This window comes from Chromatiales bacterium 21-64-14, from assembly GCA_002255365.1.
GTDB lineage: Bacteria > Pseudomonadota > Gammaproteobacteria > 21-64-14 > 21-64-14 > 21-64-14.
Genome location: NCBI01000016.1, coordinates 1 through 55,849, shown reverse-complemented (window position 1 = coordinate 55,849; position 55,849 = coordinate 1). Strand labels below are relative to the sequence as shown.

The window sequence follows — 55,849 nt, the reverse complement described above, 5'->3', positions numbered from 1 at the left end:
ATTTCGGCGAGACCGACATCCACACCAAGGTGGACAAGATCAACCATTACTCCACCGGCCTGGTCGCGGACAAACTCGGGAAGGGGCGCGGCCGCCACCCGTGGATCCTGGTGTTATATCCGCCCGTGTATTTTCTTCGTTCCTATGTGTTCAAGCGCAATTTCCTGAACGGTTGGGCGGGTTTTATCACCTCCGTGACGGGCGCCTTCTATGTGTTCCTGAAATACGCGAAGGTGTACGAGGAGCGCCAGTTCCAACGCCACGGCGAGCGCCTGATGCCGCCGGGTGCACCGGCAAGCCCGCGGGACTCGCGCGCCCAACGTTACTAGAATCTATATCAAAATCGCAGATCGGGCGTTCAGGCAAGGTGCGGGCCCGGCGAGGCGCGCCGTTTGCACCCAGTAAATGAGCACCGCAGCAGGGTCCGCAACGCCGCATGGGCGACCGGGATGCATTTTGAGATCGGTTCTAATCCGAATTATGGATGGTGTAGGTCGGGGGCGTGTCAGAGCTGTCTTAGGTGCCGCCGTGTGCTTGCGTGTCGAGGGCCGCTTGGAGGACTCGCTGCGGCGTGATGACGCGCATGCAGGAATGGTGGGAGCAGGTCTTGCGGTAACAGTTGATGCAGGGTAGTTCGGCCTGAACGGTGGCCACCGAGGGCCCGATGGGGCGTACCCTGCGCGGATCTGTGGGGCCGCAGATCAGCACGATGGGACATCCGGCCGCCGCGGCTACGTGGGCGGTGCCGGTATCATTGGCGATCACCACCCGTGCGCCCTCGCACAGCGGCACGATATCCAGGATCTCGGTTACGCCGCAGAGATTGACCACTGGCACGCCGGCGGATGCCTCGATGCGCTGGCATTCCTCCAGTTCGTCGGGTCCCCCGATCAGTACGATCTTCGCGATCCCCGCCTGATGTAGCAACTGCCCGAGCGCGGCGTAGCGCTGCGCACCCCAGCGTTTCAAGTACCCCGCGGCCTGACAGCCGGGCAACAGCACCGCGTATCCGCCTGGGGTGAGCGCGTGCTCCACGCTTAGGGCCGCGACGCGGGCGCGGCTGGCGGGCGGAATATGCAGTACCGGGCGCTCGCTGCGGGGTTCGATCCCCGCATTGCGCAGGGCGGAGGCCATCCGGTCGTGGATATGGGACGGCCAGGGCAACGGATCCGGGTAGAAATTGTATGGGACCACCCGCCGGTTCCCGATGCGGTAGCGCGGGAGGCGTCCGCGCAGCGCCAGCAGTCCGAGCAGGATGCGCGAACGGTCGCTGGACTGCAGGTCGACGATCAGGTCATAGCGCTGGGCATGGACGTGGCGTAACCAGCGGCGCATCTCCGCCGGTCCGCGGCCGGCATTGCGCAGGTCGAAGGCGAAGACCTCCCGGAAGCGCGGGTCGCCGCGGAACAGGGATTCCCACGGGGGCAGGGTGTTGAGATCGATCTCCCGCCCCGGGAACGCATGGCGTAGGTCATTCATGATGGCGGTGGCGAGCACCACGTCTCCCAAGGCGCTCCATTTGATGATCAGGATGCGCCGGATCTCGTCCCGGCCGGGCAAGTCGACGGCGGATGGCTTCAAGGTGGCGTGGATTCCCGGGTTCCGGCTGGCATGCCTCAAACCCGCATTATTCATGAACGCGGCGGCGCGCTCCAGTGGCGGCCCGGGGATCGCGCCATGGCATCGGAACGCGGGCTCGGGGCGGTGCCGGTTGTCAGCCCGATTCCCTACCCGCCTCCTAGCGGCGGTAGAGCACGTTCTTGCCGCTGGGCTGGGTCTTGAAACGCCGGTGTACCCATAGATATTGCTCCGGCGCCTTCTGGATCTCGGACTCGATGAGCCGGTTGATCCGCGCCGCGTCCTGGACGCGGTCGCCGCTGGGAAAGTCCTCCAGGGGCGGGTGGAGCACCAGTTGATAGCCGCGCCCGCCGGGCAGGCGGCGTTGGAAGAACGGCACCACCGGCGCGCCACTGATCCGCGCCAGGCGCGAGGTGGCGGTGATGGTGGCGGCCGGCACGCCGAAGAATGGCACATAGACGCTGTGTTCCCCCCCGTAATTCTGATCCGGCGCGTACCAGACCGGCATGTTCGCCTTGAGGCTGTGGAGCATGGCGCGCACGTCTTCCCTGGGGATCGCGCGTTCGAAGTGTTTCCTCCGTGCCCGGTGCATGACGGTCTCGAACACTGGATTCTTGTGTTCGCGGTATAACACGTGGAACGGGGCGGTCAGGGACAGCAGACGGCCACCGATCTCCAGGGTGGTGAAGTGGGCGCTCAGCAGGAGGACGCCCTTGCCCCGCTGGAGCGCCCCATGGAGGTGTTCAAGGCCCTCGATGTGGGCCAGGGGCCGTAACTGTTCCGCGCTTGCCCACCAACTCATGGCGGTCTCGAACGCGCCGATCCCGAGGGATTCGAAGTGGGCGCGAATCAGGGCAGCGCGGGGGCGGGAATCGAGTTCCGGGAAACACAAGCGCAGATTTACGTCCGCGATGTGCCGGCGCTCACGGGCAAAGGGCCGCAGGAGTCGGCCCATCCAGCGGCCGAGCCCCAGTTGCGCCCGATAGGGGAGTTGCGCCAAGCACCACATGAATCCAACGCCCACCCACGTGGCCCAATAACGCGGCCTGAACCGGCGCCGGTGCGGCGGAGTGGGGGTGGTTGTCGTCACGTTCGATCCGATGGGAGTCGAGCCTGGGATTCTACCGCCCACGTTACGATGGGCGCAAAACGCTGCCTCGAACCGGAACGGTGTCACCCCTGTGGTATCATGCTCGCCGTGTTGATCGGGCACGGCGGCGCGCGGGCATGAACCTGCAAATTCCCAGTTTCGAAGGGGCCCGGGTGTTGGTGGCCGGTGATCTCATGCTGGACCGGTACTGGCAGGGGGCCGCGTCGCGGATCTCCCCGGAGGCCCCGGTGCCGGTGGTGCGGATCGGGGCGTGCAGCGAGCGTCCGGGGGGCGCGGGCAACGTGGCCCTGAATATCGCGGCCCTGGGGGCGCGGGTCACAGCGTTGGGTTATACCGGTGCCGACGAGGCCGGTCTGCGGCTGCGGGGGCTCCTGGAACAGGCGGGGGTCACGCCCCATATCCTGGTTTTGGACGGATATGCCACGGTCACCAAGCTGCGGGTGCTGAGCCGGCACCAGCAACTCATCCGGCTCGACTTCGAAGACGCGACGGTTACGCATGATGCCCCCGGGTTGCTGGACGGATTCCGCGACGCCCTCTCGCGGGCGGACGTCGTCGTGCTGTCGGATTACGGTAAGGGCGCCTTGCAAGGGGCCCCGGCGATGATCCGTGCCGCGCTGGAGGCACGCCGTCCGGTACCGGTATTGGTGGACCCGAAAGGGCGCGATTTCGACCGCTACCGGAACGCGACCCTGGTGACTCCGAACCGCGCCGAATTTGAGGCGGTGGTGGGTCCGTGCGAGGACGACGCCACGCTGGTGGAGAAGGCGCGTGCGTTGCTCGCGGCCCATTCCATTGGCGCCGTGCTCATCACCCGGGGTGAGCAGGGGATGACTCTGGTGCGCCCCGATGCCGAGGCCCTGCACTTGGCGGTCCACGCGCACGAGGTGTACGACGTCACCGGGGCCGGGGACACGGTGATCGGGGTGCTGGCGGCGGGTCTCGCGGCGGGCATGGACCTGGGCGCGGCCACTGCCCTGGCGAATCTGGCGGCGGGCATCGTGGTGGGCAAGCTCGGCGCCGCCAGCGTGTCGGTGGCGGAACTGCGCCGCGCGCTGCGGGAACAGGACGGCGTGCGGCCCGGAACCCTGGAGGAGGCCGAGCTGGCGGATGTCGTGGCAGAGGCACAGGCCGCGGGGGAACGCATCGTGCTGACCAACGGATGTTTCGACCTGCTCCACGCCGGACATGTGGCGTACCTGGAGGAGGCTCGACGGCTCGGTGACCGGCTGGTGGTGGCGGTCAACGACGATGCCTCGGTGCGCCGCCTCAAAGGACCCGGTCGTCCCGTCACGCCGGTTTCCCAGCGCATGGCGGTGCTCGCGGCGCTGCGTTGCGTGGACTGGGTGGTCGCGTTTTCCGAGGACACGCCGGAGCGTCTCATCGGTCGGCTGCTCCCGGATGTGCTGGTGAAGGGAGGTGACTACCGTCCCGAGGAGATCGCCGGGGGTGCCCAGGTGCAGGCCAACGGCGGCCGGGTCCTGGTGCTCCCGTACCGGGATGGATGTTCTACCAGCGCCTTGATCCGGGCGATCCGCGCCCCGGAGCCGGCGCACGGGCCGAAGGCGCCGCACGGGGAGTCCCCGGACGGCGTATGACCGGTGGCGGGCCCGGGCGCTGCGCACCATGTAAGGTCCGGAAGAGCCGGACCACTGGACAGGAACCATGATCATCATCACCGGTGGCGCGGGATTCATCGGCAGCAATCTGGTCAAGGCCTGGAACCGGCGCGGGCGCGACGACGTGCTGGTGGTGGATGACCTGCGTGACGGTGTCAAGTTCCGCAACCTCGTGGATTGCGACATCGCGGACTATCTCGACCAGGAGGATTTTTTGTCCCGCGTCCTGCGCGGTGAGGAATGGCCGCAGGGGATCGACGCGGTGTTTCATCAGGGCGCCTGCTCCGTGACCACCGAGTGGGATGGGCGCTACATGATGCGCAACAACTATGAGTACTCCAAGGTCCTGCTCGAGTACTGCATCGATCGTGGCATTCCATTCCGTTACGCCTCTTCCGCCGCGGTTTATGGGGCGGGTCGGGCGTTTAGGGAGGAGCGGGCCAACGAGGCGCCGTTAAACGTGTACGGCTATTCGAAACACCTGTTCGATCAGCTTGTGCGCCGGCGGCTCGCGGCGGGCGCGCGCCGGGTGGCGGGCCTGCGCTACTTCAACGTCTACGGACCCCGGGAGGCCCATAAGGGGCGCATGGCCAGTGTGGCCTACCACCTCGATCGCCAGTTGCTCGCCGGGGAGCGGCTCAGATTGTTTCAGGGTTGTGACGGCTACGGTGACGGCGAACAGTGCCGCGACTTCGTCCATGTGGAGGATGCCGTGGAGGTGAACCTGTGGCTGCTGGATCATCCCGAGGTCTCCGGCATCTTCAACGTGGGCACCGGCCGCAGCCAGACCTTCAACGATGTCGCCCGGTCCGTGATCGGTTGGCACGGTCGCGGCGAGATCGAATACATTCCGTTTCCGGAGGAGCTGCGCGGGCGTTATCAGAGTTTTACGGAGGCGGATATCCACGCCCTGCGCGCCGCGGGCTATGCGCACCCGTTCCGGAGCGTGGAAGAGGGGGTGGGCGACTATATGGAATGGTTGCACGGCGGCGGATGAGCCGGACGCGCCAACCCCGCCGTCGCCGGTGCCAGGCGAACGGCGGTCCTACGGGCAGGGCCCAGGCCGGTTCCCATCCGTGCGGCTGATCTACACCGCCATCCTGTATCTGCTGACCCCATTGGTGATGTTGCGTCTGCTGTGGCGCAGTCGCGCCGATCCGGATTACCGGCGCCGCTGGCCCGAACGGTTCGGCTTTGGCTCCACGCAACGGCGTCCCGGCGCGATCTGGGTGCATGCGGTGTCGGTGGGCGAGGTGCAGGCGGCGGTGCCTCTGATCCGGTCCCTGCGTGAGTGCGACCCAGCCTTGCCGCTGGTGGTGACCACCACTACCCCGACCGGGTCCCGGCACGTGCGCCGGGTGTTCGGGCAGGACGTGATCCATGTGTATATTCCCTACGATCTACCAGGGGCGGTGCGCCGTTTCCTGCGGCGCGTGCGTCCGCGGCTGCTGATCGTCATGGAGACCGAGATCTGGCCGAACCTCTACCATTGGTGCCGCCGCGCGGATATCCCGGTGGTGCTGGCCAACGCGCGACTCTCGGAGCGTTCCGCGGCCGGATATGCCCGGGTACCGGGTCTGGTACGCGACACCCTGGACTGTCTGGCCGCGATCGCGCCCCAGAGCCAGCTTGATGCCGCGCGGCTGCTGGCCCTGGGGGCGGATCCGCGGCGCGTGTCGGTCACGGGGAATCTGAAGTTCGACGTTCGTCTTCCCGCCAGTCTGTTGGAACAGGCCCAGGCCCTGCGCCGGGCCCTGGGAACGAATCGGGCGGTGTGGATCGCCGCCAGCACCCATGAGGGCGAGGACGAGCAGGTTCTGAAGGCCCATGCAGCGGTTCGGGAGCGGATCCACGACGCGCTGCTGGTCCTGGTTCCGCGCCACCCGGAGCGCTTCGCACGGGTCGCTGCCCTGTGCCGGAGGCTGGGTTATGAGACGGTGGTGCGCAGCGCGGGTGGCCCGTGTCTGCCGCGGACCGCCGTGTTTCTGTGCGACACCATGGGGGAACTCCCGGCGTTCTATGGGGCGTCGGACCTGGCGTTCGTGGGTGGCAGTCTGGCCCCGGCGGGCGGCCATAATCTGTTGGAGCCTGCTGCGCTCGGGGTGCCGGTACTGACCGGGCCCCACATGGACAACTTCCTGGAGGTGACGGAACTCATGTTGCAGGCTGGTGCTGCGCGGACCGTGGATGGATCGGACGCGCTCGCCGGCGCGGTGACGGAATGGTTGCAGAACGCGCCGCTGCGCCACCGTGCCGGGGAGCAGGGGCGCGCCTTGGTCGAACGTAACCGCGGCAGCCTGGAACGGCTGCTGGCGGTGCTGGCCCCGTATCTCGACTGACCTGGTGCGGCTTCAGACCGAGCGGCGGTGTGCCATGGCGCGGCCCAGAGCGGCGCAGGCGGCGGGGTCCAACAGCACCCGTACCCGTGGCAGCAACTGGGCGTTCTCCAGTTCCACATGAGCACGATACATGCGCTGGAAGGCCTCCGCGTCCGCGCGGAACGCGGCCGCGTCGCGTATTTCATTCGGTTCCTGCAAGCTCGGTTCGAGTGCTGCCCAGCGCGTGTTCATGGCTTGGTGTTCCGTGCGCAGGCGCATGATCAGCTGATCGAGTTCCGGCGTCCGGCCTTCAAGCAGCGGGAACAGGTCGCGTTCCTCATCGGCGTGATGGTTCAGACCGGCGGTGGAGAAATAGCGCAGCACCGCGGCCGCGGCGGCGCGCGCCTGGTCGTCCAAAGGTCCCGTCATCACCGCGCGTGCCACGTGCCCGAGCAGGTCACAGTGGCGCAGGATGCGTTCATGGCAGGCCTCCAGCATCCCCAGCGGATCATCGAAGCTGGGAGCGGGGCGGGGGAATGGGTCTTCGCGCATGGCGGGCTTGCTCCGGTGCGGTTCAAGATGGGGTAGGTTCAGGGCCGGCGAACGCGCAGATCTCACCGGTCTCCCGCGGTGGCTACCGCAGCACTCGCCGGGCCAGGCCACACTCCCGGTGCCCTCGCAAGGCGGTCAGGTACCGCCGGCCCCCGGTTTGACCAGGGCGCTGATCGCCTTGAAATCCGGGTGCCGGCTGTCCCGGATCCATTCGAACAGCACCGACTCGCTGTTGGTGATTACCAGCCCCGCGTCCCGCAAGCGCCGCAGACCATTGGCGCAATGGTCTGCGCGACGGGAGCATACTGCGTCCTCGACCACGAAGACCTGATGTCCGCGGACGTGCAGATCGAGGGCGGTCTGCAGTACGCAGACATGGGCCTCCATGCCGGTGAGTACCACCTGTTTCCGTGCCGTGTGCTCCAGGTCGTCCATAAACCCCTGGGCGGTGCAGCAGGAAAACCCGGTCTTGGGATGGCGGCGCGTGGCGGCGGGCAGGCGGGTAAGTAGCTCCGGCACGGTCGCGCCGAGGCCTTGGGGATACTGCTCCGTGACTTGTACCGGGATCCCCAGCCGGCCGGCCGCCTCGATCAGCCGGCCGATAGTGGATACCACTCGCGCCCGGTCATGTTCCGCCATGGCGGCGGCAAGGCGTGCCTGGGTGTCCACCACTGCCAATGTGCTGTGTGCGGCATCGCACAAGGGATGAGCATCGACCCACATTTCTCACCGGCCTCCCGCGCTGCATGCCGCGGCATTTGCCAGGATCGGGCGTGTCCCGAGGCTCATGGAGATTGGGCCAGCCATCGGTTGACCTTGATGAGGTCGTCGGCGCTCAGGGTGCCGGCGGCCTGCTTAAGACGCAACGTACTCATCAGGTAGTCGTAACGTGCCTTCGCATAGTCGCTTTTGGCACGGAACAGGTTGCGCTGGAAATCCAGGACGTCGACGATAGTGCGGGTGCCGACCTTGAAGCCCGCCTCGGTGGCCTCCAGGGCCGTTTCCGAGGACAACACGGCCTGTTTCAGCGCCAGCACCTGACTGATCCCGGCGAGCACCCCGCGGTAGGCGTCGCGCAACTGGCGTACCGTCTGGCGCTGGGCCTGCACCAATTTGTCTTTGGATTCCTCGTAGCGGTGTACCGCCTCCTGCGTCTGGGCGCGCACCAGGCCACCCTGGTAGAGCGGCATATTGAGTTGAATGCCGATGGCGGCGTCGTGCTGTCGCAGCGGGAAGAGACCGTCGAGGTTTTCATCCAGGTACTGGGTATTCGCCACCAGGTCCACGGTGGGATAATGGCCGCTACGCCGGCGCGCGACCTCCTCACGCGCTACGTCCACCGCGCGTCGATCCGCCAGCACCCGCAGATTTTGGCGCAGCGCGGTGTCCTCCCAGAGCTTCATGTCCTCGGGTACCGGCCGGGCCAGGGCGAGTTTCTCACCGAGGTCCGCCAGCCGGCCGGGGGAGGTTCCGGTGATTTCGGTCAGCGCCTCGCGGGCGCTGTCCAGCTGATTCTGCGCCACGATTTCCTGGGCGGCGGCGGCATCGTAGCTGGCCTGGGCCTCGCGCACATCGGTGATGGCACTGAGTCCCACCTGGAAGCGCTTCCGCACCTGATCCAACTGACGCTTGATGGCCTGTTGATCGGCGCGCACGAATTTCAGGTTGGCACGCGCTTTCAGCACGCCGAAGTAGCGTTCCGCGACTCGGACCATGAGATCCTGCTGGGCCGCGGCATAGTTGGCCTCCGATTCGGCGATCTGGCTGTCCGCCTTGGACAGCTGTACCCACGATGACCAGTTGAACAAAGTCTGGGTGAGCTGCAGGCCGTAGACTTGGTTGGTAGAGTTGCTTATCGAGCCGTTGAGCTGGTTGTCGTAGCGGCTGCGGTTGACGTTCAGGTTGACGCCCAAGGATGGGAGCAGGGCCGCGATGCTCTGGGGCCGGGACTGGCGCACCGCCAGGCGCGCCTGATCCGCGGCCTGCAGCTGCGGGTCGCCGCGCACCGCCAGTTGATAGACTCCCATCAGATCCTCGGCCCGTCCGGCGGTGCAGACCAACAGCAGGGACAGGCTCACCAAGATTCGTGCAAGGCTGTTCATCAACAAATTCACCTGTGGTTGGGACGGACGGAATCGCACCTCGGACCGCGACGGCCTGTCACCGCAAACGGCGTATCAGTAGACCGGCATCTGCGGGTCGACCTCCCGGGCCCAGGCGTCGATACCGCCCTGAAGGTTGATGACCTGGGCGTACCCGATCCGCTCCAGGTAGCGGGCCACCTGCAGGCTGCGGATGCCGTGGTGGCAGATCGCCACCAGTTCCCGGTCGGGGTCCAGGGACCCGGCCACGGTGTGGATCTGCCCCATGGGGACCAGCTGTGAGCCGTCGATCCGGCAGATCTCGTACTCCCATGGCTCGCGCACATCCAGCAGCAACGGCGGCGGGTCGGCCTGCGGCAGGTAGTCTTTGAGCTGGCGTGGCGTGAGCTGACGCATCGGGGTCAGAACTCGAAGCAGGCCGGCGCCGGGGCGTTGATGAGCGGCGGCAGGTCGGTCTCGAACAGGCTCTCCCGTGTCCAGCCGTCCGGAGCGGTACGGGTTACCAGCAGGGCTTCCATGATCGGAGCCTGCCCCGCGATTACAAACAGCCGGCCGCCGACCGAGAGCCGCTTCTGGTATACGTCCGTGTACATGGGCAGCGACCCGGTGACTGCGATCACATCATAGCGCCGTGCCGGGTCCCAACCCGCGGATGCATCACCCACCCTCAGGGTGACGTTTTCGATGCCGCGCTCGGCGAGCCGCTTCTGGGCGGCGTACTTGAGTTCGGGGACGATCTCCACGCTGAATACGTGGCCGCCCAGGGCCGCCAGGCATGCAGTCACGTAGCCGCTTCCGGTACCGACTTCCAGTACCGAGTCCGTGTGCCCCACGTCCAGGGCCTGCAGCATCCGCGCCTCCATCTTCGGGGCCATCATGACCTGGCCGTGGCCCAGGGGGATGTTCAGGTCAGCGAAGGCCAAGTTGCGATACGCCTCGGGGACGAACGCCTCGCGCGGCAGCGCCGCCACCAGGTCGAGGATCCGCGGATCCAACACGTCCCAAGGCCGGATCTGCTGTTCGATCATGTTGAAACGGGCTTGTTCGATGTTGAAGTCGGCCATCGTGGTGAACCTGCAACGGGAAGCGCACTACAGCCTACGGGGTTTGGTGCCTACAGGCAAGGCGCCCCGCTCTTGCGGTTGACCGTTTTCTCTCCGAGGTTCAATAGCCTATCGCGCGGGCCGTGGACCCCACGTGCCGTGCCGCGCCGGGCGGCGTCTTGCAAACGGGTAGGGCTTGCTTTACTTTCTGGATATCCAGCTAGGGGTGCCCCTGCTCCTGGGGGCTGAGAGATTACCCTTGGAACCTGATCCGGGTCATACCGGCGCAGGGAAGCTGATCCAGCCTCAGCCCGTCCCCGCGCCGCCGATTCCGCCGTCAGGTCCATACCGGGGAATATGGCCATGAGCGCGATACCAGACGAATTCATCCAACGGGCGGCGCAGGTCCTTGAGGACGCGGTGCGTCCGTTTCCCAACTCGCGCAAGGTCTATGTGGCGGGCAGTCGGCCCGATCTGCGGGTGCCTATGCGCGAGGTCTCCCAATCCGCCACTCCGGCGGACTTCGGTGCGGAGCCCAACCCCGCGATCACCGTGTATGACACCTCGGGGCCCTATACGGATCCGGAGGTGGTGATCGACCTGCGCCGTGGCTTGGAGGCGGTCCGCGCACCGTGGCTCCGCGAACGCGGCGACACTGAGGCGCTGACTGGGCCTAGTTCCGAATATGGACGCCGGCGTTCGGTGGACCCGAAGCTGGCCTCCTTCCGTTTCGAGCACTTGCGCGTGCCACGTCGCGCGCGGACCAGTGCCAATGTGACCCAGATGCACTATGCAAAGCGTGGTCTTATCACGCCTGAAATGGAGTTCATCGCGATCCGCGAGAACCAGCGTAGCGAAGAACTGCGCGACTCGGCCCTGGCGCGCCAACACCCGGGGCAGGGCTTCGGTGCCCGCATCCCGCCGTGCATCACCCCTGAGTTCGTGCGCCAGGAGGTGGCGGCGGGCCGCGCGATCATTCCGGCCAACATCAATCACCCGGAACTGGAGCCCATGGTCATCGGGCGCAACTTCCTGGTCAAGATCAACGCGAACATCGGCAACTCCGCAGTCAGTTCCTCCATCGAGGAGGAAGTGGAGAAGATGATCTGGTCGACCCGGTGGGGTGCTGATACCGTCATGGATCTTTCGACCGGACGGAACATACACGAGACCCGGGAATGGATAATCCGCAACTCGCCGGTACCCATCGGCACGGTTCCGATCTACCAGGCGCTGGAGAAGGTGGATGGAAAGGCCGAGGAGCTCACCTGGGAGATCTACCGCGATACCCTCATCGAACAGGCCGAGCAGGGGGTGGATTACTTCACCATCCACGCGGGCGTGCGCCTCGCGCACATCCCGCTGACCGCGCAGCGGGTGACGGGCATCGTCTCGCGCGGCGGTTCCATCATGGCGAAGTGGTGTTTGGCGCACCATCGCGAGAGTTTCCTGTATACGCGTTTTGAAGAGATTTGCGAGATCATGAAGGCATATGACGTCTCCTTCTCGCTGGGAGATGGCCTGCGTCCGGGTTCTATCGCGGATGCAAACGACGCGGCGCAGTTCGCGGAACTGCACACCCTGGGCGAGCTTACCCGGGTGGCCTGGGAGCACGACTGCCAGGTCATGATAGAGGGCCCCGGCCATGTGCCCGTGCAGCTCATCAAAGAGAACATGGAACAGGAACTACAGCACTGCTTCGAGGCCCCCTTCTATACCCTGGGCCCGCTCACCACCGATATCGCTCCGGGCTACGACCACATCACGTCTGCCATCGGCGCCGCCATGATCGGCTGGTATGGCACCGCGATGCTGTGTTACGTGACTCCCAAGGAGCATCTGGGTCTGCCCAACAAGCACGACGTGCGCGAAGGCATTATCACCTACAAGATTGCCGCCCACGCCGCTGACCTGGGCAAGGGCCATCCCGGTGCGCAGATCCGCGACAACGCCCTGTCCAAGGCACGTTTCGAGTTCCGTTGGGAGGATCAGTTTAATCTCAGCCTGGACCCCGAGAAGGCGCAGGAATTCCACGACGAAACGTTGCCCAAGGACGCCCACAAGGTCGCACATTTCTGCTCCATGTGCGGTCCGCACTTCTGTTCCATGAAGATCACCCAGGACGTGCGCGAATACGCCAAGGGCAAGGGCATCGGCAACGTGGAGCGCGCGCTCGAGGCCGGCATGGAGGAAAAGGCCCGGGAATTCACCGAGCAGGGTGGGGAGATCTATCGCAAGGCGTGAGGGCACTGCGGTGGTTCACGAGCGCCTTGAATTCCCGGCGCGCGGGATCCGCCAACAACAAGGCGCAGTGTTCGTTACCGACGAAAAACAGGCCCCGCGCCTCGGTCACAGCGCGTTCCAATACCGCGTGGTCGGCCTGTTCCAGCAGTCCCTGCAGGCACAGGCCGATCGCCGGGCGACGGCCGTAATCCAGACCGTACTCTTCCCAGGTGCGGCGTGCGGATTCCATCCCGCGGCGCCCGAGTTCCAGAAACCGATCCACGATGGCCTCGCGCACGGCCTCGTATCCGAGGCGTTGCACCAGGCGCTGCATGCGTTCGCGGTCGGGCAGTTTTCCCGATGGCAACTGGCAGCGCAGCGCGGGCGGCAGGAAATCCTCCAACCGCTCGCCGTTCACCCGCCCGTGCAGGATATCCTCGTCGGTCATCTGCCGATAGTCGGTGCGCGGGTCGGAGCCGGTGCGCAGCGCGAGTTGCACCAACGCCATGGCCTCGCAGCGGTGGCCGCTGATGGGAAAGCCGCACAGATGGTGGTCCAGCAGGTCGTGGACCAGCACCGAGGTGGGGATGCGTTCTCCGGTGTAGGCGGTGCTGGCGATAACTTCGGGATCGTCCACCGTGACATCCAGCTTCCAGCCCCGCGCACCGAACCCGTCGCGCCATTGCGTGCGATAGGTGACTGCTACCGGGACCGGTGGCGTGTGCGGCGCATGGGAGGGGGTGCGCATCGTTCGCACCGTTCAGGGGCCGAGACCGTGGCGCCCGGTGCCCGGGTCCCAGATCAACGCCAGCAAAGGGACGGTGTGCAGGTTTTCGGCCACCGGGCACTTTGGGCAACCCTGTTGGGACGGTGGGTTGGGGCAGTCGAAGCAACGGCGTACCAGCCGGTCTGCCCGTTGGATGTGTTGGCGCAGTTGCCCGCAGCGCTGTTGAATATCCTTGACTGCCTGGTCCAGGGCCGCGAGCTGGGCACTGACCTCCCGGCTGGCATCGTCGCCGCTGGCGCTCCCGGGCCGGGCGTGGGCCAGTACCCTGATCGTCTTGAGGGGGATCCCGAGGCGGGCGAGGTCCAGGATCGCCGCAAAGCGCTCCACTTCCGCGTCCGAGTAACGGCGCGTGCCTTGAGCACTGCGCGCCGGACGCACCAAGCCTTGTTCTTCGTAGAACCGCAGGGTACGGGCCGTCGTGCCCAGTCCCGCGGCGACCTCGCCGATCTTCCGGGCCCGTGGTGTGCGGGAATTGGACCGATTGGCTGGCATTGCGCAGTATCCTGACTCGCCCGTCGGGCGGTTTTTATGATGTTAACGTAAACGTTATATTTTATCCAGGGCCCGGCCCGCGTTTCCGGCCGGGGGAGTCAGCGCGGGGGCAGCAGGCCGCGGCTTCAGTGCGCGTGTCCCTCGGGGCCGTGGACGTGACCGTGGCTCAGTTCCTCGGGGCTGGCGTCGCGCACATCCACCACCGCGACGTCGAAGTTCAGAGTGGCGCCGGCCAAGGGATGGTTGGCATCCACGGTCACGCTGTCCTCGTCCAGATCCACGATGGTGACCACCTGGAGCCCCGATTCGCCCTCGGTCTGGAACTGCATACCCACTTCCAGGTTGCCGTCAGATTCGAACCGCTCCCTGGGCACCGTGGCCGTTAGGGCTTCCTGGCGCAGACCGTAGCCGTCCTCCGGCAGAATGGATACGCTTAGGGTATCGCCTGTAGAGTGCCCCTCCAGTGCCGCTTCGAGACCCGGGATGACGCTGCTGGTACCTTGGATATAAGAGAACGGTTCGCGGCCATCGGAGGTATCTACCACCTCGCCTGCGGCGTCGGTGAGGGTGTATTCGATGGTCACGACCTTATGCTTGGCGATCTGCATGATGGGTCCCCGTAGGCGAAATTGACGGTACACCTTACTCTGGTTTTGCGGTATTTTTCAAACTCGTCCCGGGACGCTTTCCGGGTCATCGGCGGGGCCTCGGGATTCCCGTACGCGGTGGTCGGTGGGGGGGGGATGGCAACGAAACGGTGCAGGAATTGGGCCTTCGCGGGGTTGACCTTGATGGCGACATCGGCACTTGGCGCGGAGGCCCCGCGCATCGTGACCTTCCTGAAAGCGAGCCTCCCCCGCCGGGTCGTGCCACGGGGTCCGACCCAGTGACCATGCGGCGACCGCCGCGCGTACTCCCGGGGTCCCGGTCTTCGCGCGCTTTCGCCGCCGGGTGTCTATCCGTGGTTCCCAACGCCCGGATGATGTCCCGCCCCGCTTGCGTGCGGGCACCGTACCCAGGCCAACCGTGGTCGGTTGCGGGGATCGGCCGACGTGAGGTGGCAGCGGGGTGCCGGCCCCGAACGCCGTACTTCTCCGTCCCGACACCGCTCCTGGCGTGTTCCTTCGCGGGCCGCCGCCCGGGTAATGTGATCCGGAGGTCGCACCGGTGAATCCGCGGCTAGCGCTGGTATTTGCCCTGGTGACCGTGGTACTGGTGTTCGTGGTTCAGAACACTGCGGTGGTGGACATCCGGCTCTTTTTCTGGACGGTGTCGTTGTCCCGGGCCTTGCTGGTCTTCCTGCTGTTGGCGGTAGGTGTGGTGATGGGGTGGCTGCTGCGGGCCGGTGTGGGGCGCAGCAGGCGGAAATAACCGGACCGGACAGCCGGGAAGCTGGCGCATCCCGGATACCGGCGGCCGGTACACGGTAACACCCACCAAGACCTACGAGACCCGCAACGGCCGGTGCCGTGAATACACGATGGACGCCAGAACCGGTGGGCGCCCGGCCCAGGTGTATGGCAGGGCCTGTCGTCAGCGCGATGGCAGTTCGAAGATCGTCAATCACGACTGACCGTCGGCGCTAGCTGCCATTGCGTCCACTACGCGGTCGGATCACCGGCAACGGTAAAGACCCTGGCCTCATCGGTGCGTTGTTCCGCTGGATTCCTCACCGCTGGTGCGCTGCGACCGCAACGGCGCGGGGTGCGTCGCGTTGCCCTGTCGCAAACCATAAAACCTACTTGGGGGCGCATCAACGTAGTGTCAATGACGCATTGCGCCAGGTGGAGTAGGCTAGAACCGATCTCAAAATGCATCTCGGTCACCCATGCGGCGTTGCGGGCCCTGCTGCGGTGCTCATTTGCTGGGTGTAAACTGCGCTCATCGCAGGGCCCGCGCCTTGCCTGAACGCCCGATCTGCGATTTTGAGATAGGTTCTAAGTACCCTGATTTCGCATCGGTGTTCGTCGAGCGCGCCGCAGTGGCTACGGCGGAAGACTGGCGCGCGATGTGGGCTGGTGCATCACTGCAACATGTGTTCTGTGAGCCGGGCCTTGGCGCGTATGGCGGGGCCGTGAGGGGTCCCGTTGGATCCTGTCACGTCCTTGCGGCGGCGCCCGCGACATTTCCGGCGAGCATCGGCGTGAGTATTCCGGGAGCGGTGACGTCGCTGGTTCAGGTTGTGCCTACCGGCGTGGGCACGGCGAATCAGGACAGTTCACGGGCGTGCCGCGCTACATCGTCCCGAATTGGATAGTTACCGGATGAAACTTAAGGAGGTCGCAATGAGTCAGAGCGGATCCAATATCGCGCTTGCAGGGTCGTATCAGGACGACGCCGGGAAGCACGCGCTACCCGAACTTCCCTACGCCATGAGCGCGCTGCAGCCCCACATCTCCGAAGAGACGCTTCAGTTCCACTACGGCAAACATCACGCCGCGTACATCAATAACCTGAACAAACTGGTCGCGGGGACCCCGTACGAAAAGGCCTCGGTGGAGAAGATCATCCGCACGGCCCCGGCCGGTGGGATCTTCAACAATGCCGCCCAGGTCTGGAACCACACGTTCTACTGGCATTGCCTGGCACCGAACGGTGGCGGCCGGCCCGCCGGCGAGCTTGCCGCAGCCATCGACAAGACATTCGGATCCTTCGATACCTTCCAGGAAAAATTCACCCAGGCCGCGGTGGGTCTGTTCGGATCCGGTTGGGCGTGGCTGGTCCGCAAACCCGACGGTTCCATCGCGCTGGAGGGTACCGCAAACGCGGGCAACCCGCTGACCACGGGTCTGAGCCCGCTGTTGACCTGTGACGTGTGGGAGCATGCCTACTACATCGACTACCGCAACGCCCGTCCGAAATATCTGGAGGCGTTCTGGAAGCTGGTGAACTGGGACTTCGTGGCGAAGAATCTCGCCGGCTGATGCCGGTGCCGGGCGTCGCGCCCGGCGGCGGTTGCCGCGCTATTCGCGCGGTGTCGTGCGCAGGCCAGGGTGGCCTGCCAGCTGCCCGGCGGACTGCATGGGGTTATCCCATGTGGTCCGCCGAGTGGTGTTCCAGCATACTTTTCTCGCGTTGAAAGACCAGCACCGACCCAATGCGCAACGCACCCAAGACGAACAGCAGGGCGCTCAGCGCGTAGAGTTCGTCCACGTGTATGGTCCCTTCGAACAGCTTGATCATGACCTCCCGGAGCACGAATATGATGGCGGCATCCACGATGAACGTCATCCGCAGCCGGTGTGTACTGAAGTATCCTACCAGCGAGCGTGACAGTTCGATCAGGACGAAAAGGGTGAGCACCTCCGAGGTGATGTGCAAATACTCGCTGGTGATGTCGGCCTGAATCACCAAGCTACCGAGGCTCAGGAACAGTCGCAGCACGCCGATAACCAAGCCGATGGTAATGAAGACCAGCAGTACGCTGACGATGTACCCGGTGATCCGGTCGAACAGCTTCATGTAAGGAATCTTGATTGACACACTTCACTCCTGGTCCTGCTGTCCGCACGGGCCCGCGGCCGCGCCTGCGACGCCACGATGCGGGGTGGGGAATCGTGGCCAGTATAGTGGAAAACGGTTACAGGTTGATTTCGTCCGGCACCCTCGGGGGTGCTGGTCGCGGCTGGCGGGCACGGGTTGCAGCTCGTCGAAAGACAGCCTGCCAGGACGCGCGGGGATGCGACGCTCCACCAACCCGCAGGCGAAATGGGAATAGTCAGGGATGGGCTATTCCAACATCCTGTTAGACTACATCGGGTCCACTCGAGTTTACCCGGAAGCCGTTGGCATCATGAGCGTACCCCAATCCCAGGCGGACAAGACGCGTATCAGCGCGTTGTTCGATCGCTTGGCGGCGGGCTACGACCACGAAGCACTGCGGTTTTTCGCCTTTTGCGCCGACCAGCTGGTGCAGCGTCTTGCCGTCTCTACGGGCCAGAAGATCCTGGATGTCGCCACCGGCACCGGCGCGGCGGCGCTGACCGCGGCGCAGCTCGCCGGGCCCGATGGCCGCGTGATCGGGATCGACCTGTCGGAGGCCATGCTCGATCGTGCGGCCGAGAAGGCCCGGGCCCTGGGTCTGCGCAACATCGATCTTCATCTGATGGACGCCGAGTCGCTGGAGTTTCGCGCCGGCTACTTCGATGGGGTGATGTGCGGCTTCGGCTTGTTCTTCGTGTCGGATATGGCACGCGCCCTGGGTGAGTGGCATCGGGTGCTACGGCCGGGCGGTACAGTGGTCTTCAGCGCCTTCGCTCCCGGCGCCTTCGAGCCCCTCGCGGCGTTGTTCTTCGACCGCCTGGAACGCGAGGGCCTCATGCCGGAGGGCGTCTCGCGCCCGCCCGTCTGGCATCGGCTTGCGGATCTCGGCCGCTGCCGTGGCCTCCTGGCCGGGGCCGGTTTCGAGGCGGTGAAAGTGGACCTGGAACCGATCGGCTATCATCTGGCCGGCGCAGACCAGTGGTGGGACGTGCTCTGGAATAGCGGTTTCCGCGCATTGTTGGAAGGGATGGATCTGGAGCGGCGATCCCAGTTCCGCGCGGCGCATCTGGCGGATATCGCCCAGACGGCGTCTGCGCAGGGGATCCGCCTGGAGGTGCCGACCCTCCTCGCGCACGGTCGCAAGCCGCTGGCGAAACCCGCCGGCTGAGGTCTTCCCACGTCAATCCAGGCCAGCGCGCGGGTCCAGCTCTGCGATCACCGGCGTGGTCCGGGTAAGCGCCACGAACGGGGACTGGGCGTAGGTGTGCACCGCCGCCTCCTGCCGGGTCCAGGCGAGGACGCCGAGCCCGACGCTGAGCACCATGGTATAGAGGAACAGGCCGTCGGGGCCCATTACCGCCATCACCGATGCGGCCAGCAGGGGTCCGATGGCGGACCCCAGTCCCCAGGCGAACAGAAGTCCCGCGCTGACCTGCACGAAAAACGGGCCGTCGACGAGGTCGTTGGCGTGGGAAACGCTGAGAGGGTAGAGCAGATAGGTTAGACCGCCGAAGCAGGTAGCCAGGGCCAGGAGCCCGGGGATCGACCGGGTGCCGCTAAGCAGGATGGCGAGGCTGACCAAGGCCACCCCGAAATTTACCGCGACCAACATACGCTTGCGGTCGTAGTGGTCTGACAGACTTCCCATCGGCCATTGCAGTAGCAGGCCGCCCAGGACCGTCACCCCCATGAGCGCCGATACTCCGGGGATGCCGAGTTGGCTCTGGACCCCGTAGACCGGGCCAAGGGTCACGAAGGCCGCGCCGGTGAGCCCGGCGCCCAACGCGCCCAGCACCGCGACCGGGGCGCGCCGGAACAGCTCGCGCAGGCTGAACGTGGTGCGCTCGGGCAGGTTGGGGTGGACTGCCCGGGTCAACGAGACCGGCACGGCGCACAGGGCCAGCAGCACGGCGGCCAGGATGATGGGATCGGTGGTGTTCGGATGTCCCACATTGAGGAGAAACTGTCCCAGTCCGAGCGCAAGGATCGACGTGGCCATGTAGAGCGAGAACAGCCGGCCCCGGTTGGCCCGGGTGGCATGGGCGTTGAGCCAGCTTTCGATGACCACGTACAGCCCCGCGATGGCGAAACCGGTGACCGCCCGTAGTACGGCCCAGGTCGGTGCCCAGCTGAACAGTCCGTGCATCAGGACCGCGGATGTGGCTACGGAGGCGAAGGCAGCGAACGCGCGTATGTGGCCCACTCGGTAGATCACCCGGTCCCCGTAGAATGCGCCAGTCACGAGCCCCGCGAAATACGCGGACATGACGACGCCGATGACCGGAGTCGGGAAGGCTTCCAGGGTCATATGGACGCTCAGGTAGATGCTCAGCAGGCCGTTGCCGGCCATCAGGAGCGCCACCGAGACGAACAGGGAGCGGGACGGGATCAGTTTGGAGGACATGGCGGCGCAGGACGGTCCCGGGTTCGGTTCCCGTTAGGAGCGCCGCGGATCGATGTCAACTGGCCCGCGGCAGCAAGGTGTTATCCGGATGTAGCGGTGGCAACTCCGACTTCTGTAGGTACGCCTGGATGATACTCCCAAGTTGGACGTGTTTCTGGACCAAGCCGTAGTTCCCAAACAAGGTGTTGAATTCCAGCAGGTAGAAATGTTTTCCCACCTGTGCCAAGTCAAACCCGGCGTGGTCCACGCCCAGGCTCGCGGCCAGATCCTCCACCAGCCGGATGGCCGCCGTCGGTACCCCGGTGAAATCGATCCGGCCACCGCGGGCCACGTTGTTCTGGAAGCCGCCTTGCGGGCCGATCCGCCAGTAGGCGGCGATCACGCGGTCGCCGACGTAGACCACCCGCAGATCGCGGTGGATCGGGAGGTATTCCTGGACGTACAGCACCGGGTTGCGTCGTGCGTACTCCAGAAACTGGGCCCGGGAGTCCACCAGAAATACCCCATCGCCCATGGCGCTGCGCACCTCTTTGGCCACGAACGGAAAGTCAAACTCCTCCAGTACTTGATCGATAGCGCCTTCAGTGGCCGGCAGGATGCGGGTATGCGGAACGTGGTCCGGGCAGACCGCCAAGAACGCACGGGTCATCTCGACCTTGTCGTGCCCCAGGTGGTAGCTGCTTACGCTGGGAAAGATGCGTTTGTGCAGGCCATAGACCAGGGCGTTGACCTGCCAATATTCCGGGAACAGGACCCAGCGGCTGTGCCGCACCTCTTCCCGGTGCTGGAAGATCAGCTCGGGTTTTATGTAGCGCACCCCCTCGATTCCGAGCGAGCGCAGGGCGTTGAAGGATACCAGTTGCATAGGAATGGGTGTCGCGTGCCCGGGATTCCGGGGGCGGATTGCGGCCGCCGCCCATTAGAATCCACGCCCCGCCGGCCGTCAAGGTGCGGGCCGCCGCTTTCCGGATGACCCGGACGGTGTGCCGGTGCCGCGGTCCCGCGTCAGGCGCAGAACCGGTTCCAGGCGTCCAGCGCCGCTACCTTGTAGGCCTCGGCGAGGGTCGGATAGTTGAAAACGTTCTCCAGGAAGAACTTCAACGTGCCGCCCAGGGACAGGGCGGCTTGGCCGATATGGATCAGTTCGGTGGAACCCTCTCCCAGGATGTGGACCCCCAGTACCCGCTGGTCCTCGAGCCCGAACAGGATTTTCAACAGCCCGTCGTGCAAACCCATGATCTGTCCGCGCGCAGTCTCCCGCAGCCGCGCGGCCCCGACCTCGTAGGGAATCTTCTTCTCGGTGAGTTCCTGCTCGGTCATTCCCACCATACTCATCTCCGGAACGCCGTAGATGCCGAACGGAAACAGCGCCGGTTGACTGCTGGGGACTATGCCGAATGCGTTGCAGGCCGCGCGCCGACCCTGTTCCATGGAGGTGGAGGCGAGGCTGGGAAATCCGATCACGTCGCCCGCCGCGTAGATGTGGGGCACGTTGGTCTGGAACTGCTCGTTGACCTTGATGCGATGGCGATCGTCAATGGCAAGTCCCGCGTTCTCCAACTTCAGGGCGGCGGTGTTGCCGACGCGCCCGGCGGCGAACATGACCAAGTCGGACCGCAGGCACTTGCCGCTCTCCAGGGTGGTGACCACCTGACCGCGTTCATTGCGGCTGACTCCGGATACCGCCTCACCCAGACGCAGTAGCACCCCGCGATCCCGCATATGGTGGGAAAATTCGTCCATCACCTCCCGGTCCATGAAGTCCAACAGGCCGGGGCGGCTCTCCACCAGCGTTACTTTTACATCCATGACACTGAAAATGGAGGCGTACTCCAGGCCGATTACCCCGCCACCCACTACGATCATGGATCGTGGGATGCGCTTCAGGTTGAGGATCCCGTCGCTGTCGATGACGGTGTCGTCGTCAAAGGGCACATCCGCCGGTCGCCGCGGAGTGGTACCGGTGGCGATCAGGAACCGTTCCGTTTCCAGGATGACGATGTCCCCGGAGGGGGACTCCACCTGCAAGCGGTGAGCGTCCAGGAACGAGCCGGTGCCCAGGACCACCTCGACGCCATTGCGTACCAGTTGGTTTTCCATCACCTCGGTCTCGTGCTGCAACGTGGTGTGCATCCGTTGCATCAAATCCTCGATGCCGATGTGGGACTTCAGACGGTAGGCGTAGCCGTACAGCCCGCGCTGATTCCAGCCGGTCAGGTAGAGCACCGCCTCGCGCAGGGTCTTGCTGGGGATGGTGCCGGTGTGTACCGACACCCCGCCGACCACTGGACGGCGCTCGATGATCGCGACCGTCTTGCCCAACTTGGCGGCCTGGATGGCGGCCTTCTGGCCGGCAGGGCCGCTGCCGATCACGACGAAGTCGTAGTGTTGCATGGGGGTCCCTGTGCGGGCCGATTGCCGGCCGGTTCCTGATGTGCGGCGCGCGCCGTGATGGCACGCCTCATCCTGCAAGCTATCGTTTGGTTGGCGGATTTCTTGAATGGGCGTGCATCCAGAGCGCTCGGCGGGCAGGTCGGCCGCGCCGTTTGCTCTACCTCTGGGATTTCCGCTGGTTTCGGAGGGGTGGTCCGTTTTTTGGCGCGCGGCGTTGGGCCAGCGGCCAGGCAGTCCGTCGCCGGCAGCCTGATTCTTTGGCTGTACGGTCCGTGGCGCGTGCCGATAACCATCCCGGGCGGAGGGTACTGGACCCTGCTCCAAGGATACCTGCGCGACTCTTTTGTTATAGTCTGACGGCCATAGGGATCAGGGCCCGGGGTGCCGCGGTGCCAGAGGGAACGTTTTGAGATGCCCGATAAAATCCTGATCGTGGAAGATGACGAGGCCTACGCCCGGGATCTGGAACGGGACCTGAAGGCATTCGGCTACCAAGTCGTGGGGCGATGTGTCGCCGGGAACGAGGCGGTGCAACGGGCGCAGGCCGTGGCCCCGGATTTGGTGCTCATGGACATCCTACTGGCGGGCCCGGTGGACGGGATCCAGGCGGCAGCGCAGATCCGTGATCGGTGCCCCGTGCCGGTGGTGTTTCTCACCGCCAACACCGACGAGCACCTGCTGGAGTTGGCGAAGGCCGCGCAACCCGCTGGCTACATCGAGAAGCCCTGTTCCCCGCGCGAACTGCACGCGGTGATCAGCTTGGTGCTGTCGCGGAGCGCGGCGGAACGCCGCCTTCAGCAGCAGGCGTGGTTCTATTCGGCCCTGATGGGAATCTGTGACCCCGTGATCTCGACGGACCCCGAGGGCCGCATAGTGTTGGCCAATCCCGCTGCCGAGCGTCTCGTGGGTTATTCAGAGGCGGAACTCCTGGGCCGACCCTTGTCCCGTCTGGTGGCCGCAGGGACCGATGGGAAATCAAGCGAGCTCGAGCGTCTCCTGACCCAGGTGCTGGAGGCGCGTGGCGGAAGCCTCGATCAGCCCGCGCTGCTCGCGTGCCGTGACAGGGAGCCTGTGCCGGTGCTCCTAAGTGTGTCCCCGGTGCTGGAGAACGGTGGCGCTGCCGTGGGGGTGACCTGTCTGCTACGCGACGTTTCCCGCGATCGGCAGGCAGAGCACGCCTTGCGCGAGAGCGAACTGAAGTTCCGCGCCCTGGCCGAGACAGCAGGCTGCGGGATCTTCGTGTACCGCGAACGGTTCCTCTATTTGAATCCCGCCTCGGAGGCGATCAGCGGGTACCGCCCCGCCGAGTTGTTGAGCATGTCGGTGCTCGATCTGGTGCCGACGGAGTATCGGGGGGAGGCGGCGCAACGGATGCAGGCACGCCTGCGCGGAGAGGAGGTTCCCAATCAATTCGAGCTCAAGATCCGGCGCAAGGACGGCGTGGAGCGCTGGTTGAGCATTTCCGGGGGACGGATCGAGTACGAGGGCGCGCCCGCGGCCATCGCTACGGCCTTTGATATTACGGAGCGCAAGCAAGCCGAGGAGAGTCTGCGGCGCCATCTCGTGGCCATGGAATCATCCATGGATGGGATGGCGATCCTGGCGGATAGCGGAGTTTATCTGTATGTGAACGAGGCGCATGCGCAGATCTACGGCTACGGATCCCCGATGGAATTGGTGGGAAGCTCCTGGGAAGGGCTCTACGACGCCGATGAACAGGCACGCTTTCGCGACCGGATATTGCCGCAGGTGGAGGCCACGGGTCGTTGGCGGGGGGAGGCGGTGGGTAGGCGCTGGGATGGCAGCGGTTTCCCCCAGGAGCTCTCCCTGACCAGACTGGACGGGGGCGGGCTGGTGTGCGTGGTGCGGGATATCAGCGACCGTAAGCATGCCGAGGAGGCGCGCCTGCGCCGCGAGGACGGCTTGCGTCTCCAACAGCAGGCACTGCTGCAACTGGTGTCCCACGACAGCATCAGCCAGGGTCAGGTTGAGGAAGCGTTCGAGACGGTTTGCGCAACCGCCGCCCAGACCCTGCGGGTCGAGCGGGTGGGGGTCTGGCTGCTGGACCCCGGCCATACCCGGATCCGGTGCGAGTGCCGGTATGAGGCGAGCGTGGGGCAATATGGCGCTGGGGCGGAGCTGACCCGGGACGAGAGTCCCGTCTACTTTGAGGCCCTGGAACAGGCGTTGGTGATCCCCGCCGACGACGCACAGACGGACCCCAAGACGCGGGAATTCGCGGAGTCCTACCTCAAGCCGTTGGGTATCCGCTCGATGCTCAATGCGCCGGTGCGGGTCGGGCGCGATACCGTGGGGGTATTGTGCCTGGAGCAGGTGCATACGCCGCGCAGCTGGAGCCTGGAGGAGCAGAATTTCGCCGCGGCCCTGGCGGAGTTGTTGGCACTGGCCATCGACGAGCATCAGCGGCGTGCCGCCGAGACGGAGCTTTTCCGCGAGAAGGAACTTGCCCAGGTGACCCTGGCCTCCATCGGTGACGGGGTGATCACCACCGATGTAAACGGTGTCATTGAATATCTAAACCCAGTGGCCCAGGAGATGACCGGGTGGTCCGCCCACGACGCCCGCGCCCAACCGTTGCCGCGGGTATTCAATTTGGTGGACGAAGTCCTGCGCCGTGCCGTCCCGGACCTGGTGCGCCGCTGCCACCGGGAGGGTGATAGCTTTTGCCTGCCGAGCCAAGCGGTGCTGCTGCACCGCAATGAGGACCGCGAATTCGCTGTTGAGGTCACCGTCTCGCCGATCCGTGATCGGAACACGGTGATCATCGGCACCGTGCTGGTATTCCGGGACGTGACCGAGTTGCGTGGGATGGCGCGCCAGATGGCGTATCAGGCGACCCATGATCCGCTTACCGGTCTGATCAACCGCAGGGAGTTCGAGGTGCGCCTGGAACAGGCGTTGGACAGTGCCCAAACCCTCCAGCGGGAGCACGCGCTGTGCTATCTGGACCTGGATCAGTTCAAGGTGGTTAACGACACTTGCGGTCACGGCGCCGGGGACGAGCTGCTGCGCCAGTTGGCCGCGCGTCTGTCTTCCCGAATCCGCGAAACGGATATCCTGGCACGGCTGGGGGGCGATGAGTTCGGCGTTCTTTTGGAGCACTGCGTGCTGGAGCAGGCGGCCAGGATCGCAGACGGGTTGCGCAGCGCGGTCCAGGAATTCCGTTATCACTGGCAGGATAAGACTTTCGAGATCGGCGTCAGTATCGGACTGGTCCCCCTGGGGCCGGTGTCCATGACCCTGTCCGAGGCGCTGAGCGCGGCGGATTCGGCGTGTTACGTGGCTAAGGATCAGGGTCGCAACCGGGTCCACGTCTTCCAGGCCGGGGACAGCGCGCTCGCTCGGCACCACGGCCAGATGCAGTGGTCGCAACGCATCCGGCAGGCCCTGAACGAAGACCGGTTGCAACTCCACATCCAGCCTTACCGCATGGTGACGCCGAGCCGCGGGTTGGATGCGCGGCCCGCCGAGTTCCTGCTGCGCATGGTCGGGGAAGATGGCGCGCTGATCCTTCCGCGGGAGTTCCTTCCCGCGGCTGAACGTTACCATCTGATGCCGGATATCGACCGATGGGTGGTGCGTGCGGTGTTCTCGGTGATCGCCCAGGGCCACCCCATGGTCCGGGACCTGACCCTATGCGGCATTAATCTCTCCGGCCAGTCCCTGGGCGATGAACGTTTCCTGGACTACGTCATTGCCATGTTGGATGAGATGGACATTCCGGCGGACCGTCTGTGTTTCGAAGTCACCGAGACCGCGGCCATCGCAAACCTCTCCCATGCCGTCCGGTTCATGTCCGTACTTAGGGGCTTGGGTTGTCGTTTCGCTCTGGACGATTTCGGCAGCGGCTTGAGTTCCTTCGCTTATCTTAAAAACCTGCCGGTGGACTACCTGAAGATCGACGGGGCCTTCGTGCGCGACATGGTGGACGATCCCATCGATCATGCCATGGTCGAAGCGATCAACCAGATCGGACACGTGATGAACATGCAGACCATCGCCGAATGTGTGGAAGACGACACGACCCTGAAAGTGCTGAGGCTGTTGGGTGTGGATTACGCCCAGGGCTATGTCATCGCTCGACCGGTTCCGTTGGAACCGGCCGTTCAACTATTACGGGGGCAGAGCGGAAACTAGCGCCGTACTCGCGTGCCGCCCCGCCATTGCACGTTGGGGCAGCACGCCAGGCCCATTCAATGGGTGATGAGCGGCACGATCAGCAAGGCCACGATGTTGATGATCTTGATCAGCGGATTCACCGCTGGTCCCGCGGTGTCCTTGTAGGGGTCGCCTACGGTATCGCCGGTCACCGCTGCCTTGTGGGCATCGGAACCCTTGCCGCCCAGGTTGCCGTCTTCGATGTACTTCTTCGCGTTGTCCCATGCGCCGCCGCCGGTGGTCATGGAGATGGCCACGAACAGCCCGGTGACGATGGAGCCGAGCAGCACGCCGCCAAGGGCCTTGGGCCCCAAGGCCCAACCTACCAGGATCGGAACCAGTACCGGCAGCAGGGACGGGATGATCATCTCGCGGATGGCCGCCTTGGTGAGCAGGTCCACGGCCCGGGAGTAATCCGGCTTGGCTGTGCCCTCCATGATCCCCTTGATCTCGCGGAACTGGCGCCGGACCTCATTGACCACGGCGCCCGCTGCACGGCCCACCGCCTCCATCGCGAACGCACCGAAGAGATACGGTATCAGACCACCAATGAACAGACCGATGATCACCATGTGGTCGGATAGATTGAATGTCACTTGGTGACCGGCGCTCGCGAGCGCGTGGGTGTAGTCGGCGAACAGGACCAGGGCCGCCAGGCCCGCGGACCCAATGGCGTAGCCCTTGGTGACCGCTTTGGTGGTGTTGCCCACTGCATCCAGGGGATCGGTAATGCCCCGCACTTCTGCCGGTAGGTCCGCCATCTCCGCGATGCCGCCGGCGTTGTCGGTGATTGGGCCGTAGGCGTCCAGTGCCACGATGATGCCGGTCATGGACAGCATTACCGTTGCCGCGATGGCGATGCCATAGATTTCCGCGAAGTGGTAGGCGCCCCATATGCTCGCGCACACCGCCAGCACCGGCAACGCGGTGGCCTTCATGGAGACACCGAGGCCGGCGATGATGTTGGTGGCGTGTCCGGTGGTGGATGCGTTCGCGATATGCCGGACGGGCCCGTATTCGGTCGCGGTGTAATACTCGGTGATCACCACCAGGGCTGCGGTGAGCGCCAAGCCTATGAGTTCGGCCCCGTAAATGGCGCCGGTGCTGAAATGACCGTTGTCGGCCATCAGCCAATGCGTGAGGGGGTAGAACGCGATGGCGGCGAGTGCCGCGGCGCTGAGCAGTCCGCGGTACAGCGCGTTCATGATCTTGCCGCCGTCCCGGGCCCGCACAAAGAAGGTCCCGATAACCGACGCGATGATCGAGACCCCGCCGAGGACCAGCGGGAACAGCACTGCCTTGGTGTCGGTGCCCCCGAGAACCAGTGCGCCGAGCAACATGGTGGCGACCAGCGTCACCGCGTAGGTCTCGAACAGATCCGCCGCCATTCCGGCGCAATCACCCACGTTGTCACCCACGTTGTCGGCGATCACCGCCGGGTTGCGCGGGTCGTCCTCCGGTATGCCGGCCTCGACCTTGCCGACCAAGTCGGCGCCTACGTCCGCGCCCTTGGTGAAGATCCCGCCGCCGAGCCGTGCGAAGATGGAGATCAGGGAACTGCCAAACGCCAAGCCCACCAGCGGTTCCAGCGTGGCACGCAGCGACTGCCCGGCCGGTGCCATCCCGGCGAGGATCGCGTAGTACCCGGCAACGCCGAGCAAGGCCAGCCCCACCACCAGCATTCCGGTGATGGAGCCGCCGCGGAACGCAACGGCCAATGCTGGATTCAGTCCCCGACGTGCCGCCTCGGCAGTGCGCACATTGGCGCGTACGGAGATGTGCATGCCGATGTAGCCAGCTGCCGCGGAACAGAAGGAGCCGATGGCAAACCCGATGGCGGTCTTCGCGCCCAGCGCCGCATAGATGATGGCGAACAGGATGACACCCACTACGGCTATGGTGCCGTACTGGCGGTTCAGATATGCCTTGGCGCCCTCTTGGATGGCGCCGGCGATCTCCCGCATGCGTTCATTGCCCGCCGGTTGCGCCAGCACCCATTTCACGGAGACCAGCCCATAGATCAACGCCACGCCAGAACACCCTAGGGCGAACCAAACCTCTGGTGACATGAGTCATCCTCCATTTAAAAAGTCCGAAAGATCTTTGCTTATGCGCCCGCGCCGCGGGCCATTCCCCATTTTCCAGAGTTGCACATGCCCGCAGCGGACTCGAGGCCCGGTCGATTGCGGTGCTGTGATAGTTCGTCTATGGATGTTTAAACGTTGTCCCCGGCTTCAGTCCGAAGGTCTGTTCCAGGCCCAGTCCCCGGATCAGATCGTCCACCGCGCCCTGCCCGTGCTCGCGCTGCACTTCCGCGAGGATCAGGCGCGCGGCGTTGCGGTTGTAACCACTGCCCATGCTCGCCTGTAGGGACAGCAATTCTCGTGCCTTTTCCAGCGTCATGGTTTGATGCGTATCAATTCACCACAGCCCGTTCCGGGGTGACATCATTTGAGAATGAATTTGGTTTTGAGCTTCCTGGCTACCGGCGTGTTCTTTAAAATGACGTACTGGGGAAGCCCGTGCTTGTAGGGCGGGTACTCCTCCCCCTGGATCAATGGCTGCAAGTAACGCCGGCATTTCGCGGTGATCCCGAAGCCATCGCGGCTAATGAATTCGTTGGGCATCTTCTTTTCCACGTTGGCCACATCGGCCAACGGGGCCATCCCGATCCCCCAGCGGTAGGGCTTTTCGGATTTGCGCACGATGGTCGGCATCACGGCGTTGTGGCCTTTGAGCGCCAACTGTACCGCCGCCTTGCCCACGGCGTAGGCCTGTTCCACGTCCGCCTTGGAGGCGATGTGACGCGCTGCGCGCTGCAGGTAGTCCGCTACCGCCCAGTGGTACTTATAACCAAGGCTGTCCTTGATGAGCTGTGCGATGACTGGCGCGACGCCACCCAACTGGCTATGACCAAAGGCGTCTTTAGTGCCGGCTTCCGCCAGGAAGCGGCCCTCGGCGTTCTTAACGCCCTCGGAGACCACGATCGCGCAGTAACCGAACTTCTTGACGGATTGATCCACGCGTTTCAGGAATTTTTCCTGATCGAACACCACTTCCGGGAACAGGATTGCATGGGGTGCATCACCTTCCTGTTCGGCGGCGAGCCCACCGGCGGCGGCGATCCAGCCTGCGTGGCGGCCCATCACCTCCATGACGAAGATCTTAGTGGAGGTCTTGGCCATGGAGGCCACGTCGAAGGCCGCCTCGCGGATGGAGACCGCCACGTACTTGGCTACGGACCCGAAGCCCGGACAGTTGTCGGTGACCGGTAGATCGTTATCCACGGTCTTGGGAATCCCGATGCAGGTGAGCGGATAGCCCATCTTCTCGCTGAGTTGAGAGACCTTGTGGGCGGTGTCCTGGGAGTCATTGCCACCGTTGTAGAAGAAGTAGCCGATGTTGTGGGCCTCGAAGACTTCGATCAGGCGCTCGTACTCCGCCTTGTTTTCCTCCAGGCTCTTGAGTTTGTAGCGCGCCGACCCAAAGGCCCCACCCGGCGTATGCCGCAGAGCGGCTATCGCTTTCGCCGATTCCTTGCTGGTATCAATCAGATCTTCGGTCAGCGCGCCGATGATCCCGTTGCGCCCGGCGTACACTTTGCCGATGCGGTCCTTGTGCTTGCGCGCAGTCTCGATCAGACCGCATGCACTGGCATTGATTACAGCGGTCACTCCGCCGGATTGGGCGTAAAAGGCGTTCATTTTCTTCGCCGCTTTTTTGGCCATCGGCAAGGTCTCCCCAAAACGGTCTGCAATGGTTTGGCAGTATGGATGCCCGGAAATCCGGAGCTGGGATGATAGCGAGTCAGTCGGCGATGCACCACCATGTGTTGCGCTGCGGGCTCACGGTGATTCTTTCTCCTGGCCCTGCGCGCGTTCGTGGTCAGACTGAACCCGCACCAGGGTCAGCACACAATCCCCTAGGTCGTCATATTCCTCGATCCCGGTTCCATAGGTCTGGCGAACCCGGTAGAAGAATTGGCCGCGGTAGCGGCTGGGAGCGGTCTTGAATACCACGAAGTGGCAGCCGCGCTCGTTCCAGTACAGCGTCGGGCAGTCTACCAAGTCCCGGGCGTGAGGATCGAGGCGCAACTCACTCTGGGCAAATTCCAGTTCCACGGTTTTCTCATAACGTTCCAGGAGAATGGCGCCCGCCACCTCCATCTCGTGCGCCGTGAAATCGGGAATCCGGTCCATGGCCGTATTGTTAAGGGTCCGCAGGGGCTTATGATTGCGCCGTCACACCGTGCGCGCGCCCAAAGCATACTCCAAAAAACAATTGTTTTCATTGGCTTCGTTGACTTGAGCCAGCTGTGCGGTTAGCTTAATCGCACGCCTGCACGTTGGGCCTGCCCGTAGCCCGTACTGGAGCCGGGTTGGTCCGAGTACCCAACCGGTATGCGCATCGGCAACGGGCGCCGGGATTTTATGGCCAGACAAATTTTTATTATGGGCACTGGGTCCGCGGCGGCGCGCGGAGCGACTCGGGCGTGCTTGGCCATGCGGGCTCGCTAGGCCGCGCCGTTGGAGTGCCGCGGAACTCCAGCACCACGACCCTGACAACAACCACCTACGGGGAGTGAAAACGCCACTATGAGAATCGTACTATTGGGAGCGCCCGGCTCCGGAAAAGGCACGCAGGGCAAGCAACTTGTCGACGAATACCACATTCCGCAGATCTCCACGGGGGATCTGCTGCGGGCTGCGGTTGCCGCGGATACCCCCCTGGGGCGCATGGCCAAGGCAGCCATGGACGCGGGGCAGTTGGTGTCCGACGAAATCGTGCTGGGGATGATCCGCGAGCGGCTCGCGGAACCCGACACCCAGAGTGGCTTCATCCTGGACGGATTTCCCCGTAACGTCCAGCAGGGCGAGGCACTGGATGTCGTGCTCCAGGACGTGCGGAAACCCCTGGATCTGGCGCTGTTGATCGACGTGGATTTCGACGTGTTGATGCAGCGTCTTACCGGTCGGCGCACCTGCGAGTCCTGCGCAGCGGTCTACAACGTCTATTCCAACCCTCCGAAGTTCGACGATCGTTGCGACGCCTGTGGCGGGAACCTGCGGCGCCGTGCCGACGACAATGAAGAGACCATCGGCAACCGCTTGCGGGTCTACGAGGCCCAGACCACCCCGGTGGTGGAATACTACCGGCGTCAAGGCAAGCTGCGTACCGTCCAGGGCCTGGGAGACATCCACGATATCTTCCTCGCCATCCAGCGGATCCTGGGTCCCCTGAGTCGCGGCGAACTGCCCCCTGGGGAACCCGCCGGTGGGGCGCCTTCCGGGCGGTTCGGCGCCAAGAAGTCCCCGGCCAGCAAAAAGGCGGCCTCGAAGACCAAGGCCGGAGCCACGGCACGACCAGAGGACAACAAAAAGACCAGCGAGAAGAAGGAGGTAGCCGGTAAGAAGAAGCCGGTTAGTACGAAGAAGGCCGCCAGTAAAAAGACGGCGGTGGGAAAGAAGAAGGTGGCCAGCCGGAAGAAGCCGGCCAGCAAGAAGAAGATAGCGAGCAAAAAGCAGACCGTCAGCAGGAAGAAAGTAGCCAGTAAGAAGGAAGTGGCGGGCAAGAAGAAGGCCGTCAGCAGGAAGAAGCCGGTCAGCAAGAAAAAGGTGGCCGGCAAAAAGAAGACCGTCAGCAGGAAGAAGGCGGGCGGCAAGAAGAAGGTGGCTAAGGGGCGGGTGACGACGCAGCGGCCCGCGCGACGCAAGAGCGCTAAGCGGCCGAAGTGACCGGGTCCCGGCGCCGCCGTAGTGCCGACGGCTATGGCGGCGCCCTCACGACGAACAGCGATGAGCAATCCCGGGGCTGGGGTCCGGTCCGGACCATCTGCCCGTAGTGAGGCGGGGGCCAGTCGAGCGCCGATTTTCCGCCATCGCGGAGGCGTCGTGGTGGTCCGGAGAGAAGCCGGGCTAATGGTAGGCGCGCATCTGGCCTACTACGACACCCTGGATCTGGATCCGTTGCGCCGCGTAGGTCACCGGTGTCAGGGCCGGATTGGCGGGCACCAGGGTTATGGATCCGTTCCCATTGCCGCGCAGCCGTTTGAGGGTGGCCTCGTTCCCGTCGATCAGTGCCACGACGATATCGCCTTCCGCTGCGCGCCGCGTGCGGTCCACGATGACCATATCCCCGTCGAGGATCCCGGCGTCCACCATGGATGCGCCCCGGACCCGCAGCACGAACCGTCCCGGCCCGGTAAAGAACGCCGCGAGATCCACCTCGGACTCGTCCGCTACCGCCTCGATGGGACGCCCGGCCGCGATGTATCCCAGCATCGGGAGCACCGTGGTCGGGCGTCCGGGTTCGTCGGCCAAGCGGATGCCCCGGTGGCGCCGTACCGGCCGCTGGACCAGCCCCGCGTGCACCAGGGCGGTTACGTACCGGTGGGCCACCCCACGGGATCGGAGTCCGAGTCCTGCCGCCACCTCTCGCAGCAAGGGGCTACGCCCTTCGCGAGCGATGAAGCGGCGCACAAAGCGCCATGCGTCCCGCTCCCGGTCGGAGAGACCCTCAACGTTCTCATTCTGTTCTCGCATCCAGGCAGGATACGACCTGCGGGCGTGGGCCGCAAGGGTTGGGCGGGGAGCGTGATATCCTGATGGGTATGGAAGCTGGCGCTGGTCTGCCCGATGCCCCTGACCCGCGGTTGGCGGCACTTGCCTACTGGGCCGGGCAGGTCCTGGGGGTAAGCAACCCGGTCTTGGAGTCAGCCTCCGGGGACGCCAGTTTCCGGCGCTACTTCCGGTTGCGGCATGGGGCTCGGACCTACATCGCCATGGACGCGCCACCGGACCGGGAGGACAGTCGGCCCTTTGTACATATCGCTCGGGGCCTGCGCGCCGCGGGTCTCAACGTCCCCGAGGTGCTGCACCAGGATCTGGACCGGGGGCTGCTGCTGCTCTCCGATCTCGGTACCGAGCTGTATCTTCCCGCCCTCAACGAATCCACGGTGGAACGGTTGTATGGGGATGCCTTGGGTGCCTTGGCGGTATTACAGACCTGTGTCTCTGCACAGGGAATGGAACTGCCGTCCTATGACGCGGCCTTGCTGCACCGGGAGATGGAGCTGTTCCGGGAATGGTTCCTGGGCCGGCGGCTCGGACTGGTCCTCAGTGACGCGGATCACGGCGTTCTGGACCGGACCTTCGCGCTCCTGACCGAGGCCGCCTTGCAGCAGCCGCAAACTTGTGTGCATCGGGACTACCATTCCCGCAATCTGCTGGTCACACCGGTTCACAACCCCGGAATCGTCGACTTCCAGGACGCGGTTCTGGGCCCGGTCACCTATGATTTGGTGTCCCTGCTGCGGGATGCGTACGTCGCGTGGCCCCGGGAACGAGTGGAGGATTGGGTCCGCGGCTACCACGACTTGGCCCTACAGTCCGGTATCCTGCGCGAGGAAATAGAGGACCGCTTCCTGCGTTGGTTCGATCTCATGGGGGTGCAGCGTCATCTGAAGATAGTGGGGATCTTCGCGCGCTTGTTCCACCGGGATGGCAAGGCGCGCTATCTGGACGACATCCCCCGCGTGCTTGGTTACCTGCGGGACGTAACTGGCCGCTACCCGGAGTTGCATCCATTGCATGGATTCCTCGAGGCCCGGGTGGCCGCCGATGGTTGATGAGGTCGCGCGGGCGCGCCGGCGCGCCCGCGGTCGCGGGCCGTCCCGGCGCGACGGGATCGGAGCGGCGTCATGAAGGCGATGATCCTCGCGGCGGGACGGGGCGAGCGCATGCGTCCCCTTACGGACCACACCCCGAAGCCCCTGCTGCCGGTCGCGGGCCGCGGCCTCATCGAGTATCAGGTCGAAGCTCTGGTGCGGGCCGGATTCACGGACCTGGTGATCAATCTGGCGCACCTGGGGGAACAGATCCGTCGCGTGCTCGGCGATGGGGCCCGCTACGGTGCGTCGATCCGCTATTCCACGGAAGGTCCCGCTGCCCTGAATACCGGCGGGGGCATCCTCAATGCCCTGCCGTTGCTGGCTCCGGACCCGTTCCTGGTGATCAACGGAGATTTGTGGACCGACTACCCTTACGGGCAGTTGCCGCGCGCGCCGGAAGGTCTCGCTCACTTGGTCTTGGTGGACAATCCGCCCCATCACCCCGGCGGCGATTTTGCCCTATGCGACGCAAAGGTCGTGGGCGGTGGGGGACACCGGCTTACCTTCAGCGGGATCGGGGTCTACCGCCCGGCACTGTTTGCCGCCGAGGCCCCCGGTGTGTTTCCGCTGGCGCCGGTATTGCGCCGCGCCATGGACCTGGGGCACGTGAGTGGCGAGCACTACCGGGGGCAGTGGGTGGACGTGGGCACGCCGGAGCGGCTCGCCGAGTTGGAGAGGATGCTCGCGCGCTGATCCTCCTGCGTTATTCGTTCGGCGGGTGGGGCCGCAATACACCGGGACCGCGGGGTGCCGGTGCCCCGGACGCTTCCGTCCCATGGTCCCGCGAGGGCTAGCCGTGCCGTTGGATCTCCAGCAAGTAGCCGCGGCGTTCCGGTTCGACCCGCAACAGGTGGGCGACCTGCGGGAGCGTTGGGCGCGGCTCATGGAACGGGTGGTGTGGGGCGATCTGAAATCGTCCAAGATCGGCGGGTTGCCGCGCCTGCGCAAGCGCGTCCTGGAACTGGGCGAAAACCTGCGTTCGGTAGTGGCGGACCGCGCCTGGATTCCCCAGGCGCGCGAGCAGGTGAAGGGCGCCATGGGTGCCAGCATAAAACTACGCGACAGCCTGCTCGACCTGGAGCGTGCTGCCCAGCTCATAGACAGCGGCGCCGACTTCGCGCGTTTCGAGACCGAACTCCTGGCGTTCCGCGCCGCGTTGCTGCGCTTCATGGAACACCACGAGTCCCAATGGGCCGCGCTGCTGGAGGGTCTGTACGAGGCCGAGCCACCGGACGAAGCGGACCCCTGAGCCATGGGCCAGGAGATCGAGACCAGCCGCTTCGAGGAACGGGACTTCGTGGATTTCCGGGAACGCTTGCGGGTCGAGACCGCAATCCTGGCCCAGTGGTTTCGCGCGGGCCGCTTCGTCGCGGATACCGGTGTCGGCGGCTACGAACTGGAGGCGTGGCTGGTGGACCCGCAATTGCGTCCAGCGCCTGGGTGACCCGCGCGTGGTCCCGGAGCTGGCGCGTTTCAACGTGGAGATCAACGGCACGCCACAGGCGCTGCGGGGGGCCACCCTCGGCGCGATGCATCGGGAATTGGACGCGATTTGGGCACGCTGCTCCCAGGCCGCCGCCGGGCTCGGTGCCCAAGTGCTGATGACCGGGATCCTGCCGACCGTGGAGGAGGCGGAACTCAGCCTCGCCAACATGTCTCCGATGGTCCGGTACCGGGCCCTGAACGATCAGGTGCTGCGCCTGCGCGACGGCCGGCCCCTGCGCCTGGACATTCAGGGCCGCGAACACCTGCGCACCGAGCATCACGATCTCATGCTGGAGGCGGCGGCGACGTCGTTTCAGATCCACCTGCAGGTGGCCGAACCGCGCGCGGTGCGATTCTACAACGCCGCGTTGATCATCTCCGCGCCGATGGTGGCCGCGACCGCCAACTCCCCGTATCTGTTTGGCTGCGACCTGTGGGACGAGACGCGCGTTCCGCTCTTCGAGCAGTCGGTGGAGGTGGGGGGCTACGATGGGGCTGCCTGCGGTCCCATGCGCCGGGTCACCTTCGGGTCCGGCTACGGGCGCGATTCCCTGCTCGAGTGGTTCCTCGAAAACCAGGACCATTATCCGGTGTTGCTGCCCATGAGCTTTTCCGATCCGCCCGAGGCCTTGAGCCATCTGCGCCTGCACAACGGGACGATTTGGCGCTGGAACCGGCCCCTGATCGGGTTCGAATCCCCGGGCCGACCGCATTTGCGCCTGGAACATCGCGTGGTTCCCGGAGGTCCTACGGTGGTGGACACCGTAGCTAACGCCGCCTTGTTCTTCGGCTTGGCGCAAGCCCTGGCCACGCGCCTTGCGCCTCCGGAGGGACAATTGGCCTTCGCCGCGGCGCGGGACAATTTCTACAATGCCGCCCGCAGCGGCCTGCGCGCGAGCGTGGACTGGGTGGGCGGGCGCCGGGTGCCGGTGCAGACGTTGTTGCTCGAAGAACTGCTGCCTGCCGCCCACCAGGGGTTGAGGCAACTGGAGATGGACGCAACCGACATCGACTATTACCTGGGGATCATGGAGGCGCGGGTGCGCACCGGGCGCAATGGCGCCGCATGGCAGCGCGGCTATGTGGAGCGTCACGGCCGGGACATGGTCGCCCTCACTGCCGCTTACCTGGAGCGTCAGGCGGGCGGCGCGCCCGTGCACGAGTGGGCGTGGTGACAGGGATGGACGCGCCCGCCGCCCGTCTGCACAAGATGGACCAACTGCCCCCGGGCCTGTTGGGCGCGCCGACCCGGGAGTTGTCCCGGGTATTGCCTGGCCCGACCCTGATCCATCTGCCCGGACGGCGCCCGGAACCCCTGTTCGTATCAGTGCTCCTGCACGGTAACGAAGACACCGGATTGAAGGCGGTGCAGGCCCTGCTGCGCCGGTACGTGCCCGGCGGCGGGCCCCGGGAGCTTCCGCGGGCCCTGACCCTGTTCATCGGCAACGTGGCGGCGGCCCGCCACGGCGTGCGGCGCTTGGCGGGGCAGCCGGACTACAACCGGGTGTGGCCGGGAGCGCTGGACGACGGCACCCCGGAGCATGCCTTGATGCGTCAGGTGGTGGACGAGATGCGCGCGCGCTCGGTATTCGCGAGCGTGGACGTGCACAACAACACCGGTCTAAATCCGCACTACGCGTGCATCAACCGCCGCGACCACGGCTTTTACCACCTGGCCACGCTGTTCAGCCGCACGGTGGTGTATTTCACCACCCCGCGCGGTGTGCAGACCGCCGCGTTCGCCACGTTGTGCCCGGCGGTGACCCTGGAATGCGGGCAACCAGGTAACCCGCGCAGCGAGACCCACGCATTGGAATACCTCGATGCCTGCCTGCATCTGGCGGCGCTGCCGTCCCATCCGGTGGCACCCCAGGACATCGACCTGTTCCATACCGTGGCAGTGCTGAAGGTGCCGGAGGAAGTCTCCCTCGGCTTCGGAGCCGGGGATGCAGCTCTGCGCCTGACAGAGGGCCTGGATCACCTCAACTTCCGGGAATTACCGGCGGGGACCCGGCTCGGCTGGATCCGACCCGGCAGCGGCGCGCGAATTCAAGCCTACGACGAGCACGGGCGCGAGGTGGGCGCACGTTACCTGACCGATCAGGGCGGTGAGCTGCGGGTGACCCGGCCGGTGATGCCGTCGATGCTCACCGTGGACCCGGTGGCAATCCGCCAGGATTGCCTGGGCTACCTGATGGAACGACTACCCCTGGAGTCGCCCCCGGTTTCGGGGGCCGCGGCCGGCGGATGAGACATCCCCATCTGCTCGCAGCGGTGTCCTTCCACGGTTTCGGGCACCTGGCCCAGAGCGCGCCGGTGATCAATGAGCTGCGCCGGCGTATTCCGCACCTGCGCCTCACGGTCTACTGCGCGGCACCGCGCGCAGTGCTGGAATCCCGGATCGAGGGCGCATTCCAACACTGGTCCGAGGCCCCGGATGTGGGCATGGTGATGGACGGGACGCTGAAGGTCTGCCGCAGCGCCAGCGCCCGGGCCTACGCCGATTTCCACCGGGACTGGGAGGGCGGGGTGGCACGCGAGGCGGAGCGCCTCGCGTGCCTGGCGCCGGACCTGATCCTGGCGGATGTCCCCTACCGGATCCTGAGTGCGGCGGCGCGGGCGGGGATTCCCGCCGTGGCCCTGTGTTCCCTGAACTGGGGCGCGATCTACCGCGCCTACTGTGGCGCGGCTCCGGAGGCGCCAGGAATCCTGGCCGCGATGGATGCGGCGTATCGCTCCGCACGCGCGTTTCTGGCGCCGGAACCCGCGTTGTCCATGGACGATCTGCCCAACCACCGCGCGGTGGGTCCTATCGGCGGACAGGGACGGGAGCGGCGCGCCGAGTTGCGCCGGCGTGTCGGCCTCTGCGGCCACGGGCCGGAGCGCCTGGTACTGGTGGCCCCCGGTGGTATCCCCACCCGTCTTCCCATGGACCGTTGGCCGCTATGCGCGGGCCTGCGCTGGTTGGTACCTGCGGAGTCGGCCGGTGATGGACGCGCCGACCGATTCTCCCTGGACACCGTCGGCATGCCGTTTCTGGATCTGCTGTGCTCCTGCGACGCACTGATCACCAAGCCCGGCTACGGGGCCTTCGTGGAGGCCGCCTGCGGCGGCGTGCCGGTGCTCTACGTGCGGCGCCGCGATTGGCCCGAAGAGCCGGGATTGACGGCATGGCTGGCGCGGCACAACCGTTGCCGGGAGATTACGCTGGAGCAATGGATGGCGGGAGACCTGGAAGCCGATCTGCAGGCGCTCTGGGAGATGCCGGTTCCGCTGCGCCCGCGGCCGGTGGGGATCGAAGCGGCGGCGGACGTCCTTGCGGGGTGGTTGTCCCGCTGAACGGGCCCGCACGCAGGTAACGCCCGCGCACGGGTCGCGCGTGTCCGTGCGCGCCGCTGCGCGCGAGCTATCCGGTCGGGCGCGGGTTCAGGCCTTGAGGATTTCCTGGGCCTGGAGGTCGGCGTGGTAGGAGGAGCGCACCATCGGGCCGCTGGCAACTTGGGAGAATCCGAGCCCCCGCCCGACGGTCCCGAGCCGATCGAATTCCTCCGGCGGCACGTAGCGCGCGACCGGAAGATGGTGGACGCTCGGTTGCAGGTACTGGCCCAGGGTCAACATATCCACGCCGTGGGCGCGCAGATCGGCCATTACCTGTGTTACTTCTTCCAGGGTTTCCCCGAGTCCGAGCATGATCCCGGACTTGGTGGGCACGTCGCGGTGGCTGGACTTGAAGGCCTGAAGCAGGTCCAGGGAGCCAGCATAATCCGCTCCGGGCCGGGCTTGGCGGTAGAGCCGCGGCACGGTCTCCAAGTTGTGGTTGAAGATGTCCGGTGGCGCGCTGCCGAGCTGCGCCAGGGCCACGGCTACGCGGCCCCGGAAGTCCGGCACCAGGATCTCCACCTGGATCCCCGGGCAGGCATCACGGATGGCGCGCACGCAGTCGGCGAAGTGCGCGGCGCCCCCGTCCCGCAGGTCGTCCCGGTCCACGGAGGTGACTACGACGTAGCGCAAGGCCATTTGGCGGATGGTGCGGGCCAGATTTTCGGGTTCCGCTGGATCCAGGGGCAACGGACGTCCATGAGCGACATCGCAGAACGGGCAGCGCCGGGTGCAGAGGTCGCCCATGATCATGAAGGTGGCGGTCCCGTGGGCGAAGCACTCGCCGATGTTGGGGCAGGAGGCCTCCTCACACACGGTATGCAGGTGGTTCTCGCGCAGCACGGATTTCAGCTGCTGGACCGCGGGGTGGGCCGGCGAGCGGGCGCGTATCCACGGCGGCTTGCGGCCCGGGCGCGGGCCGGGCTCGATTTTCACCGGGATGCGGGCCACCTTCTCGGCGCCACGTTGCGGGGTGCCGGGAGTCAGCTTGGGGGAGGGCTTGTCCATCCAGGGCGTTTTCCAGGGGAGAAACCGGGCGGTCACTATACCATCGATCCGCGGGGGCCACCCAGGCCGGCGTCTGCAAATCATTGAGAGGAAGTACTCACAGGACGCTGGAAAGGCGACCCCGGAGTCTTTCCGGCGTGCTTATAGTCGGTCGTTTTCCAACCCCCGGCTAAGCCCCATCGTCCAGGTCACCCTGGAGTTGGCGGTATCCCGCCGGCGTTAGTAGTACCAGGTGTACGGTGGCATCGTAGATGCGCCCCTCGCGGCGCAGGGCCTCAATCCACGGCCCGGCTTCGTGGTTGCTCAGGTAATGGAACTCGCGGCCTTCCACCCATCGCCCGGCGCGCTGTTTAAATGCCCGGAACGCAGTTCCCTTGGGGCGGTGGTGGCGCTCGTCGATCTCCCGGAACGTCAGCAGCTCTGGATCGCGTATCAGGCCGGGAATCTTGTCGGTTAGGGCCATGGCGGCTCACTGTGGCTCCGGAGTGGCAGGAGCCCGGGCGCTCCCCTAAAGACATAAGCCTATATCGCCATTATGATATTGATCCGGCTTGGCACCAATGCTATTGATCGGACATGGCGGCGCGGAGGCGGCGAACCGGGTGCCCCGCAAGGACGCGGGCCTTCGGGGGTGAGGGCACCTATGCACGTTCCCCGCCCCGTGTTACCACCGTGCTGCCCTGCTGCGGCCGCTACTTGACCCGGAACTTTTTCTACATCCGTTCAAGGAGAGAGAACCTATGCCCATCCAAGTGGACGGTAAGACCCTGGCCACCGACCAGGAGGGATTCCTGCTTGATCCCTCCGAGTGGAACCGTGGGGTGGCCGAATTCATTGCTCAAGGCGAAAATCTGGATCTGACCGCAGACCGCTGGACGGTGGTGGAATTCGTGCGCGAGTACTTCGAAGAGCGCCAGACCGTTCCTGAGGCCCGTACGGTGTTGAAGATGATGGGCGAGCGGCTCGGCAAGGAACGCGGTACCCGCCGCGCTCTTCATGACCTGTTTCCCTACGGCTACGGTCAACAGGCCTGCAAGATCGCAGGCATGCGCAAGCCCCTCAAATTGATGCTCGACGTGTAACCCCCGACGGAAACGTCATTGTCTAAACTATATTTTTCAGGCGCATTCCCGCGGCCTGCGGGCTGGTGGGGCGGGCTGTTTTACGGGTAGGCTACCGCGAGGGCTACGCCGCTCGCGGGCGGCCAGTACGGAGGGGTGAGCCATGCGAAATCTGACGACCCGGCTGAGCACAGTGTTCGCTGCGGGATGTATCGGCGGGCTGCTGAACAGCGTGGCGGTGTGGGGCTTCGGAGCGCAGGGGATCACCCAGCGGTTCGGTGTCCACATCGCGCCTGGGTGGCACCCGGGGTGGCTGTATCCACGCATCGTTTGGGGGGGCATCTGGGCGGCGCTGTTCCTGTTGCCGGTGTTGGCCGGAAAGACCTGGGTGCGCGGATTACTGTTTAGCTTGGTCCCCACCGCAGTGCAGCTCCTGGTGGTGTTTCCCATGAAGGCCCATAAGGGTATGTGGGGCCTGGAACTGGGCGCCTGGACTCCGGCCTTTGTGGTGTTCTTCAACGCGGTGTGGGGGCTTGCGGCGGCGGCGTGGTTGCGCATGGCCGGTGCGCGTTAGGGCAGATTCCAGTGGTTAAGGCACCGACTGTGCGACCGCCGGGAGTGCGCCTCATCGCCTGGATGTGGATCCTCACCGGGGTCATGAACGCATACTCGGCGGTGGCCGGGTGGTTCGGCGCCGGCATGGTGCGGGGATTGCTTGGGCAGGCGCAACTCTCGCCCCATACCACGGTGGCCTTGGCTCTACCCCTGTTCATGGCCCACCATGCTGACGCGTTGGGGGTGTTCCAATTGGGTAGCGCGGCCTTGGCGATCCTCGCGGGGATCGACTTCCTGCGCTTGCGTGCCTGGGCACGCGCCTGCCTGGAAGCCCTGTCCTGGTTGTCCTTGGCGTATATCCTGGCGGGCGCGGTGTATTGGTGGCTGGCGTGGAGCGCCATCACTGCGGGCGGCTCGGTGGCCGGCGTCGCCGTGGACCTCGCGCCCTATCGCACCCCGGGCCTGGTGCTGGGATGCGTGCTGGTGTTGGCCTTCGCGATACCCATGGGGCTGGTGATCCGCACGCTGCGTGGCTCCGCAGTGCGGTGCGCGGTGAGCGCTGCGGGCTGAGCCGGCCCCGCGCCGTAGCCGTGCTTCGGCCCCAGCGTGGTGCGCGGTGCGGGCGCAGCCGACGGCACGGGCGGCGTTGCGGTAATACCGGCCGGTGCGCAGGGGTCCAAATACAACACAGGAGTCAACCGGAATGGGATCGGAACCGGACAACAACCGCGTAGTGGTGGTGGATGTGCGTATGCCGTTTTGGTCCATGGTGGTGTTCATGGTGAAGTGGGCGATCGCCTCGATCCCGGCGTTGTTCATCCTGGCGGCGATCGGATCCCTGATCGTCATGCTGATGGGGGGGATGGGCGCGCGCATAGGCATGCCCATGTAGCGCTCCGGCATGCAGGCACCCCTGGTCACCGTGGCGTTGCAACACACCCTGCACCGCGAGATTCCGCTGACGCGCGCCATGGGCGTGAGCGTAGCGTCCTATGATGGCTTCCGCCTCGTTCTGCGTGCGCCTCTGGCCGCCAATCTCAACCACCAGCACACGGCTTTTGCTGGCAGTCTGAACGCCCTGGCTACGGTGGCTGGGTGGGGCCTGCTGCACCTGCTGGTGGAGGCGTACGGGGTTCCGGCTCAGGTCGTGATCCAGGACGCCCAGGTGGAGTACCGCAGGCCGGTGACCGGGGACCTCGTGGCGATCAGCGAGGTTCCGGATCTGGCGGCGCGGGAGCGGTTCTGTGCCGCACTGTCCCGGCGTGGACGGGGGCGCATTGCGCTGGAGTCCCGGATCGAATGCGCCCCGGGGCGGATCGCCGTGCGGTTCCGCGGCCGTTATGTCGCCCGTGCGTCCTGAACCGTTTCCGGGACCGGAACGGTGGCCCCGGGCAGGGTGCGGAGTTGCCGCGTGAGGTGTCCTGCAAGGTCGTGGGCAATCGGCGCCAGCCGGTCTGGCCCTCCCAGGTCCCGCAGCTGGGTTACCCGCAGCCCGGGTTGTCCGCACGGATCGATGCGCTGGAACGGCTCCAGGTCCATGGCCACGTTCAGACTGAGGCCGTGATAGGCGGCGCCGCGCCGCACCCGCAACCCCAGGGCCGCGATCTTGGCGCCGTCCACGTATACCCCGGGCGCGCCGGTCTGACGGGCGGCGCGGATCCCATAGTCCGCCAACAGATCCACGACCGCCTGCTCCAGCCCATGCACGAAGGTCTTGACGCCGACGCCGCGGCGCGCCAGATCCACGAGACAGTAGGCCACCAGTTGACCGGGTCCGTGGTAGGTCACCTGGCCGCCTCGGTCGCAGGGCACCACCGGGATCTGCCCGGGGCGTAACAGGTGATGACGGCGCCCGTTCAGGCCCAGGGTATACACCGGTGGGTGTTCCAGCAGCCACAGTTCGTCCCGGGTGTCCGGGCCGCGTTGTTCCGTGAAGGCCTGCATCGCCCGCCACGTCGGTTCGTACGCGACCTGACCCAGGTGGCGGAGACGCGGATCGGCGGTGGGCACGTCCATGGCGGGTTTACAGCACGAGGGCGATGCGATCGCAGGCCGTGAGGTCGCAGTAGATGGCGTCCAACTGGTCCTGGCTGGCGGCGGTGACCGTGACTGTGACGGCGACATAGCGCCCGCCACGGCTGGGGCGCGTGCGCACCGCCCCTTCCCCCAGGCCCGGGACGTGGCGCCGCACGATGGTCACCACCAGCTGATCGAAATCGGGCGTGGCGGCCCCGAGCACCTTGATGGGGAATTCACATGGGAACGTCAGTGCTGCGGGATGGGGTTCACGCATGGCAAGGCCTCGCCGGAGAATCCCATTGTACCGGCTGGGCACCCGGGAGGCGAAACAGACCCGCGTTGCGGGCCTTCGGAGCGCCTCAGCCCGCGCGCAGGTGCGCCTTGTAGTCCTGAAACAGCGCGTGCATCCGCGCCCATTGGGGTCCGGGATGGCCGGTGCCCACCGCCCGGCCGTCGAGCCGGGTCACGGGCAGGATCTCCCGGGTCGAACTGGTGATCCACAACTCCTCCGCATTCTCCAGCCATGGGGCGGGAATCGGCGTCTCGCGGGCGGCGATGCCATGCTCCCGCGCCAGTTCCAGGATCAGGTCCCGGGTGATGCCCGGCAGCAGAAATGGACCCTTGGGGGGGGTAAGCAAGACGCCGTCGCGCACCAGGAACAGATTGCTGGCGGCCCCCTCGGTGGCCTCCCCGTCGCGGATCAGGATCGCCTCCGCGCAACCCGCGTCGATGGCCTCTTGGCGCAGGAGCAGATTGGCCAGCAGGGTGATCGCCTTGATGTGACAATATTTCCAGCGGGTGTCCTCACGGGTCACAGCCGCGACCCCTTCGGTTGCCAGCGCCGGCGGCGGTGGGCCGATGGGACTGACGGATGCGAAGACCGTGGGGGTCACGGCGGCCGGGAAGGCATGATCCCGCTTGGGTGCGGCGCCCCGGGTGACCTGGAGGTAGACCGAGCGGTCGCCGGTTCCATTGGCCTCCAGCAACTGCTGCAGGATGGCGGCCCACTGGTCCCGGGGGTGCGGGTTGGCGATGCGAATCCCCGCGAGGCTGGCTTCCAGCCGCGCCAGGTGTTCGTCCAGGCGGAACAGACCCGGACCATAGGCGGGGATGACTTCGTAGACGCCGTCCCCGAACAGAAAGCCCCGGTCCATCACCGGGACCCGGGCCTCCTCCAGGGGCAGGAAACGTCCGTTGAGATAGGCAATGCTCATGGGTGCGGGCTGCGGGCACCCCGCACCGGGACACCGCCGGCGCGGGTCTCAGTCATGAAAGCGCATCCGCACGTCGTCCTTGAGCCGCTGCCACAACGAGCCTTCCGCGACGCTGTGAAGGGCGATCAGCGGCTCCTGGGCCAGCAGGGTCTTGCCCAGGGACACATTGACCTGGCCGTAGGTTTGGCCTTTGGTGACTGGCGCCACCATGGCCTTGTCCACATCCATGACGGGTTTCAGGCTCTGGGACTGTCCGCGTGGAAAGGTGACGCTCAGGTCCTGGGACACGCCCAGGGGCACGCGATGCACCGCGCCTTTCCATACCCGCGCTTCGGTGATCGGCTGGCCCGCCTTGTACAGGGTGCGGGTTTCATAGAAGCGGAATCCATAGTCGAGCAGGGCTTGGCTCTGGGTGACGCGCCCGTTGTCACTGTCGGCCCCCATCACCACGGAGATCAGCCGCATGTCGCCGCGCTTGGCCGAAGCGATCAGGCAGTATCCCGCCTCCTCGGTGTGGCCGGTCTTGAGGCCGTCCACGGAGGGATCACGCCACAGCAGCCGGTTGCGGTTGTACTGTGTGATGTGGTTAAAGGTGTAGTGCCCTTCTTTGAAGTAGTGGTAGTACTCCGGGAAATCGAGGATCAACGCCCGCGTCAGTATCGCCAGGTCGTGGGCGGTGCTGTAGTGGTCTGGTTTGGGCAGGCCGTCGACGTCCGCAAAATGGGTGTTTTTCATGCCCAATTGTTGCGCGGCCTGGTTCATGAGCTGCACGAAGGCCGACGTGGAACCCGCGACGTATTGGGCAAGGGCCACGCTGGCGTCGTTGCCGGACTGCACCACCATCCCCTGTATCAGATCTTCCACCGGTACCTGCGTGCCCACTTGCACGAACGTGCGTGAGCCACCGGTCTGCCACGCCTTCTTGCTGATGGTTACCTCATCGGTGAGGTGTATGCGTCCGGCCTTCAGTTCCCGGAAGTCGATATAGGCGTTCATGAGCTTGGTGAGGCTGGCGGGCTGCTCGCGCGTGTCGCCCTTGGACTCCGCCAGGATCTTCCCGGTGGTGGCATCCATCAAGACATAACTTCGCGCGGCCAGTTGCGGCGCGGATGGTACCGGCAACGGATCGGCGTACAGGGTGGATGGCAGGCTCGCCCACAGCAGGGCGGTGGCGGCAAACAACACTTGAGTGATTCGCTGGTGCACCACGAGCGGTTCCCTCTCTACTGGTGGATGGCAGGTCCGGTACCGGCAACCGCCGGGACGTGCGATTTTCGGGGGCGGAGGCGGCGCGGATCCCGGAAGTCCGTTCGAGCCGTGATGGCCCGGACAGTGGCCGCCGTACGGCAGCTAATAGTAACGCAAATTTCCATCGAGTGGTGCCACCGATCTTTGGGTATCCGGGGACGTTCTGCGCCCGCCGAAGCGGCGGGCTCAGTCGGCCACCAACTGTGGTTGGCGTACACCATAGCGCAGCAGGGTGTGGGCCATATGGTCCGCTTCCCGTACCGTCTCCAGCGGTCCGATCCGAACCCGGTAGAGGCGCACGCGGTGCCGATAGCTGGAGAGGATTTCCACATCGGATAGATTCGCCTTTACCAGTCGTGCACGGAGCCGTTCGGCGTTCCCCCGATTCGTGAATGCGCCCACCTGCAGGTAGTACGGCCCATGATGCGTATCGCCGGGCGCGACGCGGGATGGTTCGTGCCGCGCCGGTTGCGCCGGCGGATCCGGCTCAGCGGCGGCGATCCGGACGGGCAGCGCCGGCTGTTCGGTAATTTGCGGGCGTGCCGGGGGATGGCGCGGGTCGATGGCGCGGATCTCCACCGGCGCGGTCCCCTGTCCGAGCATCCCGAGCTTGGCGGCCGCGGCCCAGGACAGATCCAGGATGCGGTTGCGGGCGAACGGTCCGCGGTCGTTGACCCGCACGATTACCCAGCGGTGGTTGCGCAGGTTGGTGACCCGGATGAAGGTTGGGATGGGAAGTGTGCGGTGCGCGGCGGTCATCGCATACATGTTGTAGGGTTCGCCGCTGGCGGTGCGCCGGCCGTAAAACTTGGTCCCGTACCAGGAGGCGATCCCGCGCTGCACGAAGCCCTCGCTGCTGGCCATTACGTAGTAACGCCGGCCGTAGACCACGTAGGATGATGGATTACCAAAGCGGCTGAGTGGTTCCACCCGCGGTACCGCGTTGGGAATGGCCGCCACGTCTACTGGCCGCGAAGGACCACCGTCGCTGCGCAACGGCATAGTGCCGCAACCCGTCAGCAGCAGGGCCCCCGCCCAGATTAGCACCCATCCCAGGGATGTGTGCCGGATCCAGCGCCGGGTCATGGGTTGCGTCGGTCCCGGGCGGCGCGGATCTCCCGGCTCAACTGGAACACGGCCATGGCGTACAAGGCGCTATGGTTATAACGGGTGATGACATAGAAGTTGTGGAAACCGGCCCAGTACTCATCGCCTTGAGGTCCTTTCAGACGCAGTAGGGCAACCGGTTGGTCCTGGGGAGCGGGATCCGCCGCAACGACGCCGAAGTTGCTCAACTCGGCCAGCGTGTAGCGTGGGGTCGGGTCATTGTTCTTCAGTAGATCCTGGTAGCGGTCGCCGCTTACGCGTACTCGGACGGCCACGGGCGCTCCCGCGGTCCAGCCGTGCGCGTTGAGATAGTTGGCGACGCTACCGATGGCGTCGGCGGGACTGTTGAGCAAGTCGCGCCGGCCGTCGCCGTCGAAATCCACCGCGTAGCGTCGGTAGCTGCTAGAGATGAACTGCGGCATGCCCATGGCGCCGGCATAGGAGCCCTTGATCGCCAGAGGATCTAAGTGGTTGTCTCGGGTGAGCAGCAGGAACTGCGCGAGCTCGCTGCGAAAGAACGCGCTGCGTGGTGGATAGTCGAATGCCAGGGTGGTGAGGGAATCCAGCACCGGGATCGTGCCGACATGGCTGCCGTAGCGGGTCTCCACCCCGATGATGCCGGTAACGATCTGCGGCGGTACCCCATAGCGCTGCTGGGCGCGTTGCAGGATATCGGCGTAGCGATCCCAGAAGACCGCACCACCCTGGATCCGCGACGGCGTCAGAAATATGGCGCGGTAGCGGTACCAAGGCAGTGCCTCGGCGGGCCGCTGCATCGCGGCCAGCACGCCGGGCAGGATCCGGGCCTTCGCGAACAGCGCATCGAGCTGGGGTCGGGAGAACCCGTGGTCGCGGACCATTTCCGCCACGAACGGTTGCAGTTCATGCTGCGGTATCGGAGCGCGGTTGGCGGAGGAATAGGCGCAACCCGACGGCAACCCGATCCCCAACAGCGCTCCGGCCACCAGGATCCGGCACGGATGGGCCGCGCGCCGCAGCACGCGGGTCATCAGACCTGAGATATCGGATGGGCTCACGTCGGCAGCAGCTTCCGGTGGGTGTGGATCGACATCAGGATACCGAATCCCGCCATTATGGTCACCAACGACGTACCGCCATAGCTGACCAGCGGCAGTGGCAGTCCGACCACCGGCAGGAGCCCGGTTACCATGCCGGCGTTGACGAACACGTAGAGGAAGAAGGTCAGGGCGACGGCGCCGCCCAGCAGCCGCGCATAGGTGGTCTGCGCCTGGGTGGCAATATAGAGGCCGCGCACCACAATGAAGAGGTACAAGGCGAGGAGCACCAGGATGCCGAACAGTCCGAATTCCTCGCCGAACACCGCCAGGATGAAGTCGGTAGAGCGTTCCGGCAGGAACTCCAAGTGGGACTGGGTGCCGTTCAGCCAACCCTTGCCGTAGAGTCCTCCGGAACCCAAGGCGATCATCGACTGGATGATATGGTAGCCGGCGCCGAGGGGGTCGCTCTCCGGATTGAGGAAGATCAGGACCCGCTGGCGCTGGTAGCCGTGCATGAAATGCCACAGGAGCGGGATCAGGGCGGCGCTCAGCAGCAGCAGGGCGACGATCACGCGCCAACGCATCCCGGCGAGGAACAGCACGAAGAAGCCCGCGCCGGCGACCAACAGAGCGGTACCGAGATCCGGCTGTTTTGCGATCAGAGCGGTAGGTATCAGGATCATCACTAAGGCGATGAACAGGCGCAGGCGGTTCGGCGGCAGGGCCTTGTCGTCCAGATACCACGCGATCATCATCGGCACCGCGAGTTTCATCATTTCGGCGGGTTGGAACCGGAAGAACCCCAGGTTCAGCCAGCGTTGCGCTCCCTTCCCGGTATATCCAAAGATTAGTACCGCGATCAGCAGCAGCATGCCCGTGACGAATACCGCCGGGGTGATGCGCTTGAGGAAATGGGGAGGCACCTGGGCCAGCACCAGCATCACGACCGTGGCGATTCCCAGGCGCAGCACCTGGTGCCAGACGTGCTGGATATCCTGATCAGTGGCGCTGTAGAGGATCGTGAGGCCGATGGCGGCCACCGTCAGTGCCCCCACGAGCAGCGGCGGGTCCAGGTGCAGACCCGAGGTGACCCAGCGCAGCCCCGGTCCGCGGTCGCGTTCGGCCCCGCCGATGGTGATCCTTGGGATCATTGACCTTGACCTTCGTTCACCAGGTATTCATCCATCACCTTGCGCGCGATGGGCGCCGCCACAGCGCCGCCGCCGCCGCCGTGTTCCACCACCACGACAACAACGATCTTTGGTTTTTCCGCCGGGGCGAAGCCGATGAACAGGGCGTGATCGCGCAACCTCCACGGCAGGTTCTTTTCATCATACTCGTCGTTCTGGCTCACGCCGAACACCTGTGCGGTGCCGGTCTTGCCGGCAATGGTGTATTTCGCCCCCTCTCCGGCCCGGTGGGCGGTACCGTGGATACTACTGATCACATCGGTCATGTCGGTGATCACATCGGTCCAGTAATCCGGATTGGACAACAGGATGGAGGGCCGGTGCTGGGGGGGGGCCACGGTCAGCTTGCCGTTCCGTGGGTTCTGGGTGGCGTAGAGTAAATGGGGGATGATGCGCTCGCCGCGGGTGGCCAGGGTCGCGGTGGCGACCGCGAGCTGGAGTGGCGTGATCAGGGTGAAACCCTGGCCGATTCCGTTGATCAAGGTTTCTCCTGGGTACCACGGCTCATTCCGGGCGCGGCGCTTCCACGCCCGGGACGGCAGCAGGCCGGGTTTCTCGCCGGGCAGATCCACCCCGGTGTCGGCGCCGAAACCGAAGCGGCTCAGAAAGGCGTGCATGCGGTCGATGCCGAGGGCATGGGCCAAGCCGTAAAAATACACGTCGCAGGATTGCACGATGGCCGAATTCAGGTTCACCAGGCCGTGTCCCCATCGCTTCCAGTCCCGGTATTTGTGGCTGTCACCGGGCAACTGGTAATAACCCGGACAAAATACAGTGGTGGACGGTGTGACCACGTTGTCTTCCAGCCCGGCAAGGGCCATGAAGGGCTTGATGGTGGAGCCCGGCGGGTACATCCCCCGGGTCGACCGGTTGAACAGCGGGCGCCTACGGTCATCTTGCAACGCCTTATAGGCCTTCGGATCGATACCGTTGACGAAAGCGTTGGGATCATAAGTGGGCGTACTGACCAAGGCCAGCACGTCGCCGTTGTTGGGGTCCAGGGCGACCACCGCCCCATCGTAGTCCCCCATGGCCTGTTCGGCCGTGGCCTGGAGTTTGGCATTCAGGGTCAGGTACAGGTTCTCCCCCGGGGTGGGATTGTCGCGTTGCAGAACCCGCAGCGCTCGCCCCTGGGCATTTACCTCCACCTGTTCCAGCCCCACATCCCCGTGCAACAGCGCTTCGTAGGACTGTTCGAGGCCCACCTTCCCGATATGGGAGGTGCCGGCGTAGGCGGTGGTGTCCAGCCGTTTCAACTCGGATACGTCGATGCGGCCTACGTAGCCCAGGACATGCACCGCCAGCGGTCCCAGTGGGTAGTCGCGGCTCAGCCGGGCCACCACCTCCACGCCGGGGAAACGCCAGCGGTTTACCGCGAAGCGGGCCACCTCCCGGTCACTCAAACGAAACCGCAGCGGGATGCTCTCGAAGCTCGGTTTCTGGGTCATTAACCGGCGGAAGCTCTGGATGTCACTGGCGCTGATGGCAATGAACTTGCGCAGTTCGGCGATGGTCCGGCTTAGGCGTTTGACCTGTTCGGGGGTGATTTCAAGACTATAGGTAGGGATATTTTCCGCCAGCACCACCCCGTTGCGGTCATAGATCAGGCCCCGGGTCGGCGGAATCGGCAGGAGCTTGACACTGTTTTCCTTGGACAGGGTGGCGTAGCGCTCGTGGGACAGCACCTGCAGGTATATCAGACGTCCTACCAGCGCCGCGATCAGCAGGCCGACGATTACCACGGCCCAGGTGGCGCGGGCGATCATTATCTGACTCTCCGCCAGATAGTCCTTGATGGTGATGCGACCGGCCATCAGGCGGGGTCCGGGGACGACGCACGGACTCGGGCGCCGGGGAATGGCGCCGCCTGAACGCGGTGTCCGGAGGCGTTGGGAGCGAAGCAGGAGATCACGATCACCTCAACCACTGCCGATCGTGGGCCACGACCCGATCAGCCTCATGCGGGTTCAAGCGACGCGGAACCGTCGGCGCAGGCCCCGCAGGACCAGAAACACCGCGGGCCACAGCATGGTCCCAGTGACGGACGGCGCCCAGTAGAGCCAGGTGCGGGCGGGATGCCCGATGATCCCGTTTATCCATAGCAGCACAAGCTGGTATAGCGCTAGCAGCACCAGCACGCTCAGGGCTTGCTGCCACATGGGATAGACCCGGATTCGCTGGTGCAGTTTCAGAGTGAGGAATGCGACCACGGTCAGCCCGAGGGCGTGCTCACCCATCAACCCGCCCTTCAGCACGTCCGTCAGCAGCCCGGCCAGCCAGGCGATGCCCACCCCGACCCGTTCCGGGAGCGCCAGGCACCAGTAGACGAGTACCAGCGCGGTCCATTCCGGCCGGAACAGCTCGGCCGAGCCGGGCAGCGGCAGGATGGTGAGCGCCATCGCCGCCACAAAGCTGAGCACGATTACCCAACCGCCGTGATGACGGGCAAGGATCATCGGTGGCCCGCGGCGGCGGACCGGGGCCGCGTAGCGGGGGCTACGGAATTGGTCCCGCAGGGGCCCGTTTCCGGCCAGACCAGCATCACTTCGCGGCTGCGTTCCAAGTGCGCCGTGGGGATGGCGGTAACGTTCGCGAAGGGTTCACCCGGGTCGTGACGGACGGCGGAGACGCGCGCCACCGGATAACCCAACGGGAAGCGCCCGCCCAGCCCGGAGGTGACCAGCAGATCTCCGACGCGGATATCGGCATTGTTGGGCAGGTGGGGCAGGTCCAATCGGCCGATGTTCCCGGTGCCCATCGCAATGGCGCGCAGGCCATTTCGGTTGACTTGCACCGGGATCGCGCTGCTGACGTCGGTAATCAGCACCGCCGTGGCGCTCAGCGGGCCGACATGGATTACTTGCCCCATGACGCCGTCGGCGTCGAGGATCGGTTGCCCCACGCACACCCCATCCAGGCTGCCCCGGTTGATGGTCACATGATGCTTGTAGGGGTCCAGATCGACGGCCATGATCTCTGCGATGCGGATTCTGCCGCTCACCTGGGCCGAGGACCGGCGCAGGACACGCAGTCGCTGGTTCTCCGCCTCCAGGGCCGACATCCTCTGGAGCTCGGTTTTGAGTATGAACTGTTGAGTGCGTAGCGCTGAGTTCTCTTCCAGGAGGTGACGGCGCGAGGTCATGTTCTCGGAAGTCCAGCGCCCGATGGCCACCGGCAGATCGACCAGGTATTCCAATGGGTATACCACCACCGAGAGCGCGCTGCGCAGGGACTCGAGATGGTGAGCACGGTGATCCACGGTCATCAATAGTATCGAGGCCAGCGCGAACACCACCAGCCGCGAAGTGATGGATGGGCCTTGTGTGAACAGCAGCTTTATCGGTACAACCCCGCGTTCCCGGCCGGACGGAACGCCATATCAATCGACCAGGAAGAAGTCGCTGCCATGCTCGCTGATCAGTTCCAGGGCGCGGCCACCGCCCCGTGCCACGCACGTGAGGGGGTCCTCTGCCACCACCACCGGCAGCCCGGTCTCTTCCATCAGGAGCCGGTCCAGGTCGCGCAGCAGGGCGCCCCCGCCGGTGAGCACGATCCCGCGTTCGGCCACGTCCGAGCCCAGTTCCGGCGGCGTTTGTTCGAGCGCGGTCCTCACCGCGCCCACGATGCCCGAAAGCGGTTCCTGCAGCGCTTCCAGGATCTCGTTGCTGTTGAGCGTGAAACTGCGCGGCACGCCTTCGGCCAGATTACGTCCTTTGACCTCGATTTCGCGCACCTCGTTCCCCGGGAACGCGGATCCGATCTCGTGTTTGATGCGCTCCGCAGTGGTCTCCCCGATCAACGTCCCGTAGTTGCGCCGCACGTAGTTGGCGATGGCGTCGTCGAATTTGTCACCACCGATGCGTACCGAGGCGGAATAGACGATGCCGTTCAGGGAGATCACCGCCACTTCCGAGGTGCCGCCGCCGATGTCCAGTACCATGGAACCCCGCGCCTCTTCCACTGGCAGGCCGGCCCCGATCGCCGCCGCCATGGGCTCTTCTATCAGGTAGACCTCGCGGGCCCCGGCGCCGGCCGCGGACTCGCGGATCGCGCGCCGCTCCACTTGGGTGGAGCCGCAGGGGACGCACACCAGGACGCGGGGGCTGGGGCGGAATACCTTGTTTTCATGCACCTTGCGGATGAAGTACTGCAACATCTTCTCGGTGACGGTGAAGTCCGCGATGACGCCCTCCTTGAGAGGTCGGATCGCGGTGATGTTGCCCGGGGTGCGGCCGAGCATCCGCTTGGCCTCGATACCCACCGCGGCGATTGAACGCGGACCACCTGGCCCCCGGTCTTGGCGGATCGCCACCACCGACGGCTCGTTGAGTACGATCCCCTGGCCCCGGACGTAGATGAGGGTGTTGGCGGTACCCAGGTCAATGGACAGATCGTTGGAGAAAAGCCCCCATAAGCGTTTGAACATAGGACGTGTTCCGCCTCCAGCGCGTGATGTGCCGATACTCTAGCAGCGGGGGCGATTTTGGGCAAGGACGCAGGTATGATAACCGGCTGTGGCTCGGGAGCCCCGATACTCGGCGTGTGATACGGACGGAAGCGATGGCACTGGGACCCTCCGAAGTGAAGAAGATCGCGCGGCTGGCGCGTATCGCGGTCCGCGCGCAGGACATGGACGAATATGGCCGCAACCTCTCCCGCATCCTGGAGTTCGTGGAGCAGATGAACGCGGTAGAGACCCGCGACGTGGAGCCCATGGCCCATCCGCTGGAGGCGATCCAGCGCCTGCGTCCGGATCAGGTCACGGAAACGGATCAGCGGGCGCATTTCCAGACGGTGGCACCCAAGGTGGAGGGCGGGTTCTATCTGGTACCCAAGGTTATCGAATAAGCCTTGACCCGTGTGCCGGCGGCGCGCGTCCGCCCGGCGAATGAATGCCTGGAAACCGCATGCACAACAAGACCGTCACTGAATTGTCCGCCGGGCTCGCGGCGCGCGAGTTCTCCAGCGAGGAACTTACCCGCACCTTGCTCGACCGGGTGGAGCGGCTCGACCCGCGGCTCAACAGCTTCGTCACCGTGACCGCGCCCCAGGCGCTGGAGGCCGCGCGGCGTGCGGATCGGCGGCGCGCCGCGGGAGAGGCCGGGCCCCTCACCGGCGTGCCGATTGCCCACAAGGACATCTTCTGTACCCTGGGTGTGCGTACCAGTTGCGGCTCGCGGATGCTGGATAACTTCACCGCGCCCTACGAATCCGCGGTCACCGAGCGGCTCCAAGACGCCGGGATGGTGATGCTGGGCAAGACCAACATGGACGAGTTCGCCATGGGCTCCTCCAGCGAGACCAGCTATTACGGGCCGGTACGCAATCCCTGGGACACGGAGACCGTCCCCGGCGGATCGTCCGGCGGTTCCGCCGCCGCGCTGGCGGCGCGGCTGGTGCCCGCCGCCACTGGGACCGACACCGGGGGATCCATCCGCCAGCCCGCGGCCTTGTGCGGGATCACCGGCCTCAAGCCCACCTACGGACGGGTGTCGCGCTACGGGATGATCGCCTTTGCCTCCAGCCTCGACCAGGGCGGGCCCATGGCGCGCTGCGCCGAGGACCTGGCTTGGCTGTTGGGGGCCATGGCCGGTTTCGATCCGCGGGATTCCACCTGCGTGGATCACCCGGTGCCGGATTACGCGGCGCCGCTGGCGGCGCCACTGGCGGGGTTGCGGGTGGGCCTTCCGAAGGAATACTTCTCCGCAGGGCTGGAGGCGCGCGTGGGCCGGGTGGTGGAGGAGGCGGTGGCGGAGTATCGCCGTCTGGGGGCCGAGGTGCGGGAGATCAGCCTCCCCAACACCCGCCTTTCGGTCCCGGCCTACTACGTGATCGCCCCAGCGGAGTGTTCTTCCAACCTGTCGCGCTTCGACGGGGTGCGCTTCGGCTATCGTTGCGAGGCCCCGGAAAACCTGGAGGACCTGTACACGCGGTCACGGGGGGAGGGCTTCGGCGCGGAGGTGAAGCGGCGCATCCTGGTGGGCACCTACGTCCTGTCGGCGGGCTACTACGATGCCTATTACCGCAAGGCCCAACAATTGCGCCGCCTGATCCGCGACGACTTCCAGAGCGCTTTCCGGGAGGTGGACGTGATCATGGGGCCCACTTCCCCCACGGTGGCGTTCCGCCTGGGGGAACGGATGGACGACCCGGTGACCATGTACCTGTCGGATCTCTATACCATCGCGGTGAACTTGGCGGGCCTGCCGGCCCTGTCGCTCCCAGCCGGGTTCGTGGACGGTTTGCCGGTGGGCCTGCAGTTGATCGGAGACTACTTCCAGGAAGGGCGGCTGCTGAATGCAGCCCACCAGTACCAACAGGTTACTGACTGGCACCGGCGGGTACCACCGGGATTTTAGTGTAGGCCCAACGGTCGTGATATCGGCTGGGGTGGCGTGTAGCACGCAGGAATCGGAAAGCGGGACGGTCATGGCAGAGTGGGAAGTCGTCATCGGGTTGGAGATACACGCGCAACTCGCCACGCGTAGCAAGATCTTTTCATCCGCGGCCACTGCCTATGGGGCGCTACCCAATACCCAGGCCTGCGCCGTGGATCTGGGATTTCCGGGGGTGTTGCCGGTGCTCAACGAGGCGGCGGTGCGCATGGCCGT

At 65.4% G+C, this 55,849-nt stretch carries 56 protein-coding genes, 1 pseudogene and 1 riboswitch (1 of these 58 cut by a window edge); of the genes and pseudogenes, 25 read left to right on the top strand and 32 right to left on the bottom strand.

Annotated elements, in window-relative coordinates; translation table 11 throughout:
- On the top strand, window positions 1-329 hold the end of the coding sequence (locus B7Z66_09205) for a hypothetical protein (GenBank protein ID OYV76374.1). It extends 487 nt beyond the left edge of the window; 329 of the gene's 816 nt are visible here — the last part of the coding sequence; its start codon lies off the left edge, out of view; the stop codon is at window positions 327-329.
- A 187-nt stretch (window positions 330-516) separates the two neighbouring features.
- On the opposite strand, the gene B7Z66_09200 is transcribed toward B7Z66_09205, so the two are convergent.
- Together B7Z66_09200 and B7Z66_09195 are read right to left on the bottom strand one after the other, a co-directional pair.
- Window positions 517-1,635 carry a hypothetical protein gene (locus tag B7Z66_09200; protein ID OYV76373.1) on the bottom strand — a complete coding sequence of 373 codons (1,119 nt, stop codon included), beginning with the start codon at window positions 1,633-1,635 and terminating at the stop codon, window positions 517-519.
- A gap of 103 nt (window positions 1,636-1,738) precedes the next feature.
- The gene (locus B7Z66_09195) at window positions 1,739-2,587 is read right to left on the bottom strand and encodes a lipid A biosynthesis acyltransferase (protein ID OYV76372.1); all 849 of its coding nucleotides are present in this window, start codon (window positions 2,585-2,587) and stop codon (window positions 1,739-1,741) included.
- A 218-nt stretch (window positions 2,588-2,805) separates the two neighbouring features.
- Here B7Z66_09195 and B7Z66_09190 point away from each other — a divergent pair, with 218 nt between their 5' ends.
- The 3 genes from B7Z66_09190 to B7Z66_09180 all read left to right on the top strand — a co-directional run bounded on the left by B7Z66_09190 (window position 2,806) and on the right by B7Z66_09180 (window position 6,647).
- Entirely contained in the window at window positions 2,806-4,287 is a 1,482-nt protein-coding gene (locus B7Z66_09190) for a bifunctional heptose 7-phosphate kinase/heptose 1-phosphate adenyltransferase (protein OYV76371.1), read from the top strand.
- 67 nt (window positions 4,288-4,354) lie between these two features.
- Window positions 4,355-5,305: an ADP-glyceromanno-heptose 6-epimerase gene (locus B7Z66_09185; GenBank protein OYV76370.1), complete on the top strand. Its 951-nt coding sequence runs from the start codon at window positions 4,355-4,357 to the stop codon at window positions 5,303-5,305.
- A 79-nt stretch (window positions 5,306-5,384) separates the two neighbouring features.
- Window positions 5,385-6,647, top strand: coding sequence for a 3-deoxy-D-manno-octulosonic acid transferase (locus B7Z66_09180; GenBank protein ID OYV76369.1), 1,263 nt, complete (start codon window positions 5,385-5,387; stop codon window positions 6,645-6,647).
- A gap of 12 nt (window positions 6,648-6,659) precedes the next feature.
- Here the strand turns inward: B7Z66_09180 and B7Z66_09175 are convergent, their stop codons facing one another.
- The 5 genes from B7Z66_09175 to B7Z66_09155 form a co-directional block, all read right to left on the bottom strand.
- Window positions 6,660-7,178, bottom strand: a complete 519-nt coding sequence (locus B7Z66_09175) for a hypothetical protein (GenBank protein OYV76368.1) — start codon at window positions 7,176-7,178, stop codon at window positions 6,660-6,662.
- Between the two features lie 135 nt (window positions 7,179-7,313).
- Window positions 7,314-7,901 (bottom strand): hydrolase, encoded by a 588-nt coding sequence (locus tag B7Z66_09170; protein OYV76367.1) that lies wholly within the window; start codon window positions 7,899-7,901, stop codon window positions 7,314-7,316.
- A gap of 62 nt (window positions 7,902-7,963) precedes the next feature.
- Window positions 7,964-9,280, bottom strand: coding sequence for a hypothetical protein (locus tag B7Z66_09165; GenBank protein OYV76366.1), 1,317 nt, complete (start codon window positions 9,278-9,280; stop codon window positions 7,964-7,966).
- 75 nt (window positions 9,281-9,355) lie between these two features.
- On the bottom strand, window positions 9,356-9,676 hold the full coding sequence (locus B7Z66_09160; protein OYV76365.1) for a sulfurtransferase: 321 nt from the start codon (window positions 9,674-9,676) through the stop codon (window positions 9,356-9,358).
- 5 nt (window positions 9,677-9,681) lie between these two features.
- Entirely contained in the window at window positions 9,682-10,344 is a 663-nt protein-coding gene (locus B7Z66_09155) for a protein-L-isoaspartate O-methyltransferase (protein ID OYV76364.1), read from the bottom strand.
- Between the two features lie 191 nt (window positions 10,345-10,535).
- Window positions 10,536-10,633: riboswitch (TPP riboswitch) on the top strand.
- A gap of 53 nt (window positions 10,634-10,686) precedes the next feature.
- On the opposite strand from B7Z66_09155, the gene B7Z66_09150 reads away from it, so the two are divergent.
- The gene (locus B7Z66_09150; protein OYV76363.1) at window positions 10,687-12,567 is read left to right on the top strand and encodes a phosphomethylpyrimidine synthase ThiC; all 1,881 of its coding nucleotides are present in this window, start codon (window positions 10,687-10,689) and stop codon (window positions 12,565-12,567) included.
- Here B7Z66_09150 and B7Z66_09145 read toward each other — a convergent pair.
- The 3 genes from B7Z66_09145 to B7Z66_09135 form a co-directional block, all read right to left on the bottom strand.
- The gene (locus B7Z66_09145) at window positions 12,530-13,294 is read right to left on the bottom strand and encodes a hypothetical protein (protein ID OYV76362.1); all 765 of its coding nucleotides are present in this window, start codon (window positions 13,292-13,294) and stop codon (window positions 12,530-12,532) included. The two genes, B7Z66_09150 and B7Z66_09145, sit on opposite strands and share 38 nt — an antisense overlap.
- A gap of 12 nt (window positions 13,295-13,306) precedes the next feature.
- Window positions 13,307-13,825 carry a hypothetical protein gene (locus B7Z66_09140; GenBank protein ID OYV76361.1) on the bottom strand — a complete coding sequence of 173 codons (519 nt, stop codon included), beginning with the start codon at window positions 13,823-13,825 and terminating at the stop codon, window positions 13,307-13,309.
- 125 nt (window positions 13,826-13,950) lie between these two features.
- A complete protein-coding gene (locus B7Z66_09135; protein ID OYV76360.1) occupies window positions 13,951-14,433 on the bottom strand; it encodes a peptidylprolyl isomerase in 483 nt (160 codons plus the stop codon).
- 559 nt (window positions 14,434-14,992) lie between these two features.
- On the opposite strand from B7Z66_09135, the gene B7Z66_09130 reads away from it, so the two are divergent.
- Window positions 14,993-15,196 carry a hypothetical protein gene (locus tag B7Z66_09130; protein OYV76359.1) on the top strand — a complete coding sequence of 68 codons (204 nt, stop codon included), beginning with the start codon at window positions 14,993-14,995 and terminating at the stop codon, window positions 15,194-15,196.
- A gap of 914 nt (window positions 15,197-16,110) precedes the next feature.
- A complete protein-coding gene (locus B7Z66_09125) occupies window positions 16,111-16,749 on the top strand; it encodes a superoxide dismutase [Fe] (protein OYV76358.1) in 639 nt (212 codons plus the stop codon).
- Window positions 16,750-16,852: 103 nt separating this feature from the next.
- Here the strand turns inward: B7Z66_09125 and B7Z66_09120 are convergent, their stop codons facing one another.
- Window positions 16,853-17,287, bottom strand: a complete 435-nt coding sequence (locus B7Z66_09120) for a hypothetical protein (protein OYV76357.1) — start codon at window positions 17,285-17,287, stop codon at window positions 16,853-16,855.
- 262 nt (window positions 17,288-17,549) lie between these two features.
- Between B7Z66_09120 and B7Z66_09115 the strand changes: the two genes are divergently transcribed.
- The gene (locus B7Z66_09115) at window positions 17,550-18,476 is read left to right on the top strand and encodes a hypothetical protein (GenBank protein ID OYV76356.1); all 927 of its coding nucleotides are present in this window, start codon (window positions 17,550-17,552) and stop codon (window positions 18,474-18,476) included.
- A 12-nt stretch (window positions 18,477-18,488) separates the two neighbouring features.
- Here B7Z66_09115 and B7Z66_09110 read toward each other — a convergent pair whose 3' ends face one another.
- The 3 genes from B7Z66_09110 to B7Z66_09100 all read right to left on the bottom strand — a co-directional run bounded on the left by B7Z66_09110 (window position 18,489) and on the right by B7Z66_09100 (window position 22,106).
- Window positions 18,489-19,712, bottom strand: coding sequence for a hypothetical protein (locus B7Z66_09110; GenBank protein OYV76355.1), 1,224 nt, complete (start codon window positions 19,710-19,712; stop codon window positions 18,489-18,491).
- A 55-nt stretch (window positions 19,713-19,767) separates the two neighbouring features.
- A complete protein-coding gene (locus tag B7Z66_09105; GenBank protein OYV76354.1) occupies window positions 19,768-20,577 on the bottom strand; it encodes an alpha-L-glutamate ligase in 810 nt (269 codons plus the stop codon).
- A gap of 140 nt (window positions 20,578-20,717) precedes the next feature.
- Window positions 20,718-22,106 carry an NAD(P)(+) transhydrogenase gene (locus tag B7Z66_09100; GenBank protein ID OYV76353.1) on the bottom strand — a complete coding sequence of 463 codons (1,389 nt, stop codon included), beginning with the start codon at window positions 22,104-22,106 and terminating at the stop codon, window positions 20,718-20,720.
- A gap of 57 nt (window positions 22,107-22,163) precedes the next feature.
- Here B7Z66_09100 and B7Z66_09095 point away from each other — a divergent pair, with 57 nt between their 5' ends.
- Window positions 22,164-22,463 (top strand): hypothetical protein, encoded by a 300-nt coding sequence (locus tag B7Z66_09095; protein ID OYV76352.1) that lies wholly within the window; start codon window positions 22,164-22,166, stop codon window positions 22,461-22,463.
- A 54-nt stretch (window positions 22,464-22,517) separates the two neighbouring features.
- On the top strand, window positions 22,518-26,264 hold the full coding sequence (locus B7Z66_09090; GenBank protein ID OYV76351.1) for a hypothetical protein: 3,747 nt from the start codon (window positions 22,518-22,520) through the stop codon (window positions 26,262-26,264).
- Window positions 26,265-26,320: 56 nt separating this feature from the next.
- On the opposite strand, the gene hppA is transcribed toward B7Z66_09090, so the two are convergent.
- The 4 genes from hppA to B7Z66_09070 form a co-directional block, all read right to left on the bottom strand.
- Complete coding sequence (gene hppA, locus B7Z66_09085) at window positions 26,321-28,354, bottom strand: sodium-translocating pyrophosphatase (GenBank protein ID OYV76350.1); 2,034 nt, start codon at window positions 28,352-28,354, stop codon at window positions 26,321-26,323.
- 136 nt (window positions 28,355-28,490) lie between these two features.
- Window positions 28,491-28,688, bottom strand: a complete 198-nt coding sequence (locus tag B7Z66_09080; GenBank protein ID OYV76349.1) for a hypothetical protein — start codon at window positions 28,686-28,688, stop codon at window positions 28,491-28,493.
- A gap of 44 nt (window positions 28,689-28,732) precedes the next feature.
- Window positions 28,733-30,013, bottom strand: a complete 1,281-nt coding sequence (locus tag B7Z66_09075) for a 6-phosphofructokinase (protein OYV76348.1) — start codon at window positions 30,011-30,013, stop codon at window positions 28,733-28,735.
- Between the two features lie 117 nt (window positions 30,014-30,130).
- Complete coding sequence (locus B7Z66_09070; protein OYV76347.1) at window positions 30,131-30,484, bottom strand: hypothetical protein; 354 nt, start codon at window positions 30,482-30,484, stop codon at window positions 30,131-30,133.
- 396 nt (window positions 30,485-30,880) lie between these two features.
- On the opposite strand from B7Z66_09070, the gene B7Z66_09065 reads away from it, so the two are divergent.
- Window positions 30,881-32,020 carry an adenylate kinase gene (locus tag B7Z66_09065; GenBank protein OYV76346.1) on the top strand — a complete coding sequence of 380 codons (1,140 nt, stop codon included), beginning with the start codon at window positions 30,881-30,883 and terminating at the stop codon, window positions 32,018-32,020.
- 180 nt (window positions 32,021-32,200) lie between these two features.
- Here B7Z66_09065 and B7Z66_09060 read toward each other — a convergent pair whose 3' ends face one another.
- Window positions 32,201-32,827, bottom strand: coding sequence for a repressor LexA (locus tag B7Z66_09060; protein ID OYV76345.1), 627 nt, complete (start codon window positions 32,825-32,827; stop codon window positions 32,201-32,203).
- Between the two features lie 68 nt (window positions 32,828-32,895).
- Here B7Z66_09060 and B7Z66_09055 point away from each other — a divergent pair, with 68 nt between their 5' ends.
- From B7Z66_09055 to B7Z66_09030, 6 genes and pseudogenes are all read left to right on the top strand, one after another.
- Entirely contained in the window at window positions 32,896-33,912 is a 1,017-nt protein-coding gene (locus tag B7Z66_09055; protein ID OYV76381.1) for an aminoglycoside phosphotransferase, read from the top strand.
- A 72-nt stretch (window positions 33,913-33,984) separates the two neighbouring features.
- Complete coding sequence (locus B7Z66_09050) at window positions 33,985-34,647, top strand: mannose-1-phosphate guanylyltransferase (protein ID OYV76344.1); 663 nt, start codon at window positions 33,985-33,987, stop codon at window positions 34,645-34,647.
- 103 nt (window positions 34,648-34,750) lie between these two features.
- The gene (locus B7Z66_09045; GenBank protein OYV76343.1) at window positions 34,751-35,203 is read left to right on the top strand and encodes a hypothetical protein; all 453 of its coding nucleotides are present in this window, start codon (window positions 34,751-34,753) and stop codon (window positions 35,201-35,203) included.
- A gap of 3 nt (window positions 35,204-35,206) precedes the next feature.
- Window positions 35,207-36,614 (top strand): annotated as a pseudogene (locus tag B7Z66_09040) (glutamate--cysteine ligase).
- Window positions 36,615-36,619: 5 nt separating this feature from the next.
- Window positions 36,620-37,690: a peptidase M14 gene (locus B7Z66_09035; protein ID OYV76380.1), complete on the top strand. Its 1,071-nt coding sequence runs from the start codon at window positions 36,620-36,622 to the stop codon at window positions 37,688-37,690.
- A complete protein-coding gene (locus B7Z66_09030; protein ID OYV76342.1) occupies window positions 37,687-38,778 on the top strand; it encodes a hypothetical protein in 1,092 nt (363 codons plus the stop codon). Before B7Z66_09035 ends, B7Z66_09030 begins: the two co-directional genes overlap by 4 nt.
- Before the next feature lie 87 nt (window positions 38,779-38,865).
- On the opposite strand, the gene B7Z66_09025 is transcribed toward B7Z66_09030, so the two are convergent.
- Together B7Z66_09025 and B7Z66_09020 are read right to left on the bottom strand one after the other, a co-directional pair.
- A complete protein-coding gene (locus B7Z66_09025) occupies window positions 38,866-39,825 on the bottom strand; it encodes a lipoyl synthase (protein ID OYV76341.1) in 960 nt (319 codons plus the stop codon).
- Window positions 39,826-39,994: 169 nt separating this feature from the next.
- A complete protein-coding gene (locus tag B7Z66_09020; protein ID OYV76340.1) occupies window positions 39,995-40,288 on the bottom strand; it encodes a hypothetical protein in 294 nt (97 codons plus the stop codon).
- 277 nt (window positions 40,289-40,565) lie between these two features.
- On the opposite strand from B7Z66_09020, the gene B7Z66_09015 reads away from it, so the two are divergent.
- The 5 genes from B7Z66_09015 (at window position 40,566) to B7Z66_08995 (ending at window position 42,801) form a co-directional block, all read left to right on the top strand.
- Window positions 40,566-40,907, top strand: a complete 342-nt coding sequence (locus B7Z66_09015; protein OYV76339.1) for a hypothetical protein — start codon at window positions 40,566-40,568, stop codon at window positions 40,905-40,907.
- A gap of 142 nt (window positions 40,908-41,049) precedes the next feature.
- Window positions 41,050-41,460 (top strand): hypothetical protein, encoded by a 411-nt coding sequence (locus B7Z66_09010; protein ID OYV76338.1) that lies wholly within the window; start codon window positions 41,050-41,052, stop codon window positions 41,458-41,460.
- Window positions 41,461-41,522: 62 nt separating this feature from the next.
- A complete protein-coding gene (locus B7Z66_09005; GenBank protein ID OYV76337.1) occupies window positions 41,523-42,011 on the top strand; it encodes a hypothetical protein in 489 nt (162 codons plus the stop codon).
- Between the two features lie 133 nt (window positions 42,012-42,144).
- Window positions 42,145-42,333 (top strand): hypothetical protein, encoded by a 189-nt coding sequence (locus B7Z66_09000; GenBank protein OYV76336.1) that lies wholly within the window; start codon window positions 42,145-42,147, stop codon window positions 42,331-42,333.
- A gap of 9 nt (window positions 42,334-42,342) precedes the next feature.
- Window positions 42,343-42,801: a hypothetical protein gene (locus B7Z66_08995; protein OYV76335.1), complete on the top strand. Its 459-nt coding sequence runs from the start codon at window positions 42,343-42,345 to the stop codon at window positions 42,799-42,801.
- Here the strand turns inward: B7Z66_08995 and B7Z66_08990 are convergent.
- From B7Z66_08990 to B7Z66_08940, 11 genes are all read right to left on the bottom strand, one after another.
- Window positions 42,780-43,457, bottom strand: coding sequence for an octanoyltransferase (locus B7Z66_08990; GenBank protein OYV76334.1), 678 nt, complete (start codon window positions 43,455-43,457; stop codon window positions 42,780-42,782). The genes B7Z66_08995 and B7Z66_08990 overlap by 22 nt on opposite strands.
- 7 nt (window positions 43,458-43,464) lie before the next feature.
- Window positions 43,465-43,734: a transcriptional regulator gene (locus B7Z66_08985; protein ID OYV76333.1), complete on the bottom strand. Its 270-nt coding sequence runs from the start codon at window positions 43,732-43,734 to the stop codon at window positions 43,465-43,467.
- A gap of 85 nt (window positions 43,735-43,819) precedes the next feature.
- A complete protein-coding gene (locus B7Z66_08980; protein ID OYV76332.1) occupies window positions 43,820-44,674 on the bottom strand; it encodes a D-amino acid aminotransferase in 855 nt (284 codons plus the stop codon).
- 48 nt (window positions 44,675-44,722) lie between these two features.
- A complete protein-coding gene (locus B7Z66_08975) occupies window positions 44,723-45,883 on the bottom strand; it encodes a serine-type D-Ala-D-Ala carboxypeptidase (protein OYV76331.1) in 1,161 nt (386 codons plus the stop codon).
- A 225-nt stretch (window positions 45,884-46,108) separates the two neighbouring features.
- Complete coding sequence (locus B7Z66_08970) at window positions 46,109-47,008, bottom strand: hypothetical protein (protein OYV76330.1); 900 nt, start codon at window positions 47,006-47,008, stop codon at window positions 46,109-46,111.
- Window positions 47,005-48,039 carry a lytic murein transglycosylase B gene (locus tag B7Z66_08965; GenBank protein OYV76379.1) on the bottom strand — a complete coding sequence of 345 codons (1,035 nt, stop codon included), beginning with the start codon at window positions 48,037-48,039 and terminating at the stop codon, window positions 47,005-47,007. Before B7Z66_08965 ends, B7Z66_08970 begins: the two co-directional genes overlap by 4 nt.
- Before the next feature lie 23 nt (window positions 48,040-48,062).
- Window positions 48,063-49,199 carry a rod shape-determining protein RodA gene (locus tag B7Z66_08960; GenBank protein ID OYV76329.1) on the bottom strand — a complete coding sequence of 379 codons (1,137 nt, stop codon included), beginning with the start codon at window positions 49,197-49,199 and terminating at the stop codon, window positions 48,063-48,065.
- Window positions 49,196-51,052, bottom strand: coding sequence for a penicillin-binding protein 2 (locus B7Z66_08955; protein OYV76328.1), 1,857 nt, complete (start codon window positions 51,050-51,052; stop codon window positions 49,196-49,198). Before B7Z66_08955 ends, B7Z66_08960 begins: the two co-directional genes overlap by 4 nt.
- A gap of 153 nt (window positions 51,053-51,205) precedes the next feature.
- A complete protein-coding gene (locus B7Z66_08950) occupies window positions 51,206-51,694 on the bottom strand; it encodes a rod shape-determining protein MreD (GenBank protein OYV76327.1) in 489 nt (162 codons plus the stop codon).
- On the bottom strand, window positions 51,691-52,569 hold the full coding sequence (locus B7Z66_08945) for a rod shape-determining protein MreC (protein ID OYV76326.1): 879 nt from the start codon (window positions 52,567-52,569) through the stop codon (window positions 51,691-51,693). The genes B7Z66_08950 and B7Z66_08945 overlap by 4 nt, the downstream gene beginning before the upstream one ends.
- Before the next feature lie 48 nt (window positions 52,570-52,617).
- Window positions 52,618-53,664 carry a rod shape-determining protein gene (locus B7Z66_08940; protein ID OYV76325.1) on the bottom strand — a complete coding sequence of 349 codons (1,047 nt, stop codon included), beginning with the start codon at window positions 53,662-53,664 and terminating at the stop codon, window positions 52,618-52,620.
- A 134-nt stretch (window positions 53,665-53,798) separates the two neighbouring features.
- On the opposite strand from B7Z66_08940, the gene B7Z66_08935 reads away from it, so the two are divergent.
- The 3 genes from B7Z66_08935 to B7Z66_08925 all read left to right on the top strand — a co-directional run.
- Entirely contained in the window at window positions 53,799-54,086 is a 288-nt protein-coding gene (locus B7Z66_08935; protein ID OYV76324.1) for an aspartyl/glutamyl-tRNA(Asn/Gln) amidotransferase subunit C, read from the top strand.
- A 59-nt stretch (window positions 54,087-54,145) separates the two neighbouring features.
- Window positions 54,146-55,597 carry an aspartyl/glutamyl-tRNA amidotransferase subunit A gene (locus tag B7Z66_08930; GenBank protein OYV76323.1) on the top strand — a complete coding sequence of 484 codons (1,452 nt, stop codon included), beginning with the start codon at window positions 54,146-54,148 and terminating at the stop codon, window positions 55,595-55,597.
- A 70-nt stretch (window positions 55,598-55,667) separates the two neighbouring features.
- On the top strand, window positions 55,668-55,849 hold a 182-nt coding region (locus B7Z66_08925), incomplete at its 3' end, for an aspartyl/glutamyl-tRNA amidotransferase subunit B (protein OYV76378.1).

Coding starts and splice junctions, on each gene's coding strand:
- B7Z66_09155 (OYV76364.1), bottom strand. CDS start 10,344: ATGGCCGACTTCAACATCGAACAAGCCCGTTTCAACATGATCGAACAG.
- B7Z66_09160 (OYV76365.1), bottom strand. CDS start 9,676: ATGCGTCAGCTCACGCCACGCCAGCTCAAAGACTACCTGCCGCAGGCC.
- B7Z66_09165 (OYV76366.1), bottom strand. CDS start 9,280: ATGAACAGCCTTGCACGAATCTTGGTGAGCCTGTCCCTGCTGTTGGTC.
- B7Z66_09115 (OYV76356.1), top strand. CDS start 17,550: ATGGGCTATTCCAACATCCTGTTAGACTACATCGGGTCCACTCGAGTT.
- B7Z66_09105 (OYV76354.1), bottom strand. CDS start 20,577: ATGCAACTGGTATCCTTCAACGCCCTGCGCTCGCTCGGAATCGAGGGG.
- B7Z66_09200 (OYV76373.1), bottom strand. CDS start 1,635: ATGAATAATGCGGGTTTGAGGCATGCCAGCCGGAACCCGGGAATCCAC.
- B7Z66_08960 (OYV76329.1), bottom strand. CDS start 49,199: ATGATCCCAAGGATCACCATCGGCGGGGCCGAACGCGACCGCGGACCG.
- B7Z66_08985 (OYV76333.1), bottom strand. CDS start 43,734: ATGCGTGAACCCCATCCCGCAGCACTGACGTTCCCATGTGAATTCCCC.
- B7Z66_08990 (OYV76334.1), bottom strand. CDS start 43,457: ATGGACGTGCCCACCGCCGATCCGCGTCTCCGCCACCTGGGTCAGGTC.
- B7Z66_09175 (OYV76368.1), bottom strand. CDS start 7,178: ATGCGCGAAGACCCATTCCCCCGCCCCGCTCCCAGCTTCGATGATCCG.
- B7Z66_09015 (OYV76339.1), top strand. CDS start 40,566: ATGCCCATCCAAGTGGACGGTAAGACCCTGGCCACCGACCAGGAGGGA.
- B7Z66_09150 (OYV76363.1), top strand. CDS start 10,687: ATGAGCGCGATACCAGACGAATTCATCCAACGGGCGGCGCAGGTCCTT.
- B7Z66_09005 (OYV76337.1), top strand. CDS start 41,523: ATGTGGATCCTCACCGGGGTCATGAACGCATACTCGGCGGTGGCCGGG.
- B7Z66_08950 (OYV76327.1), bottom strand. CDS start 51,694: ATGATCCTTGCCCGTCATCACGGCGGTTGGGTAATCGTGCTCAGCTTT.
- B7Z66_09020 (OYV76340.1), bottom strand. CDS start 40,288: ATGGCCCTAACCGACAAGATTCCCGGCCTGATACGCGATCCAGAGCTG.
- B7Z66_08930 (OYV76323.1), top strand. CDS start 54,146: ATGCACAACAAGACCGTCACTGAATTGTCCGCCGGGCTCGCGGCGCGC.
- B7Z66_09050 (OYV76344.1), top strand. CDS start 33,985: ATGAAGGCGATGATCCTCGCGGCGGGACGGGGCGAGCGCATGCGTCCC.
- B7Z66_09190 (OYV76371.1), top strand. CDS start 2,806: ATGAACCTGCAAATTCCCAGTTTCGAAGGGGCCCGGGTGTTGGTGGCC.
- B7Z66_09170 (OYV76367.1), bottom strand. CDS start 7,901: ATGTGGGTCGATGCTCATCCCTTGTGCGATGCCGCACACAGCACATTG.
- B7Z66_08935 (OYV76324.1), top strand. CDS start 53,799: ATGGCACTGGGACCCTCCGAAGTGAAGAAGATCGCGCGGCTGGCGCGT.
- B7Z66_09145 (OYV76362.1), bottom strand. CDS start 13,294: ATGCGCACCCCCTCCCATGCGCCGCACACGCCACCGGTCCCGGTAGCA.
- B7Z66_09075 (OYV76348.1), bottom strand. CDS start 30,013: ATGGCCAAAAAAGCGGCGAAGAAAATGAACGCCTTTTACGCCCAATCC.
- B7Z66_09185 (OYV76370.1), top strand. CDS start 4,355: ATGATCATCATCACCGGTGGCGCGGGATTCATCGGCAGCAATCTGGTC.
- B7Z66_09120 (OYV76357.1), bottom strand. CDS start 17,287: ATGAAGCTGTTCGACCGGATCACCGGGTACATCGTCAGCGTACTGCTG.
- B7Z66_08970 (OYV76330.1), bottom strand. CDS start 47,008: ATGACCCGGCGCTGGATCCGGCACACATCCCTGGGATGGGTGCTAATC.
- B7Z66_08965 (OYV76379.1), bottom strand. CDS start 48,039: ATGACCCGCGTGCTGCGGCGCGCGGCCCATCCGTGCCGGATCCTGGTG.
- B7Z66_09195 (OYV76372.1), bottom strand. CDS start 2,587: ATGTGGTGCTTGGCGCAACTCCCCTATCGGGCGCAACTGGGGCTCGGC.
- B7Z66_09000 (OYV76336.1), top strand. CDS start 42,145: ATGGGATCGGAACCGGACAACAACCGCGTAGTGGTGGTGGATGTGCGT.
- B7Z66_09110 (OYV76355.1), bottom strand. CDS start 19,712: ATGTCCTCCAAACTGATCCCGTCCCGCTCCCTGTTCGTCTCGGTGGCG.
- B7Z66_08955 (OYV76328.1), bottom strand. CDS start 51,052: ATGGCCGGTCGCATCACCATCAAGGACTATCTGGCGGAGAGTCAGATA.
- B7Z66_09060 (OYV76345.1), bottom strand. CDS start 32,827: ATGCGAGAACAGAATGAGAACGTTGAGGGTCTCTCCGACCGGGAGCGG.
- B7Z66_09125 (OYV76358.1), top strand. CDS start 16,111: ATGAGTCAGAGCGGATCCAATATCGCGCTTGCAGGGTCGTATCAGGAC.
- B7Z66_09080 (OYV76349.1), bottom strand. CDS start 28,688: ATGACGCTGGAAAAGGCACGAGAATTGCTGTCCCTACAGGCGAGCATG.
- B7Z66_09065 (OYV76346.1), top strand. CDS start 30,881: ATGAGAATCGTACTATTGGGAGCGCCCGGCTCCGGAAAAGGCACGCAG.
- B7Z66_09140 (OYV76361.1), bottom strand. CDS start 13,825: ATGCCAGCCAATCGGTCCAATTCCCGCACACCACGGGCCCGGAAGATC.
- B7Z66_08940 (OYV76325.1), bottom strand. CDS start 53,664: ATGTTCAAACGCTTATGGGGGCTTTTCTCCAACGATCTGTCCATTGAC.
- B7Z66_09055 (OYV76381.1), top strand. CDS start 32,896: ATGGAAGCTGGCGCTGGTCTGCCCGATGCCCCTGACCCGCGGTTGGCG.
- hppA (OYV76350.1), bottom strand. CDS start 28,354: ATGTCACCAGAGGTTTGGTTCGCCCTAGGGTGTTCTGGCGTGGCGTTG.
- B7Z66_09030 (OYV76342.1), top strand. CDS start 37,687: ATGAGACATCCCCATCTGCTCGCAGCGGTGTCCTTCCACGGTTTCGGG.
- B7Z66_09095 (OYV76352.1), top strand. CDS start 22,164: ATGGCACGCCTCATCCTGCAAGCTATCGTTTGGTTGGCGGATTTCTTG.
- B7Z66_09025 (OYV76341.1), bottom strand. CDS start 39,825: ATGGACAAGCCCTCCCCCAAGCTGACTCCCGGCACCCCGCAACGTGGC.
- B7Z66_09090 (OYV76351.1), top strand. CDS start 22,518: ATGCCCGATAAAATCCTGATCGTGGAAGATGACGAGGCCTACGCCCGG.
- B7Z66_09070 (OYV76347.1), bottom strand. CDS start 30,484: ATGGACCGGATTCCCGATTTCACGGCGCACGAGATGGAGGTGGCGGGC.
- B7Z66_08995 (OYV76335.1), top strand. CDS start 42,343: ATGCAGGCACCCCTGGTCACCGTGGCGTTGCAACACACCCTGCACCGC.
- B7Z66_09100 (OYV76353.1), bottom strand. CDS start 22,106: ATGCAACACTACGACTTCGTCGTGATCGGCAGCGGCCCTGCCGGCCAG.
- B7Z66_09135 (OYV76360.1), bottom strand. CDS start 14,433: ATGCAGATCGCCAAGCATAAGGTCGTGACCATCGAATACACCCTCACC.
- B7Z66_08980 (OYV76332.1), bottom strand. CDS start 44,674: ATGAGCATTGCCTATCTCAACGGACGTTTCCTGCCCCTGGAGGAGGCC.
- B7Z66_09010 (OYV76338.1), top strand. CDS start 41,050: ATGCGAAATCTGACGACCCGGCTGAGCACAGTGTTCGCTGCGGGATGT.
- B7Z66_09035 (OYV76380.1), top strand. CDS start 36,620: ATGGACGCGCCCGCCGCCCGTCTGCACAAGATGGACCAACTGCCCCCG.